Annotated in this window: 56 protein-coding genes and 1 pseudogene (1 of these 57 running past the window's edge); 18 read left to right on the top strand and 39 right to left on the bottom strand. The window is 51.3% G+C overall.

Annotated elements, in window-relative coordinates; all coding sequences use genetic code 11:
• Positions 1-209, bottom strand: the 5' portion of a protein-coding gene (mqo, locus tag DI14_RS05485) for a malate dehydrogenase (quinone) (RefSeq protein ID WP_034806304.1). Its footprint begins 1291 nt before the window's first position; 209 of the gene's 1500 nt are visible here — the first part of the coding sequence; it begins with the start codon at positions 207-209; its stop codon lies off the left edge, out of view.
• Positions 210-432: 223 nt separating this feature from the next.
• On the opposite strand from mqo, the gene DI14_RS05480 reads away from it, so the two are divergent.
• Positions 433-843, top strand: coding sequence for a (deoxy)nucleoside triphosphate pyrophosphohydrolase (locus DI14_RS05480; RefSeq protein WP_034806301.1), 411 nt, complete (start codon positions 433-435; stop codon positions 841-843).
• 22 nt (positions 844-865) lie between these two features.
• On the opposite strand, the gene DI14_RS05475 is transcribed toward DI14_RS05480, so the two are convergent.
• Complete coding sequence (locus tag DI14_RS05475) at positions 866-3745, bottom strand: DUF3427 domain-containing protein (RefSeq protein ID WP_034806298.1); 2880 nt, start codon at positions 3743-3745, stop codon at positions 866-868.
• Between the two features lie 111 nt (positions 3746-3856).
• On the opposite strand from DI14_RS05475, the gene DI14_RS05470 reads away from it, so the two are divergent.
• Positions 3857-4408: a histidine phosphatase family protein gene (locus DI14_RS05470; RefSeq protein ID WP_034806296.1), complete on the top strand. Its 552-nt coding sequence runs from the start codon at positions 3857-3859 to the stop codon at positions 4406-4408.
• A 46-nt stretch (positions 4409-4454) separates the two neighbouring features.
• Here DI14_RS05470 and DI14_RS05465 read toward each other — a convergent pair whose 3' ends face one another.
• From DI14_RS05465 to DI14_RS05445, 5 genes and pseudogenes are all read right to left on the bottom strand, one after another.
• Positions 4455-5318: a DegV family protein gene (locus DI14_RS05465; RefSeq protein ID WP_034806293.1), complete on the bottom strand. Its 864-nt coding sequence runs from the start codon at positions 5316-5318 to the stop codon at positions 4455-4457.
• Positions 5319-5435: 117 nt separating this feature from the next.
• Positions 5436-5918, bottom strand: a complete 483-nt coding sequence (locus tag DI14_RS05460; RefSeq protein WP_081825822.1) for a methylated-DNA--[protein]-cysteine S-methyltransferase — start codon at positions 5916-5918, stop codon at positions 5436-5438.
• A 343-nt stretch (positions 5919-6261) separates the two neighbouring features.
• Positions 6262-6636: pseudogene (locus DI14_RS15425) on the bottom strand (NUDIX domain-containing protein); the annotation flags it as partial.
• 13 nt (positions 6637-6649) lie between these two features.
• Entirely contained in the window at positions 6650-7144 is a 495-nt protein-coding gene (locus DI14_RS05450; RefSeq protein WP_034806290.1) for an LURP-one-related/scramblase family protein, read from the bottom strand.
• A 65-nt stretch (positions 7145-7209) separates the two neighbouring features.
• On the bottom strand, positions 7210-7875 hold the full coding sequence (locus tag DI14_RS05445) for an HAD family hydrolase (protein WP_034806287.1): 666 nt from the start codon (positions 7873-7875) through the stop codon (positions 7210-7212).
• 107 nt (positions 7876-7982) lie between these two features.
• Between DI14_RS05445 and DI14_RS05440 the strand changes: the two genes are divergently transcribed.
• Positions 7983-8423 (top strand): hypothetical protein, encoded by a 441-nt coding sequence (locus tag DI14_RS05440; RefSeq protein WP_034806284.1) that lies wholly within the window; start codon positions 7983-7985, stop codon positions 8421-8423.
• Between the two features lie 36 nt (positions 8424-8459).
• On the opposite strand, the gene DI14_RS05435 is transcribed toward DI14_RS05440, so the two are convergent.
• Both DI14_RS05435 and DI14_RS05430 read right to left on the bottom strand, forming a co-directional pair.
• Positions 8460-11234, bottom strand: coding sequence for a glycoside hydrolase family 3 C-terminal domain-containing protein (locus DI14_RS05435; protein WP_034806281.1), 2775 nt, complete (start codon positions 11232-11234; stop codon positions 8460-8462).
• Positions 11231-12310, bottom strand: a complete 1080-nt coding sequence (locus DI14_RS05430; protein ID WP_034806278.1) for an alpha/beta hydrolase — start codon at positions 12308-12310, stop codon at positions 11231-11233. The genes DI14_RS05435 and DI14_RS05430 overlap by 4 nt, the downstream gene beginning before the upstream one ends.
• A 135-nt stretch (positions 12311-12445) precedes the next feature.
• Here DI14_RS05430 and solA point away from each other — a divergent pair, with 135 nt between their 5' ends.
• Complete coding sequence (gene solA / locus DI14_RS05425; RefSeq protein ID WP_200871102.1) at positions 12446-13582, top strand: N-methyl-L-tryptophan oxidase; 1137 nt, start codon at positions 12446-12448, stop codon at positions 13580-13582.
• Between the two features lie 99 nt (positions 13583-13681).
• Positions 13682-15127: a DEAD/DEAH box helicase gene (locus DI14_RS05420; protein ID WP_034806276.1), complete on the top strand. Its 1446-nt coding sequence runs from the start codon at positions 13682-13684 to the stop codon at positions 15125-15127.
• A gap of 237 nt (positions 15128-15364) precedes the next feature.
• Here the strand turns inward: DI14_RS05420 and DI14_RS05415 are convergent, their stop codons facing one another.
• A complete protein-coding gene (locus tag DI14_RS05415; protein ID WP_034806273.1) occupies positions 15365-16558 on the bottom strand; it encodes a DUF4317 domain-containing protein in 1194 nt (397 codons plus the stop codon).
• A gap of 251 nt (positions 16559-16809) precedes the next feature.
• On the opposite strand from DI14_RS05415, the gene DI14_RS05410 reads away from it, so the two are divergent.
• Complete coding sequence (locus DI14_RS05410; protein ID WP_034806270.1) at positions 16810-17442, top strand: HNH endonuclease family protein; 633 nt, start codon at positions 16810-16812, stop codon at positions 17440-17442.
• An 18-nt stretch (positions 17443-17460) separates the two neighbouring features.
• Positions 17461-17703, top strand: coding sequence for a hypothetical protein (locus DI14_RS05405; RefSeq protein WP_034806267.1), 243 nt, complete (start codon positions 17461-17463; stop codon positions 17701-17703).
• Positions 17704-17958: 255 nt separating this feature from the next.
• Here DI14_RS05405 and DI14_RS05400 read toward each other — a convergent pair whose 3' ends face one another.
• The gene (locus DI14_RS05400) at positions 17959-18432 is read right to left on the bottom strand and encodes a peptide-methionine (S)-S-oxide reductase (RefSeq protein ID WP_034806264.1); all 474 of its coding nucleotides are present in this window, start codon (positions 18430-18432) and stop codon (positions 17959-17961) included.
• A 95-nt stretch (positions 18433-18527) separates the two neighbouring features.
• Here DI14_RS05400 and DI14_RS05395 point away from each other — a divergent pair, with 95 nt between their 5' ends.
• Both DI14_RS05395 and DI14_RS05390 read left to right on the top strand, forming a co-directional pair.
• Positions 18528-19034, top strand: coding sequence for a hypothetical protein (locus DI14_RS05395; protein ID WP_235193399.1), 507 nt, complete (start codon positions 18528-18530; stop codon positions 19032-19034).
• A gap of 13 nt (positions 19035-19047) precedes the next feature.
• Positions 19048-19323 (top strand): hypothetical protein, encoded by a 276-nt coding sequence (locus tag DI14_RS05390; RefSeq protein ID WP_034806261.1) that lies wholly within the window; start codon positions 19048-19050, stop codon positions 19321-19323.
• 46 nt (positions 19324-19369) lie between these two features.
• Here DI14_RS05390 and DI14_RS05385 read toward each other — a convergent pair whose 3' ends face one another.
• From DI14_RS05385 to DI14_RS05300, 19 genes are all read right to left on the bottom strand, one after another.
• Entirely contained in the window at positions 19370-20158 is a 789-nt protein-coding gene (locus DI14_RS05385; RefSeq protein ID WP_200871101.1) for an EamA family transporter, read from the bottom strand.
• A gap of 178 nt (positions 20159-20336) precedes the next feature.
• On the bottom strand, positions 20337-20816 hold the full coding sequence (gene rlmH, locus DI14_RS05380; RefSeq protein WP_034806255.1) for a 23S rRNA (pseudouridine(1915)-N(3))-methyltransferase RlmH: 480 nt from the start codon (positions 20814-20816) through the stop codon (positions 20337-20339).
• Between the two features lie 83 nt (positions 20817-20899).
• The gene (locus DI14_RS15170) at positions 20900-21061 is read right to left on the bottom strand and encodes a CxxH/CxxC protein (protein ID WP_081825821.1); all 162 of its coding nucleotides are present in this window, start codon (positions 21059-21061) and stop codon (positions 20900-20902) included.
• Between the two features lie 37 nt (positions 21062-21098).
• Entirely contained in the window at positions 21099-22364 is a 1266-nt protein-coding gene (locus tag DI14_RS05375) for a S1C family serine protease (protein WP_034806252.1), read from the bottom strand.
• A 51-nt stretch (positions 22365-22415) separates the two neighbouring features.
• On the bottom strand, positions 22416-23207 hold the full coding sequence (locus tag DI14_RS05370) for an MBL fold metallo-hydrolase (RefSeq protein WP_034806250.1): 792 nt from the start codon (positions 23205-23207) through the stop codon (positions 22416-22418).
• A gap of 17 nt (positions 23208-23224) precedes the next feature.
• Entirely contained in the window at positions 23225-24049 is an 825-nt protein-coding gene (locus tag DI14_RS05365) for a two-component system regulatory protein YycI (protein WP_034806247.1), read from the bottom strand.
• Positions 24036-25421 (bottom strand): two-component system activity regulator YycH, encoded by a 1386-nt coding sequence (yycH, locus tag DI14_RS05360; RefSeq protein WP_034806244.1) that lies wholly within the window; start codon positions 25419-25421, stop codon positions 24036-24038. Before yycH ends, DI14_RS05365 begins: the two co-directional genes overlap by 14 nt.
• Positions 25421-27262, bottom strand: coding sequence for a cell wall metabolism sensor histidine kinase WalK (gene walK, locus DI14_RS05355; protein WP_034806241.1), 1842 nt, complete (start codon positions 27260-27262; stop codon positions 25421-25423). The genes yycH and walK overlap by 1 nt, the downstream gene beginning before the upstream one ends.
• 3 nt (positions 27263-27265) lie before the next feature.
• The gene (gene yycF / locus DI14_RS05350; RefSeq protein WP_034806238.1) at positions 27266-27976 is read right to left on the bottom strand and encodes a response regulator YycF; all 711 of its coding nucleotides are present in this window, start codon (positions 27974-27976) and stop codon (positions 27266-27268) included.
• A gap of 120 nt (positions 27977-28096) precedes the next feature.
• Positions 28097-29386 carry an adenylosuccinate synthase gene (locus DI14_RS05345; RefSeq protein WP_034806235.1) on the bottom strand — a complete coding sequence of 430 codons (1290 nt, stop codon included), beginning with the start codon at positions 29384-29386 and terminating at the stop codon, positions 28097-28099.
• 228 nt (positions 29387-29614) lie between these two features.
• The gene (gene dnaB / locus DI14_RS05340) at positions 29615-30967 is read right to left on the bottom strand and encodes a replicative DNA helicase (RefSeq protein WP_034806231.1); all 1353 of its coding nucleotides are present in this window, start codon (positions 30965-30967) and stop codon (positions 29615-29617) included.
• A 17-nt stretch (positions 30968-30984) separates the two neighbouring features.
• The gene (gene rplI, locus DI14_RS05335) at positions 30985-31428 is read right to left on the bottom strand and encodes a 50S ribosomal protein L9 (RefSeq protein WP_034806227.1); all 444 of its coding nucleotides are present in this window, start codon (positions 31426-31428) and stop codon (positions 30985-30987) included.
• Positions 31425-33413 (bottom strand): DHH family phosphoesterase, encoded by a 1989-nt coding sequence (locus DI14_RS05330; RefSeq protein WP_034806224.1) that lies wholly within the window; start codon positions 33411-33413, stop codon positions 31425-31427. Before DI14_RS05330 ends, rplI begins: the two co-directional genes overlap by 4 nt.
• 140 nt (positions 33414-33553) lie before the next feature.
• Complete coding sequence (rpsR, locus tag DI14_RS05325) at positions 33554-33784, bottom strand: 30S ribosomal protein S18 (RefSeq protein WP_015880232.1); 231 nt, start codon at positions 33782-33784, stop codon at positions 33554-33556.
• Positions 33785-33825: 41 nt separating this feature from the next.
• Positions 33826-34335, bottom strand: coding sequence for a single-stranded DNA-binding protein (gene ssb, locus DI14_RS05320; protein ID WP_034806221.1), 510 nt, complete (start codon positions 34333-34335; stop codon positions 33826-33828).
• Between the two features lie 37 nt (positions 34336-34372).
• Positions 34373-34660, bottom strand: coding sequence for a 30S ribosomal protein S6 (gene rpsF, locus DI14_RS05315; RefSeq protein WP_034806218.1), 288 nt, complete (start codon positions 34658-34660; stop codon positions 34373-34375).
• A 130-nt stretch (positions 34661-34790) separates the two neighbouring features.
• Positions 34791-35891, bottom strand: coding sequence for a redox-regulated ATPase YchF (ychF, locus tag DI14_RS05310; protein WP_034806215.1), 1101 nt, complete (start codon positions 35889-35891; stop codon positions 34791-34793).
• Between the two features lie 152 nt (positions 35892-36043).
• Positions 36044-36247: a DUF951 domain-containing protein gene (locus DI14_RS05305; RefSeq protein WP_024371080.1), complete on the bottom strand. Its 204-nt coding sequence runs from the start codon at positions 36245-36247 to the stop codon at positions 36044-36046.
• Positions 36237-37178: a mechanosensitive ion channel family protein gene (locus DI14_RS05300; RefSeq protein WP_051622585.1), complete on the bottom strand. Its 942-nt coding sequence runs from the start codon at positions 37176-37178 to the stop codon at positions 36237-36239. Before DI14_RS05300 ends, DI14_RS05305 begins: the two co-directional genes overlap by 11 nt.
• Before the next feature lie 171 nt (positions 37179-37349).
• On the opposite strand from DI14_RS05300, the gene yyaC reads away from it, so the two are divergent.
• Positions 37350-37976 carry a spore protease YyaC gene (gene yyaC, locus DI14_RS05295; protein ID WP_034806213.1) on the top strand — a complete coding sequence of 209 codons (627 nt, stop codon included), beginning with the start codon at positions 37350-37352 and terminating at the stop codon, positions 37974-37976.
• Here the strand turns inward: yyaC and DI14_RS05290 are convergent.
• The 5 genes from DI14_RS05290 to mnmE form a co-directional block, all read right to left on the bottom strand.
• Positions 37949-38731 (bottom strand): ParB/RepB/Spo0J family partition protein, encoded by a 783-nt coding sequence (locus DI14_RS05290; protein WP_051622583.1) that lies wholly within the window; start codon positions 38729-38731, stop codon positions 37949-37951. The two genes, yyaC and DI14_RS05290, sit on opposite strands and share 28 nt — an antisense overlap.
• 43 nt (positions 38732-38774) lie before the next feature.
• The gene (noc, locus tag DI14_RS05285) at positions 38775-39653 is read right to left on the bottom strand and encodes a nucleoid occlusion protein (RefSeq protein WP_034806208.1); all 879 of its coding nucleotides are present in this window, start codon (positions 39651-39653) and stop codon (positions 38775-38777) included.
• Between the two features lie 77 nt (positions 39654-39730).
• A complete protein-coding gene (gene rsmG, locus DI14_RS05280; RefSeq protein ID WP_034806205.1) occupies positions 39731-40447 on the bottom strand; it encodes a 16S rRNA (guanine(527)-N(7))-methyltransferase RsmG in 717 nt (238 codons plus the stop codon).
• Positions 40448-40451: 4 nt separating this feature from the next.
• The gene (mnmG, locus tag DI14_RS05275) at positions 40452-42338 is read right to left on the bottom strand and encodes a tRNA uridine-5-carboxymethylaminomethyl(34) synthesis enzyme MnmG (protein ID WP_034806203.1); all 1887 of its coding nucleotides are present in this window, start codon (positions 42336-42338) and stop codon (positions 40452-40454) included.
• A gap of 15 nt (positions 42339-42353) precedes the next feature.
• On the bottom strand, positions 42354-43733 hold the full coding sequence (gene mnmE, locus DI14_RS05270; protein WP_034806201.1) for a tRNA uridine-5-carboxymethylaminomethyl(34) synthesis GTPase MnmE: 1380 nt from the start codon (positions 43731-43733) through the stop codon (positions 42354-42356).
• 169 nt (positions 43734-43902) lie between these two features.
• Between mnmE and DI14_RS05265 the strand changes: the two genes are divergently transcribed.
• Positions 43903-44658, top strand: a complete 756-nt coding sequence (locus tag DI14_RS05265; protein ID WP_034806199.1) for a nucleotidyltransferase domain-containing protein — start codon at positions 43903-43905, stop codon at positions 44656-44658.
• A gap of 9 nt (positions 44659-44667) precedes the next feature.
• On the opposite strand, the gene DI14_RS05260 is transcribed toward DI14_RS05265, so the two are convergent.
• From DI14_RS05260 to rpmH, 4 genes are all read right to left on the bottom strand, one after another.
• On the bottom strand, positions 44668-45210 hold the full coding sequence (locus tag DI14_RS05260; RefSeq protein ID WP_034806197.1) for an HdeD family acid-resistance protein: 543 nt from the start codon (positions 45208-45210) through the stop codon (positions 44668-44670).
• Positions 45211-45326: 116 nt separating this feature from the next.
• A complete protein-coding gene (yidC, locus tag DI14_RS05255) occupies positions 45327-46187 on the bottom strand; it encodes a membrane protein insertase YidC (protein ID WP_034806195.1) in 861 nt (286 codons plus the stop codon).
• Between the two features lie 119 nt (positions 46188-46306).
• Positions 46307-46645: a ribonuclease P protein component gene (rnpA, locus tag DI14_RS05250; protein WP_034806193.1), complete on the bottom strand. Its 339-nt coding sequence runs from the start codon at positions 46643-46645 to the stop codon at positions 46307-46309.
• Positions 46646-46798: 153 nt separating this feature from the next.
• Positions 46799-46933 carry a 50S ribosomal protein L34 gene (rpmH, locus tag DI14_RS05245; protein WP_015880216.1) on the bottom strand — a complete coding sequence of 45 codons (135 nt, stop codon included), beginning with the start codon at positions 46931-46933 and terminating at the stop codon, positions 46799-46801.
• A gap of 781 nt (positions 46934-47714) precedes the next feature.
• On the opposite strand from rpmH, the gene dnaA reads away from it, so the two are divergent.
• From dnaA to DI14_RS05210, 7 genes are all read left to right on the top strand, one after another.
• On the top strand, positions 47715-49091 hold the full coding sequence (gene dnaA, locus DI14_RS05240) for a chromosomal replication initiator protein DnaA (RefSeq protein WP_034806190.1): 1377 nt from the start codon (positions 47715-47717) through the stop codon (positions 49089-49091).
• 207 nt (positions 49092-49298) lie between these two features.
• Positions 49299-50438 (top strand): DNA polymerase III subunit beta, encoded by a 1140-nt coding sequence (gene dnaN, locus DI14_RS05235; protein WP_034806188.1) that lies wholly within the window; start codon positions 49299-49301, stop codon positions 50436-50438.
• Positions 50439-50573: 135 nt separating this feature from the next.
• Positions 50574-50789: a S4 domain-containing protein YaaA gene (gene yaaA, locus DI14_RS05230; RefSeq protein ID WP_024371095.1), complete on the top strand. Its 216-nt coding sequence runs from the start codon at positions 50574-50576 to the stop codon at positions 50787-50789.
• Between the two features lies 1 nt (position 50790).
• Positions 50791-51909, top strand: a complete 1119-nt coding sequence (recF, locus tag DI14_RS05225; protein WP_034806185.1) for a DNA replication/repair protein RecF — start codon at positions 50791-50793, stop codon at positions 51907-51909.
• A 50-nt stretch (positions 51910-51959) separates the two neighbouring features.
• Positions 51960-53888 (top strand): DNA topoisomerase (ATP-hydrolyzing) subunit B, encoded by a 1929-nt coding sequence (gene gyrB, locus DI14_RS05220; protein ID WP_034806182.1) that lies wholly within the window; start codon positions 51960-51962, stop codon positions 53886-53888.
• A 22-nt stretch (positions 53889-53910) separates the two neighbouring features.
• The gene (gyrA, locus tag DI14_RS05215; RefSeq protein ID WP_034806179.1) at positions 53911-56481 is read left to right on the top strand and encodes a DNA gyrase subunit A; all 2571 of its coding nucleotides are present in this window, start codon (positions 53911-53913) and stop codon (positions 56479-56481) included.
• A 61-nt stretch (positions 56482-56542) separates the two neighbouring features.
• Complete coding sequence (locus DI14_RS05210; RefSeq protein WP_034806176.1) at positions 56543-57532, top strand: HD-GYP domain-containing protein; 990 nt, start codon at positions 56543-56545, stop codon at positions 57530-57532.
• The last annotated feature ends 139 nt before the right edge of the window (positions 57533-57671 follow it).

Raw genomic sequence — 57671 nt, 5'->3', positions numbered from 1 at the left:
TCGGTCGTATAGTTCAACTCGCAAAGGGCAGCGTGGCCCGTCCCGGCGTTGTTCCATTCATTCGAACTCTCTTCCCCTGCACTTTCGAGCTTCTCGAACACTTTGATTTCCCACTCCGGTATAAGCTCTTTAAAGAGCGACCCGAGCGTCGCGCTCATCACTCCTGCACCAATCAAAATGACGTCTGTTTTCTTTTGGACACTGCTCATGAAAACCCCATCCTTCTCCCCTGAATTTGTGCGGGAGACCGCCGTTTAAATCCCCATTCATCGGCAGTCCCGTTTATAATCGTTATACTGATTATAACGCTTTTGTGATGAATGATAAGAGTTAAGTACGGAATTCTTTAATTTGATTCCTACTTAATTCTACATGACGAATAGGAATGATATGATTGACGTAATTGAAGAATAAATAGAGTGGGGCGATTTGATGAAAAAGACGGTAAAAGTTGTGGCAGCGGTGATTGAAAATCAAAATAAAGAAATCCTTTGCGCCCTTCGCTCAACAAATATGTTGATCCCGAACATGTGGGAGTTTCCTGGTGGAAAAGTTGAAGACGGCGAAAATTTGCAAGAAGCACTTAAACGCGAGATTTTCGAAGAATTAGCATGTGAAATCAAAGCGCACGAAGTGATTAATGAACATGTACATGAATATGACACGTTCATCATTCAATTGATTTCATTGCGTGCCGAGTTGCAATCAGGAACGCCTGTTGCGACAGAACACGATGCGTTAATTTGGCTGAAACGTGAAAACTTGCATTCACTTGTTTGGGCTCCTGCTGACATCCCAGCGGTCAATGATGTCATCAACCAAAAAACGAAAGCCGAGACGTGAGTTTACACGTACTCGGCTTTCATTAATGTGTCTGTTCGTGTAAGTAGTCGTAGATTTGTTGATCAACACGTTCTTGGAGAAGTAGATTCATCGTAACAACAGACAATTCTTGTCTGTCTTGACTCATCATAGTCGTATCTCGTACGGATTCAAGATCCGGTGTAACTTCTCCTAAATAGTAGAAGTCTCCACCTTCATCGTCATCTTTTTTCACAAAAAGATGAATATCGATGTTTCTTTCCTTCGATTTTATAATCTTTTGTACTTCCTCCGATTTAGTTGTTCTTCTGCTTCGTGTGTACCAATGAAATACTTCAGGATTAATAAACGCATCGCCATAATTCACACTGGCCTCCACATCTTCGCCTTTATGGTAAGTTACAAAGATTGGACATGTTTGATGCTTAATCTTATAGCCATACATCGTTGACTGTTCTTCTTTGTCCCAATTTAGTAAGCGACAAGCGTCTTTCCTCGTGTATTTTTCAAGTCTCGTTAATGGTTTTGTCTGATCATATCGTTGACCTCTAGCTAAGGAAGCTGTTAACACATCATTAAACAGTTGAGTGAACCATTCATCTTTTAATAAAAACTGCATATGAGATGAAAATCTATACTCTTCATTTTCCCAAGAAATTAGGGAATGCCCTCCATATTTTAATTGATCCGCGTCTTTAAAAAAGTTTAGTGATAGTACGTTTTCTAAAGATTGAATGGTAGCTTTATCACTTCTTATTCCCTGCTCACGCAAGCGATAAATAAAGTCCTCTTTGCTTAAACTTTCTTGCTCCAACAGAAGTTCCATTAACAACACTTCATGTACTCGTTTTCCTGACAATAACTCTTGAGTCACCATCAACAGAACTTTTGAGTGCGCGGAAGAAAGGTCAGGAAGATCGTGCTCCACTATATTTAAAAAGGCACCGTAATGACCCTTCTTTGTTCCAATAACAATGGGATCCATTGAATAATGTGCCACAAAATCGCTTAACATCGGAGGTCGTCCTAAACGGTTTTTTAAATTGTGATAGGCTTCTTTTAAAACCTTTAAGTCAGTTAGTTTTGCTTGATTAATCGATTCGTAAATTCGTTCTTTTGCGATGGCTTCAAAGTTAATGGTCGACGTGCCAGAAATATAGCTACGATCAATTACTTTTCTCCGAATCGAATCTTTGTTTTGAGAGCGGTCTCCGGATAAAGCGATTGGAATCAAATAGTTATTTTTGTAGTTAGCGATGAAATCGATAACGGTCACGTATTGTTTTGAGCTGTGTTTTCTTAATCCTCGTCCTAGTTGTTGAATAAAAATAATGCTTGATTCTGTCTGTCGCAACATGACGACTTGATTAATGCTTGGAATATCAATTCCTTCGTTGAATATATCAACTGTTAAAATGTAATCTAGACGACCCTCTTCCAAATTAGTCACTTCAACTCGTCTCTTTTCTTGCGAATCATCCCCCGTTAAAGCACATGTCCGAAAACCTCGATGATTCAATTCCTCAGAAAGTCGTTTCGCTTCTCGTTTTGAACTACAGAACATCAAACCACATAAACGCTCTCCAGAAAAACCATAGTAATCAATCTTCTCGATAATTCGTTCTACACGTTCCTCTGACACGAGCTGAGTGAATACATCAAATTCAACTTGATTTCCACTCACTTCAAGATCTGTCACTCCAAAATAGTGAAACGGGCATAACATATCTTCTTCAAGCGCTTCTTGTAACCGAATCTCATATGCAATGTTGTAATTAAACAACTTAAATAAATCATATCCGTCTGAACGTTCAGGAGTTGCTGTCATTCCTAATAAAAATTGTGGTTTAAAATGTTCTATAATTCGTTGATATGTAACCGCTCCTGCTCGGTGACTCTCATCAATCAATACGTAGTCAAATGTGCCTCGGTCAAACTGATCTAATGTTTCTTGTTTAGAAATTGTTTGGATCGTTGCAAAGACATATCTAGCCCCCATTGCTCGACTCGAACCTGAAAGGATACCAAAATCAGCTTCATCCCCACCAATGACTCGATGAAAATCATTCTTTGCTTTTTGCAAAATCTGTTCGCGATGCACTACGAATAGCATTCGCTTCGGTCGATAACGACGAACGTCAAACGCGGCTAAATATGTTTTTCCGGTGCCCGTCGCTGATACGACAAGCGCTCTTGTATTTCCGTGCGCACGAACGGCCTCAATTCCACTTAAAGCTGCTAGTTGCATCGAATTCGGTTCTACTTGTAATGCTTCTTTTAATCGATTTACTCCATACGAGTCTGGAAACTCAGCTACACGTTCTCCAAAGACTGGACGATACGAACGTTCGTAAGCTGAAATCCATTCAAGTGTCAACGGAACTGAAACATTCCACATTTCTTCAAACTGATCGAGGAAGTGCCCGACAATTTCTCCATTCTCGTGAGAGGTCAACTTCAGATTCCACTCGTAATTTGTCTTTAACGCTCCAGACGTCAAATTAGAACTTCCAACAATTAATGAGTAGTACTCTTCGTGTTGAAAAATGTATCCCTTAGAGTGGAAGGCCTCAACTTTTGAAATGCGGATATCTACATTTTTCAGTTTTAATAGTTCTTTAAAGACTTTAGGTTGATTGAAGTATTGGTACGTTGAAGTCATGATTTTTCCACGGATACCTTTGTCATGTAAGTCGGAAAGCGTAGATTTTAACGTAGCTAAGCCAGCTTCCGTAATAAATGCAACCGAGATTAAGAATGATTGACATCCTTTCAATTCGTCTAGAAGTGAAGTAAGTACATCTTGTCGCTTATGTTTTTCATTCATTAAAAGTTCAGGTTTAAAGGGACTCACATGATGATGATGCTTATCAATAAATCCCTTTTCTAACGAATTTTTAAGTTGTTCTGTGAAATGGGTCATACATACCTCCAACATGATTTATACTAAATTCAAATAATTTCAATACCAAGATTTTATTTTACATATATTTCATTATTATCTTCTGCATAAAAATGATCAAGGAGGAACTTCATGTCTACAATCTATCTCATCCGCCATTGCTCCGCCACCGGCCAAGCACCGGACGCCCCCCTCACCGAGGCCGGTGACCGACAAGCGCTCGCCCTCGCTGACTTCTTTCAAAACATTCCCATCAATCGCATCATCTCGAGCGACTACACGCGAGCCATCGCTTCGATCGCACCGCTCGCCGTATCCAAGCAACTGACCATCGAGACGGAGCCGAAGTTGCGGGAACGCATCCTCTCGCTTGAGCCGCGTGACGATTGGTTTGACTTGCTCCGTCACTCGTTCGAGGATGCCTCATTCGCCTTACCCGGTGCCGAGTCAGGTCAAGATGCGACGGAGCGGATTTTGAGTGTCATCGATTCACTCGACGACGTAAACGGCACGACCGTCCTCGTGACGCATGGCAATCTGCTCGCGCTCCTCCTCCAACATGTGGATAACCGCTTCGACTTCGACACGTGGCACACGCTCAGCAATCCTGACGTCTATTTTCTAAAAATTGTGGATAACTCTTGGGCGGTCGAACGCGTCTGGTCCGTCCGTAGCTGTGGATAACGTTATCCACAGAAAAAGCCGCCTCGACTGAGACGGCTTGCGTATCTTACTTTTCCACGAAGAACATCGAGATGGCGCCGAGCCCGACGTGCGTCCCGACCGAGACACCCATCTGCATGAGGTAAATCTCCCCATCAAAGTCTGTCTCCGCCTCGATTTTCGCTTTCAAATTCTCGGCAATCTTCTGATCTGACGTATAGCCGATGATGATGAAATTCGTGATGTCGCGATCACAACGTTTCACGAACTGTTCGGTGTAATGCTTGAGCACTTTGCGCGTGCCGCGTTCTTTGGCGACGACGGCACCTTTGCCGTCCTTCATGCTCATAATCGGCTTGACCATGAGCAGCTTGCCGATGATGGCGCCCGCGTTCGAGATGCGACCGCTCTTAATCAAGTGATCTAAGTCGTCGACCGACAAGAAGTGCTTCACTTTCATCTTATATGCTTCATTGAACGCCACGAGCTCTTCGAACGTGGCCCCTGCTTCGCGCATTTGGGCACTCTTCATCAAGAGCCAACCGCTCCCGTGGCTCATCGAACGGGAGTCGACGATATGAATCTTCACCGGTGAGTCCGGATGAGCCTCCTCGAAATACTCTTTCCCGAGCACGGCCGATTGATACGATCCGCTCGTTCCGCTCGACATACAGATGCACAAAATCTCATCGTGTCCCGCCTCGACGGCGTCTTCCATCAATTTCATGAACGTGGCCGGACTCGGCATCGCCGTCGTCGGGAACTCCGGTAGCGCTTCCAACATTCCGTAAAACTCATCGGGCTGGATGTCGACGCGGTCCTCGTACGATTTGTTCTCAATCGTCACGATGAGCGGGGCGACCCCAATCTCGTATTTCGCTAAAATCTCATCTGATAAATCGCATGTTGAGTCTGCTAGTAGTTTAATCATAGTACCTCCAAAAATCTTTCCTCAGTGACGGGAATCATCCTAGACCACTTCGTCGATTCAGACGTCACGATAGGATTCCTCTATTGTATCAGAAATAGGAGGAGAGATGTTTTTTTACTAGGCTCGAACATGCGATTCCTGCTCGTGACGCAATAGCCATTCTTTACGCCATAATCCCCCCGCATAGCCGGTCAACGTCCCGTTCGAACCAATGACGCGGTGACATGGAACGACGATTGTTAAGCGGTTGCGACCGTTCGCACTGCCGACGGCACGCATGGCTCGCTCCCGTCCGATGTGTCGGGCCAATTCTCGATACGACATCGTCTCGGCATAAGGGATGATCGTCAGCGCCTGCCAGACATCACGTTGAAACGTTGTACCTGCCATCGTGACGGGGAATGTGAACGTCCGTCTGTTCTTTTTGAAATAGTCATCGATTTCGCGATAGCACCACTTCAACACGTCCGGTGTGTGAGCATTCACTTCGAACAACACCTCGTCCCGCTCGACGAACAGGATGGACTCGACCGTGGCTTGTGTCGCCACCAGCTCCATCATCCCGATTGGACTCATGTAGTCCAGTTTATACATTTCCATACAACGACCTCCATAGATAGAACGTCGCGTACGCTTCCCAACCTGAAAATCGTACACGCATCTCCTGCATCTCTTCTGCCGTCAGCTTGTCGGTACGTTCGAGATGAAATTTGAGCGCTTGATGCAATCCAGCATCCATAGCAGGGAAGGCCTGCCTGTCTTGAAGACATTTCATCCGGACGTACTCGGCCGTCCACTCCCCGACCCCACGAATCGACAGCAGGCGAGTATGAACGACCTCCCGAGGTTGATGCCGCAACGCTTGCTTGGACAGCGTGCCGTTTGCTATTTCCCGGGAAATCCCGATTATATACTCGGCTTTCCGCGTACTGAACTGCATGGCCCGTAATGTCAACTCGTTCAGGTCGACGTCTGCCTCAACGAGATAGATGTCATCGAACCCTTCGTCAAAGTTGACCGTCAAATGCGGTCGCGTGTTAGACAAATCGAGTTTCAGCCCAATCTCCTCCTCGAGCTCGCGCATCGCCGCCTGTTGGCTCGTATCACCTACCGTGGCGCTGCCGCCGACGGTGATGTCCCACATGTTCGACCAACCGTCTTTGAACGGTTGACGTTGCTGAATCAACATCTGTCCGTCTTTGTTGAAAATACAGACGTGGATGACGAGATGATAATCATCTGGAGGAAGACGCGTCCCCCGCTCCCACGTCCGCCCTGTCTTTTCACGATTGACCGTATATACGTCCCATAGCTCCATCCTATCTTCCCCTTTACGTCGCAGCGCTCGATGATGCCGCTTGGTCGGCTTTGACGCAGTCAATGGCGACGACGATCGAGATGAGCAAATGTTCCATCGCGTCATCCATCACTCGAATCTCGTACGTATCGCCCCACGTAAGCCATTTCTTTTGGACGCTGCCGATGACATGACCGTCCTGCCTCACTTCGAAGTCCATGTCCCACCAGTTGCCGTCGACTTCAATCCCGGCTGCGTCAATCGTATAGCGCGGTTTAAAGAACGTGAACTCTTTTGAAATCGTCAACGTCTCTTCTCCCTCGACGTCGACGTAAAACGTCGGCAAGAAACTGAACGTCTTCTTCGTGATCGTCGTGATTTCGCGTCCGCTCGTATCCGAGATGGTGAACGATTTCGGTAGCTTCATGAAGCTCCCTTCAACAAAATAAACGTCGTGCTCGTCCGCATCTTTGATGGTAAAGCGTCCACGCAGACTAAACACTTTCTGTTTCATGTAGAGCGTGTTCATATTCATCCCTCCGATTCGTTATATACCCCTTATACGTGATTTACCCGGAATTGATTCACAATATTTTAGAGTCGTATGTTGCGTTTTGAAACAATCTCTTCTACTTCACATAGATGATTGACGATATAATCCGCTTGTCGTAGCTCCTCCTCACGGGAAAAATCAAAACGACATCCGATGGCTTCTAACCCGTTCGCTTTAGCTGCTTCGATGTCAGAAAGGCGATCTCCGACGACATAGCCACGTGTGATCTCATATTTTTTGATAATCGATGCGACCAAATCGCGTTTGTCCAATGTAGGAATCTGTTGAATACTGAACGTCTCGCTGACCCACCGGTTCAAACGATAGTGCGATACAATCGCCGACAAGCATGGGGTCAATCCGTTACTGGCGATGTACAACGGATGCTGCATCGCATTCAATCGTTCGAACAACGCTTCAACTCCTGGGTAAAGCGCACCATTTCCAAGGTTGATATGTTCAATCAGCCGTTCGAGGAAATAATCATCAACTTTCTGTCGAATAATCGGCGCATGATTCGGGAGGAGCGTTTCCCAGACAACCGGTAAGGGAACGCCCATGATTCTCCGATAAACATGAATCGGCGTTTCATCCTCCCATTCCCCGCTATCTCGAAGTGACTGAAATGTGTCTTCTAACGCTTTTTCTAAAATTGTATCTGTTTGAAACAATGTACCGTCCATATCAAAAATGATGGCGTCCCTCATCGTGTTTCTCCTTTACCTAAATGGAATTAATTGGCTTATTCATCATACACCGATGCTTCGTTATATACTAGAACTAGACGATATCAAGGAATCAGGGGGAATCACGTTTGAATCATGTATCGATTGAATGCGACCTCGAGTCGTTGAAATATCACGAACAAATCGTTGGCAACATCGCCTTCGTCATCAATTATTATGATTATTTCCCGGGACAAGGCTGGTCCGATTTTGTCGCCATCGTCTTGAGCTGGTGGATTGACAGTTGTCGGGCCCTTATCTTTGCGCCGTTACATGAAACCTATTCATTCTCCTTCATGGACGGACCCATCAAAGTGGTTGCGAGGAAAGTGAACGAGACAGAAGCCAAACTTTTCTACGTGGATTGCGATGCACGTCACGCGCTCATGGGGACGGTATCGATTGAAGAGCTAAGACTGGCCCTCATCAAAGCGACATACCAGCTTCTCAACGCAATCGACCGAAACGGCTGGGAGAACAAGGAGGCCGAGACGTTACGTCACACCGTAAAATCGATTGAACGCCTATAAAAAGCGCCGCCTCTTTTCGAGACGGCGCTTCGTTCCTTATCCGTTCTTCATGCTGAACGAGTCGGCGAGCGTGAACGTGATGTCGTTCACGTCGAGTCCACCGAGCGCGAAATAGAGCTGCAAGTAGTTGTGCTGGTTCAAGAAGAACACTTGCTTCGTCTGCGTCACCCATTCCCCGTCTGTCCCGTTGAACGTGAACGTCGGCCCTGGGATGTTGTTCGCAAACAGCGTCACCGGCATCTGGGCGAGTGCGCCCGCTTCCGATTTTGCCGTGATCGTCACGTCATACGTCCCCGTCTCATCGACCGAGACGGCGAAGACGTGCATGCTCCCTGTCGATGTGTCGGCATCACTCAAGCTGACGGGCTCGCCGCTTTCAAGATGGCGATACGTCACATCGAAGTCGATGGCCTGACCGGCTTCCTCGTCAAGACCGATCACTTCGACCGAGCCGTCGTGGATGCCGAGCGCACGCTCCATCGCCGGCGACGTCAACACGAACCGACAGATGTTCGCCGCGCTCCGGAGCAGTTCTCCGCGTGTGAGCGAGCCGTCGGCGAGTGCCGCCGCCGTATTATCGTCGAACGAGTTCGTGTCCGGACGGTCGACGACCATATACAAGTCGTTTTGTGAGCGCACCATCGCCGCCGTGTTCTGGCGGTTCGCCGGCTCGTCTTCATGATGGTTCACTTTCGCCCACCAGTCGGTCATGACGATGCCGTCAAAGCCCCACTCGTCGCGAAGGACGCGCGTGTTCTGGTCATACAGACCGGCCGTCCAGATGCCGTTGACGGCGCCATACGTCGTCATGATTGAGGTCGCCTTGCCTTCCTTCACCGCCATCTCGAACCCTTTCAAATAAATCTCACGAAGCGCCCGCTCCGAGACGACCGAGTCGATGTCGTGGCGGTGGGCTTCTTGGTTGTTGGCGCTGAAGTGCTTGAGCGTCCCCGTCACCCCGACACGGTGCATCCCGTTCAACTGGGTGACCGCCATCTTGCCGGTCACGTGCGGGTCTTCCGAGAAGTACTCGAAGTTCCGGCCGTTGAGCGGGTTGCGGTGAATGTTCATCCCTGGTCCGAGGAGCGTATCGACCCGGTTCTTCCGCATCTCAAGCCCTGTCATCTCGAACAAGTCTTCCACCAATCGCGTGTTGAACGTCGAGGCGAGCAGCGTCCCGTTCGGAAGCGCGAACGCCTTCGTCCCGATGTCCATGCGGATGCCGGACGGGCCGTCCGCACAACAGGCGGCCGGGATACCGAACGTTTCGAGACGGTCCGACACTCCGCCGAACGCGGCGGCCGTCCCCGGCGTCACGCGTGGCGAGTTCATGCCTTGACCGCGGACGATGCAGGCGAGGTCCTCATCCGTCAATTGGTCGAGGAACGTCTCGAGGTCTGCCTTCTCGTGATAGACGTCTGAAAGCTTCACGCCTGTGTCACCCGTTTCTTCACGCACGACCGGACGTTCCGCTAGATAACGTGCCTCGACGTCGACGCTGCGAAGCGGTGTCGCCTCATAGCCGACCGTCAAGCCATACTCGGTCGCACGCGGTTTGATGCGCTCGAACGATGTGACCGGGGCCATGTTCTCGCTGAGCGTCTCGACGACCTCGAGCGCCTCGACCGCATAGTCGTAGCACGCCTCGGCCGAACGGACGTCCGTCCCGACATATAAGCGATACATGCCGGCCTCTAACACGAAGCTTGATTCGTGACCGGTCGCACCATTGTCGTCATAGCTCGCGAAATCTGTGATGGGAACGCTCAGCGTGAGCGTCTCCCGCTCACCCGGTGCCAAGCGATTTGTCTTGTCGAAGGCGACGAGCGCACGAGCCGGGTTGCCGAGCACGCCTTGCGGCTTCTCGACATACAGCTGCACGACTTCTTTCCCGGCGACGTCTCCCGTGTTCACGACGTCGATCGTCACCGTGATCACCCCGTCCGCTTCATCTGAGGATACGACGTCCGTCGAAAACGTCGTATACGACAACCCGAACCCGAACGGATAGAGCACATCGTCTTTCGCGAACGTCTCAAAGTAGCGATAGCCGACGTAGATGTCTTCTTGATAAATGCCTTTGTCGGCGTGCCCGAAGTTTTTCGTCGACGGATAGTCGTCAATCGATTTCGCGATCGTGTCGGTCAACTTACCGGACGGGCTGACCGTTCCCGTCAGTACATCGACGAGCCCGGTGCCACCTTCAAGACCCCCTTGCCAGGCGTAGAGGATCGCGCTCGGTTCGTTCGCCCAACGCATATCGATGATGTTGCCGACGTTCAAGACGACGGCCGTCTTCGAGAACGTCCGCGAGACCTTTTCAATCAACTCGAGCTCGATGTCGGTCAACAAGTAGCTGCCCGGGTCGGCCGTGTTGTCACGGTCTTCCCCAGCCGTGCGCCCGATGAAGACGAGCGCGACGTCTGATGCGGCAGCCGCTCGCTCAACGAGTTCATCTGTCACCGCCATCTCCGGCTGTGACCACGGTTCGCCGGCCCAGCCGACACCTTGGTCGAACGGGTTCTCCTCGACCCACGCCTCGTACGTTTCGAGGAGCGACTCGTTGACGTCAATCCCTTCTGTCGCTTGAAGCGCCTCGAGCGGGCTCGTCACGTGGGAGACGTTGACCATCCCGCCAGAGCCGGTGCCGCTCTTGTAGTAGTTGAATTGACTGCGGCCAAAGACGGAAACGGTCGTTCCGGCTTTTAGCGGGAGCGTCGCCTGCTCGTTCTTTAGGAGGACCGCCCCTTCTGAAACGGCTGTTCGTGCCAGTTGTTTATATGTATCCCAGTTCAATGTATATGTCTTCATCTTGTCATCTCCTTTAATCCATTTGCGATTTCAATCATGCAATCTTCTGCTTGGGGATAGTCACCGAGTTTGTCCATGAACGCGTGATCCATCCCCCGGTATTGAATCAATCTCGTCTTCACCCCGTCACGCGCCAACTTCCGCGCGTACGCCTCACCTTCGAGCCGTAAATAGTCGTACTCGGCCGTGATGATTAACGCCGGCGGCAAGCCTGTGACGTCTTCTGCGAAGAGCGGGGAGACGAGCGGGTCGGTTAGCTCGGCCTTGCCTTGTAGATAGATTTGGTTCAACAGATTTTCTAAATCTCCGAGTGCCATCACGACGCCACGGATCAAGTCGTGATGATGCTTGATTTCATAGCGGTCGAGCGTCCATTCGTAATCTTCTGTCGGAATCGACCCTAAATTGACGACCGGATAAACGAGCGCTTGGAAGGTGATCCAGTTCGTCCCTTGCGCCCGGTCCATGAGACAACACGCCGTCGCCAAGTTCCCACCGGCACTGTCACCGGCGACCGCGATTTGATGGCAATCGACGTTTAACTTTTCTGCCTGCAGATACACCCATTCGACGGCGGCGAAGCAGTCGTCTAGCCCCGCTGGGAACGGATGCTCCGGCGCGAGCCGATAATCGACCGAGACGACGAGAGCGTTCGCCTTCTCGGCGAGCCGTTTACACGGGTTCTCGACCGTATCGAGCGTGCCGCCGAAGAAGCCGCCACCGTGGAAAAAGAGGATCGCCGGTAACGTCTCGGTCGTGTCCGGGCGATACATCCGGGCCGGAATATCCCCGTCTCCACTTGGAATGTTGACTGTCTCCGTCGTGATGACGGTCTTGGTGACGTCCCGGTTCGGCCAGCCCATGTTCGCCCGGGCACTCGCCAAATCGAAAATCTCGGGTCCGTCAGACGGCACAAAGGCGCGCATCGTGGCGAGCACCCTCGGGTCGAGATCACCCGGGACGTCCGAATCCGGGATCGGTTTTGTGATCGTCTCGACACCGTCAATCGTCTGGGCCTGACGTGCGGTTTTGAGTCGCTCGACTAACCGTTCATACACTTCAACATCGTTCGACATATCAAGTTGCCCCTTCCAGTTCAAAATTAGGAATATAGTTAAACGATGATTCAATCATGCACAAGAAGAAATTGACAATTGCGTTTCTTTTCCCTACCATTTCTACTAATACCCAAATGGAGAGGGATGGATGGAATGACTGATATACAGTATGACGTCGCCGTGATTGGGGCTGGGACGATGGGGATGGCGGCTGCCTCGTTTTTGACAGCACGAGGTGCGCAGACGCTCGTCATCGATGCCTTCGACCCGCCCCACGACAAAGGGAGTCATCATGGTGATACGCGAATGATTCGCCACGCTTACGGAGAAGGACGGCAATATGTCGCGCTCGTCAAACGGGCCCAAACGTTGTGGGAAGAACTCGATCGCGAGGCGGCCTATCCGGTTTTCCAAAAGACAGGTGTCCTCGGCCTAGGTCCAGCCGATTCTGTATTCTTGAACGAGATGATGGCCTCGGCCGATGAACATAACTTGTCGCTTAAACGTCTTTCGTCTACGGACGTCATGAACCGGTGGCCCGGTCTATCGATTCCCGACGACTATATCGGCTGTTTCGAGACGGAGTCGGGCCTGCTCTATAGCGAGAATGCGATTCGGGCGTATCGCGAGCGTGCTGTTCGAAACGGTGCCACCCTTGCCATGAACACGCCGGTCGTCTCCATCACACCGACAGCCGTCGGCATCACAATTGCGACACGGAACGAGACGTTCCACGCGAAGAAAGTGATCGTGACGGTCGGGGCTTGGGCGAAACAGCTCCTTCCTGATCTCTCACTCCCGCTGCAACCGACAAGAAAAGTCGTCGGTTGGTTCGATGCCGATGAAACGTTGTTCAGCGACATGGCGTTCCCTTCTTTCTTTATCGAGGACGACGAACGCATGTTTTACGGCTTCCCGAGCCTAGATGGTTCCGGCTTAAAAGTCGGCCGTACCGATGGCGGACAACCGATTGACCCGGGGCTTCACACGCAAGACTTTGGCCGCTATGACGCGGACGAAGGTGACTTGCGACGATTCCTATCCGCCTATATGCCGGCGGCGAACGGTCCGTTGAAACAAGGGAAGACGTGTCTTTATACGATGTCGAGCGACCATGACTTCATCATCGACTTTCATCCCGAGCACGACTCGATTCTCTTCGCATGCGGCTTCTCCGGTCATGGGTTCAAGTTTGGTAGCGTCATGGGTGAAGTGTTGAGTGAACTCACGTTAGACGGTGAGACACCGTTCGATTTATCACGCTTCTGCTTGGCCCGTTTTCAGGCATGAACGATGAACTGCCTCGTTTCGTGTATAATGAGGCGTAATCCAAATCGCTAATGAAAATTTCGAATACAGAAGTTTCTTACATGAAAACGAGGTAAACACATGAATCAACCACAATTTGCAGACTACCGCTTAAGCGAAGAAATTCAACGCGCACTCGGTATTATGAAGTATGTCGCCCCGACCGAGGTCCAACAAAAAGTCATCCCGCTTGCACTCGAGCGTCAAGATCTCGTCGTCAAAGCGCAGACCGGGAGCGGAAAGACAGCCGCCTTCGGGATCCCAGTCACGGAACTGATCGATTGGGCCGAGAACAAGCCGCAAGTCTTGATTCTCACGCCGACGCGCGAACTCGCCGTCCAAGTCCGGGAAGACATGACGAACATCGGCCGTTTCAAGCGCATCAAAGCGGCAGCGGTCTACGGGAAAGAACCGTTCTCGAAGCAACGCGAAGAATTGAAACAAAAAACGCACATCGTCGTCGGAACACCGGGACGCGTCATGGACCATATCGAGCGTGAGACGCTCGCTTTAGACAAAATTGAATACTTGATTATCGATGAGGCGGACGAGATGTTGAACCGCGGCTTCCTCGCCGACGTCGAAGCGATTCTTGATCAGTTGCCGACAGATCGCGTGACGATGGTCTTCTCGGCCACGTTCCCGAACGACATCGAGCGTCTTTGCCAAAAGCATATGAAGGAGCCTGTCCGTGTCGCGATCGAATCCGCCGGTGTCACTGCGTCAACGATTGAACACCGTTTGATTGAAGTCCGCCGTGAAGAGAAATTAGCGGTCTTAAAAGACGTCACCGTCGTCGAGAACCCAGACAGCTGTCTCATCTTCTGCCGGACGAAAGAACATGTCGACACGGTGTACAGCGAACTCGACCAAGCCGGATACTCGTGTGAGCGACTCCACGGCGGACTCGAGCAAGAAGACCGCTTCGCCGTCATGAATGGCTTCAAAATGGGGAACTTCCGCTATCTCGTCGCGACCGATGTCGCCGCTCGCGGGATCGACGTCGACAATGTCGCGCTCGTCATCAACTATGACGTGCCGATGGAAAAAGAGAGCTACGTGCACCGGACGGGACGAACGGGACGCGCCGGGAAGCAAGGAAAAGCGATCACGCTCGCCACACCGTATGAAGGCAAGTTCGTCCACGCCATCGAGTCGTACATCAAGTTCAAGATCGAAGAGATGGACACACCGACCGAGACAGAAGTCGCACGCAACCAAGCCGCATTCGAAGAGAAGTTGAGCGGGCGCCGCGTCGTACGCAACAACAAGACTGCGCGTATCAACCAAGACATCATGAAGCTTCACTTCAGCGGCGGGAAAAAGAAAAAGCTTCGCGCCGTCGACTTCGTCGGGACGATTGCAAAAATCCCAGGCGTCACAGCTGATGACATCGGCATCATCACGATCACCGATCAGATGACGTACGTCGACATCTTGAACGGCAAAGGGTCGCTCGTTCTAGAAGCGATGGAGACGACACCGATTAAAGGGAAGAAGTTAAAAGTAAGCAAAGCCCGGAAATAAACCCTGCCTTGGAGGACATGTTCCTCTAGGGCTTTTTTATTGTCATCCATATAATCGAAAGCGCTTTCGATAAGGTGTAAAAAAATAAGAGTGATCGAGAGAACGCTTTCAAGAGCATCATACCGATATTGATATTTAAATTCAACCGTCCTTACGAGATTGTCATAAAAAAGCCCAGGAGGAAATCGCCTGGGCTCGCTTCATAGAAACAATATCTGCCTCTCTGTGAATCTCAAATCAGTCAAGCAACTCTTCTGAGATCAACTTGAACCCTTCAATCTCCGTATCGTCCTCCACTTCAATCAACAAGCACGGTCGGCCCTTATAGTTCACTTGTTTCACGTATTTCAAGTCTTGCGGACTGATCGCGATATTGGCGACTTTCGTGTTGATTTTAATCGATTTCGACGTATATTTTGGGATGACGCTACTCGCTTTCATCTCGTATTGACGGTCGTCGACGACTTGTTGAAACGCCGCTTCGACCTTCTCCGTCGTCACGTCCTCGACCCCGCTCGCTTTCAATACGATTTCAACCGTTCGGGCATCCATGACCGGTACCGTCTGGTCCTCTTCCTCCCGTTCGGCCTCGGCGACGATAATTTGGTTAATCTCGTCATACACGGTCGCGAGCGTCGCTAAGTTGACCTCTTCGCCGATGACGGTCTTGACGACTTCTTCGAACATCGCCTTCTCCTCGACGGCCGTCATGATCTCCGTCCCATTCAATACGTTCTCAATGAAACGATAGTCCGGTTGATGCGGCTTTTGCGCCGCATACAAGATATGGTTGACGTCGGCCGCGTTGTCCGTGAAGCTCGGGAACATGAACCCGCCGACCGGCGCGTCGAGCTTGATCACCGGATTGATGAAGATGTTCGACTTGAACTCGCGTTCGATGAAGTCGAAGACGAGCGATTGTTTCGGCAACTCCGTCTGGTTGATGCTGCAGAGGATGAACCGGGACGTCCACACCTCGTCACGCATGTCGATCTCCGTCTCCTCCGAGTGGCGGCGTGTCGGTTTATTGTATTTGAAGCGGATGAACGTGATGACCATGTCCTTCTCGAACGTGGCGTCCTGTACCGTCTTCAAGGCGACCCGTTGCATCAAGGATGCCCAGCCTTCGATATCGTCTGTCTTCAATCCCTCGTAAAGAAGCGTCTGCGTATGGTCACTTTGCCCGGGTTCCGGATGTTGAAACTTCACCTCGAACAGTTTCTCGTCCATCTTCCCGCCGAGTACTTTTTTGAAATTGGTGAGGAACAGCTCTTGATGTTCCTGCTCGAGAAACGGGAACGAGCGCAACTCCTCATGGAAGATCTCATTGCTGTCTTGGCGAATATAAATATTATAAATGTCAGCGATTTTGACCGCCTCGGCATTCAATTTGAAATGTTTGCGGATTGCCGCGATGTCTTTTTGGTTCATGTGTTCCAACTCCTTCGTTCTTCACTACAAGCCGCCTTCATTATACCAATAGTTCGGGCTCACGCGAGGATGTATAGTGCTAAAGCCGGGACGTCTGATGTCATATATTATGTCTCATCTCTTAACTTTTCTAATCTTTCTATTCATTTTTGTAAATTTCACACTTTCTTCATAACAGCCCATGTATAGTCGATGTGCGTCCACTGATTGGGCGCTTGATTTCGTCGTCATACATATAAGGAGGCTCACCCATGTTGAAGAAAATGCTCACGTCTTTATTCGCTATCGTTCTCGTTTTGACTACGCTTCACTTTAGTACACCGACCGCTTCGGCCTTACCACCGAACATTCCGTCGAAGGCCGACGCGCTCACGAAACTGAACGCATTGACGGTCCAAGCGGAAGGTGCGATGACCGGCTACAGCCGTGACTTGTTCCCTCATTGGAGCAGTCAAGGGAACGGCTGTAACACTCGTCACGTCGTGTTGAAGCGAGATGCAGATTCAGTCGTTGACGCTTGCCCTGTGACGACCGGAAGATGGTACAGTTATTATGACGGTCTCGTCTTCACGTCACCGTCTGACATCGACATCGACCACGTCGTCCCACTCGCGGAAGCATGGCGCTCAGGTGCGAGCAACTGGACATCGACGAAGCGTCAAAGCTTCGCCAACGATTTAAACGGACCCCAGTTGATTGCCGTATCCGCTACGTCAAACCGTTCAAAAGGGGACCAAGACCCGTCGACATGGCAACCGCCACGTGCCGGTGCGCGTTGTGCGTATGCGAAGATGTGGGTTGAGACGAAGAGCCGTTGGGGACTCACGCTCCAATCGTCGGAGAAGGCCGCGCTTCAAACAGCCATCAACGCCTGCAGCTATTGATTTAAAAAGGAGGCCATTATGGATCAACAATCGTCTATCTTTAAAGCTTCTCACGGGGTCATGACCGAAGAAGTCGGCGTCATCAGCGGAGAACTCGAACTAAAAACGTCGTGCCATAAAGACGGCACGCTCGAGCTCGCCGTCACGTACGTCGGGGCAGCCGAATGGTACACATTACCCGGGAAAGACTACAAGCTTCACGACGTGCGCGACCACGCCGTCGTCCATCAACTGCTCGTGAACGTGCTCGAGCGGGCGTAACATGAAAAGGAGCCTCGACACCGCATTTTGGTGACGAGACTCCTTTTTTGTGCGGGCTCATTTCATTCTTCTCATAATGGAACGAATGATTAGGAACAGGATGCCAATCATAACCCCTGTCAACAGCAAGCTGGCGCCCCCGACGATGCCGAATGTGAACATAGTGGTCCTCCGTGGTGATGTGATCATCGTTACTTCCCTACGATATCATTTGTCCTACTTCTACATAAGCTAAGTTTATTTTTACATCGTTGTTCAACGCTTGTATTTCTCAAGCAACGCTTGCGGGATGTGACAATAATCGTCCGGACAGCGGGCGAGACGGTCCTGATGCTCCGCTGCGCTCGGAACGTAATTCGTAAGGGGCAACACTTCGACCGCGATTCGCTCCGCATCGCTTCGTCTTTGGATAAATACACGGGCTGCGTCTACATGTTTCGCATCCTCACTATATAAACCGGTCCGATACTTCTCTCCGACGTCCTCCCCTTGTCGGTTAACGCTATACGGGTCAATGATTTCGAACAGGTACCCCATCAACGCTTCAATCGTCACGATTGTCGGATCAAATATCGTTTTGACGCATTCGGCGTACCCGTCGTAATCCCCTTCAAGCGTTATCGTCTTCCCATTCGCCCGTCCGGCCTCCGTCTCGACGACGCCGGGTAACGTCTTGACGAACGCCTGCACACCCCAGAGACAGCCACCGGCAAGATAGATTGTCTGCATCCTATCACCTCTTTAAATATTAGTAAAAATTCCCACTATCATGCATACATACGCTACACTAAAAGAAAAGTCGCGCTCACTCAGGAGGAACTCCTATGAAAAAACTCATCTTGACCACATTTTATACGATGACGCTTTGTTCAGGCATCTATTATATGGCGACAGGCGAATCGTTCGTCACGATAAGTCAGTCCGTCCAACTCGATCAAGCCGCGGTGGAGCACTACTTGGCGACCGAAGTGATGGCGCCGAATTTTGGTGGTGAGGTCTATACGACATATAAGATTCTCGACACGAGTACGACGAAACATGAGATTTACGTCTGGGCACTCATTCAAGAGTATGTGCGAGAAAGTGACCACTTTGAGCCAGGGACCGGCATGTCAGGCCCGCTCGTCCTCTACGTCGACGGTGAGGCAGACTCGTTCACGATTTCAGGACACGAATCACCACGTTCTGGGGATTACTATCCGGATGACGTGCGTCGGATGTTCCCGCTTTATGCCGAACTCTCTGTCCTGCCGCATCCAATCTCGCTCGGCCAAAAATTGCATGATCAAATGGAACAAAAGCTTTCACGTAGCCAACTCGTGAAAGAATGAAAGAAAAATTTTTATGAAACGACTGACCCACGTCCCCCTCATTTCGGCGGCACTTCATCTTGTTTATTTTATCGCCACGTTCGGAATCGGCTTCATCCGGACACTCACGTATGAGCCCGACATCATCGTCTTGCAAGACAACGTCGTCGTCTTACAAGACGCGGTCGTCATCGGGACGACCGGGGCGCCTTTCTTGTTCGTGTACACATTTTTTGGGATCACACTCATCGCTGTACTGCTTCTCACAGGGGCGCGTAACCGAACAAGCCGAAAGGGAAGCCTGCGCTAAGCAAAGCTCCCCTTTTTTGTTTAGCTGACGTGTCGTCCTCGGTCTTCTACGCCCGGTCAGTTTTGTTCACACTCAAGACGGTCACCGTCAATAAAATGATCGCCATGCCGCTCATTTGGATGACGTTGAGTTGTTGACTGAGAATGAAGAATCCGAACAAAGAGGCCGTGACCGGTTCGACCATGGCGACAATCGAAGCCGAGGTCGGGGACGTTCGCTTCAACCTGATTACATATAAAAAGAAAGACAAACCCGCCCCAAAAACCCCCAATAGGATCATCCACCATACGTCTGGTGAAGAGACGACCGAGACAGTGTCTTTCAAGTCTACGAAAAACAACATGATAAACGTGAATGTGAGAAACGCGATCATCAGAATACCTTGTGGTTCCCCGTGATCGGAGGCGTATTTAAAGCCAAATATGAACAAGGCATAGGCGAGCCCGGCCCCTAAGCCTGCAGCTAGTCCAAGCGTCGTCACTTGATTTGAGTCGATGCTATATACTTCCGTCAGCAATACGATTCCTACGATCACGAACGCGATCGCGCCGAACTTAAAGAGCGAAGGCTTCTCTAATCGAAATACAAATGAGATGACGAGAACGAAAATAGGCGCCGTGTACATCAACGTAGCGGCCACGGCGACGCTTGATTCGGCGATGCTAATAAAATAGAACACGAAGTTACCGGCTACTCCCATTCCCGCCACGATGGCCCATAAGACCAACAATTTGGTCAACCGCGTCGGTCGAAACAAGAACCAGACGAGGAGACAGACCAATCCGATCGCACCTCGGTAAAACGATATGATGAGCGGGTCCCACCCTTTGTCCATGAGAAAGCCGCCTAACCCTCCCGCGATGCCCTATAATATCGCAGACAACGCGACCAATCCTAAACCTGAATTGCGCATAGTCAGTCCCTCCACATCCGTCATTCGACTCTGTGCAGGTAACTATACCTCTAACGAAAACCTTTATAACTCGACTTAAGTAGATTGCGGCCTACAAATCTTATTTATGATACGGTTCATTCCGATTGATTCGGTACGCCCGATAAATCTGCTCGCACAACACGAGTTTCATCACTTGGTGCGGGAACGTCATCTTCGAGAATGAGATCGTATCGTTCGCGCGTTTCATAACGTCCTCGGATAAGCCGAGCGAGCCACCGATCACGAAGGCGATTTTACTTTTCCCATACGTAGCGAGTTGATCGAGCTCACGGGCGAACTCTTCACTCGTCCGTTGTTTGGCGTTGATGGCGAGTGCGATGACGTGCGTATCCGGACTGATTTTGGCCAAAATTCGCTCGCCTTCTTTTTGTTTTACTAGTATCATATCCGCGTCACTTAAATGCTCAGGCGCTTTCTCGTCTGCGACCTCGATTTCCTGCACTTTTGCATAGGCAGACAGCCGTTTCGTATACTCGGCAATTCCTAGTTTCAAATACTTCTCTTTTAGTTTGCCGACCGTGATAATTGAAATATTCATCCAATTCTTCCTTTTTCCACAGTTTTTTCGGAGTTATCCATAGGGTTATCCACAGAGTTATCCACAAATCCACATGTTGATAATCATTTTTTGCTTGACACAACATATGTTGCATCGGCATCACAGAACGCACACGTCACTTGTCCACTTGTGGATAGCTCTTCGAGCACCGGGTATTCCCCCGTCTCATCGACGATGATGTCTAAAGCGATTTCAACATGTTCCTTGCATACTTTTTTTTCCACAGGTTTTCCTCCTTAAAAAAGAAGCGTCGCCGCTTCTTTATCTCGCTTCTGTTAGCGTTGCCTCGGTCTCGTTCCGCTCACCGCGCCGCGTATATTCGATCGTGACCGTATCCCCGACCGTCGCGTCGCGGTAGAGCGCGTCCCGTAAGTCGACGTACCGTTTAATCTCCCGGTCGCCAATCTTCACGATGACGTCCCCGACTTGAAGCCCCGCCTGTTCGGCCGGACTGCCGGGTGTGATCTCTTCGACGAAGACCCCGTCCTCATTGTCAAAACTGATGCCATACTCTTCCCGGACGTTGCCCGGGACCGCGATGACCTCTTGAATCGTGACGCCGAGCTGGGCCCGCGTCACGCGCCCGTCCCGTTCTAGCATATCGATGACGGGGAGCGCCACGTTGACGGGAATCGAGAACCCGACCCCTTCGACGCTCGCCTCCGCGATCTTCATCGAGTTGATGCCGACGAGTTCGCCTCGGATGTTGATGAGCGCCCCGCCGGAGTTGCCCGGGTTGATTGCCGCATCGGTCTGGATGACCTCGGCGTTGTAATCCATGAGCCCGTCACTATTCGTGTCGACCGGCACGGTGCGTTCGACACCACTGACGATACCACGGGTGACCGAGTTTGAAAAGACACCGAGCGGATTGCCGATCGCCATGACCGTCTCGCCGGCTTGAAGCGTCGTCGAATCGCCGAGGACGATCGGTGTCGCCTCGATGTTGTCCGGTAACTCCACGGCCGCGACGGCCAAGTCGTTCAGCGGATCTTCGCCGAGGACGGTCGCCGTGGCGACTTGTCCGTCCGAGAAGGCGATGCTAATCTCATCGGCCTGTTCGATGACGTGGAAGTTCGTGACGATATAGGCCGTGTCGTCCTCGACTTTATAGATGACGCCGGAGCCTGCGCCCGCCTCCCACTGCGAGTTCGATGTAAAGGCGCGCTGGATGTTCGTGATGCTGACGACGGACGTCTTCGCCCCGGTCACGGCCGTCGTGATATCCGACTCGGTGAACGTGACGGCCTGTTCGGTCCGAATCAACTCGTTCGTCATAAAACGAGAGGTCGGCGAATCCCAGAGCATCATCGCCAAAAAGAACAAAGCCGCTCCTAAGAATCCGCCAACCCCTCCGAGTAACAACGGTTTTATATTCGTTCGCGGCTTGTGGCGCACGCGTTCCTCACTTTTCGGACGCCAGTCGCTGCGAGATGGGTAAGTCGATTGATTGTTCATCGTGTCTGCTTCGTGCGGTAAAGGTTCGACGTCTTGAGGTTCATACTCATGGTGTCTCTCTTCATTCACGACGCGTCCCCCCTTTAAGACAGTGTGTTATCTGTCTTTTCCCAACTTCGCTTATAAAGAAACGAGGGAAGTCGGAACGGTTGGGTCGGTATCGCACAATTTGATGCGACCGAGGTCGACATCGCGCATGCCGAGCGTCTGAGAGACGCTCATCTGGGCGAGTTCTTTCATGTTGTTGTCTTTACTGAGGTGAGCCAAGTAGATGCGTTTCGTCCGCTCGCCGATGACCTCGCTCATGGCGATGGCCGCGTCCTCGTTCGAGACGTGGCCGTAATCACCGAGGATTCGCCGTTTGACGCTCCACGGATAACGTCCCATCTGTAGCATCGACACGTCATGGTTCGACTCGAAGATGAAGTCGTCCGCACCGCGGATGACACCTTTCATCCGGTCCGACACGTAGCCGGTGTCCGTGATGTGGGCGAGCCGCTTGCCGTCGTGGGCGAACTGATAGAACATCGGATCGGCCGCGTCATGGCTGACGTTGAACGACTCGATCTCGATGTCTCCGAACTGTTTGATGTCCCCGACCTCGAAATGAAACTTGAGCGCCGGGTCAATCTTCCCGATGTTCGCTTCCATCGCGTCCCACGTCTTCGCGTTCGCGTAAATCGGCAAGTTGAACTTACGGGCCAAAATACCGACCCCTTTTATATGGTCGGAGTGCTCATGGGTGACGAGCAGTGCGTCGATGCCTTCGAACGACCGACCAATCTGATGGATGCGCTCTTGCATCGCCTTCCCGGTCAATCCGGCATCGACGAGCAGCTTCGCCCGTTCCGTCTCAATGTAGAGCGCGTTACCGGTCGAACCGCTCGCAAGTACACTATAGCGTAAAGTCACGCCATCACTCCTTTCTTTCATTCTTCCGTTAAAAACTCGACTCGCTCGACCGTCCCGTCAATCGCGTTGACGAAGTAGACGTTCTCGTCAATCGCAATCGACCAGAGCGGTGGCATGATAATCAAACTGCCCGAGCTGTCGAGCGGGAGGCTGTAAAAGCCTGTATTGATGGCCCGCATCTCTTGGTTCGGCTGGAAATACTTCCTGGCCGCGAGTTGCGAGATGGCCTCGCTCGCCGTCAAGACGAGATCGTCTTGCGACTTCGACGACAAGTTCGTCAAATGACGTTGTTTGTAGTCGGTCACTTCGTATGCTTCGTTCAATTGGAGCAATAACAGCGACGGACCGATATATTTCTCTGTATCGGCCTCGATTTCAGGGTTTGAGAAAATCTTGTTGTTCTCATACGTCTGCACGAAAGCGACTTGACGCGTCTCGGCGTCATATCGCCAGTACGCATATTCGGAACCGAACGGGACGTACTCGGCGACGAACGTCGCCGCGGTCGTCCGCAAATCGTTTTGATCGAGCGGGACGGGCTGTTTGAGCTCGACTTCGAGTTGCATGTTGTCGAGTGTCGTCGCGAGCTGGGCTTCCCGATTCTGCGTGATCATCGAGGCCGACATCTGTTCCGACGATCCCGTCAAATAGCCGATGTCCCGACCCATCCGTGGCAACTTCGACGCATCGACGTTGCGTTGGTCCAAGATTTGCGCGATGGACGTATTGTCGTTCGTCACGACCTCTGTCGCCCACGTTTCCGTCAAGAGCTGGAACAACAGGTAGATGTTCAGCGCGAGGAAGGCGAAGAGGAGAATCGTTTTCGCTTTACTCCAATCCACGGTACATCATCCTTTCTGTCCAGTCTCCCGGTTTATCATAAGGAATCCAACGACCCGCCTCACGGACGAACCAGTTCGGCGAGAACGTGACGTAACGGCTCGTATCCTCATTGTATTCAATCTCATACCCGAGGCGAATCTCCGTGACGTTCTCGAACCGTCCCGTGTTGACGAGCATGTCAATCACGTCTTGGCCGTCCGCGAGTTTCGTCGTTCCGACCGAGATCATCCGATCGATTTCAAGGTGATGCCGGGTGATGGAACGGACTTGTGCCCCGTCATTCTCGACGCGAAGCGTCGATAAGTCGACCGCGTCGTTATTGATGAACGCTTCCCGTTGACTAAACACAGGGTACCCGTTCACGTGAAACCGGAAGACGGTCGTCTCGAAGCCTTTATTCGCCGGTGTAATCGCATCGAACCGAAGGGACAACCCTTGACCTTCAGACGTCTCGTCGACCCAACCCCCATGGAAGTTGACGAATTCGACGATTGTGTCGAGCCCGATAGCGGATTCACGCTCGGTGCTGTTACGCGACAAGTTCCGGTAGCGGCTCGCGTTCAGTTTCGCGTCGTACTCGGCGACGCTAATCCCGTTCGTGAGGGCCCCGACTGAACTGGCCGGGTCAACTTCTTGTACGTTCGGATCTCCCGGGAAGAACGTGTCCCGCATCCAATCGAGGCGGGCCGCGATTTGAATTTGTGAGACGTCATACGCAAACAGTTCGTTCATCTCAGGCCCGACGACCGGGATATAGTTCACCCGGTCATCCGTATACGTGACGCGTTGCATCGCGCGGCTCGAGTCTTTCAAAAACAAGCTGTTGACGTCGCTGTTGCCGACTTTGGTCAAACGCCCTTCCCAAATCGACTGGTCGCTCATGATCGCCCGAATCTTCCACACGTCACTGTCTACGAACAAAAGGACGCGCTGCGGCACTTTTCCGGACAGGCTGTACGAGCCCGGCACGATATAGCTGAGCGTATCCGCGTAATACGGTTCCGGCAACACGAGTTCGAGCGCCTCGTTAATATCCGTGTACAAACTTGGCACGTTTTTCGCGGCGAGCGGCTTGAACTCGTTCGCTTCGAACGTGTCGCGGATGACCCGGGCGATCTGTTTCGGCGTATTCTTCGTCGCAAAGACGGCGTTATTCTCATGGACGACCGTTTGCGCTGGGATAATCACTTGACTCGCCCGACGTTGGAGCGACGTGTCGACCGTCGCGACTTGCGTCTCCGACTGGACCGACTGGTATTTCGGATGATAATCCCACAGGATGATCGTTTGGACGATGGACGTGACGATCAAGGTGAGCAAGACGAGCGATTTCACTAGTTCTGGCTTTCCCCAAAAACGTTTGCGTTCCATCAGTCATTCACCTCCACAATCGTGTCGAACGGGATGGTGAAGTAAATCGTCGTCCCGCGGCCGAACTCACTTTCCGCCCAAATGTCCCCACCGTGCGCCGAGACGACTTCTTTGGCGATCGACAGACCGAGCCCGGTCCCCCCGATGTTACGGGCCCGTGCCTTATCGACACGGTAGAACCGCTCAAAGATTTTCTTCAAGTTCGATTTTGGGATGCCGACGCCTTCGTCTTTAATCCCGACGACGAGCCGTTTCGCCCGAAGCATCGTACGGAACGTGATCGTCCCGCCTTCTGGAGAGAACTTGATCGCGTTCGTGATGATGTTGTCAATCACTTGCGTCATCTTGTCTTGATCGGCGTGCACGTACACACGGCGCTTCATGAGCTTCCGACGAAACTCAATCGTCTCCCCTTTCGTCATCTCGTGACGGTCGATGATGTCGTTGAAGAACTGGATGAAGTCGAACTTCACTTTTTGCATCTTATACTCTTTACTGTCCATTTTCGAGAGCTGCAACAAGTCGTTGACGAGGCGAATCATTCGCTCCGTCTCGTTTTGCGTCGTCTCGAGGAACCGTGGTGCGAGCTCATCGTCTTTATACGCGCCTTCGGCGAGTACTTCGAGATAGCTGCGCATCGTCGTCAATGGCGTCCGAAGCTCATGGCTCACGTTCGCGACGAACTCACGACGGTCCTGCTCGACTTGCTCCTGTTCGGTCACGTCGTGCAAGACGACGATGAGACCGGTGATGGGACCGCTATGCTTTTGAATCGGCGAGAAGTAGGCGCGTACAAGGAACAGCTCATCGTCCGTACTGAGGTCGATCAGTTTCGGCGGCATCGTCCCATCTTCCGGGATGACGATCTCGTCGTCAAACTCGAGCAAGCTCTGAAGGTTCGCCCCCATCGCCTCCTCTTCGTCGACACCGATCATGTCGCGGGCCTGGTCGTTCATGAGAATGACACGGAGCGAACGATCGGTCGCGACGACCCCGTCCGACATGTTCTCGAGTACGCTCGTCAAACGACGGCGTTCGGCCTCGGTCGTGGCGTTCGCTTCCATCAATTCATCGGTCAATTCGTTGAACGCGTAAGCGAGCTGTCCGACCTCGTCGTCAGAGTACACTTTAACCTTTCGGGAGAAGTTCCCTTTTCGCATCTCGACGGCTTGACGACGCATATCCGCAATCGGCCGCGTAATCGTCCGTGACAGCAAGATGCCAAGAATCGAGGTGATGATGAGGGCGATGAGCGTCCCGGTCGCAAGGATTCGGGTCACCTGCTCCATCTGGTTATAGATGGACTGCATCGATGCCTCGATGTAAATCATGCCGGTCGTCGTGCCGTCGACTTCCGATTTGACCGGAACGGCGACGACGCGCATCCGTTCGTTCGAGTCCTCGTAAACGACCGTCTCTTGGGCGCCGCTCGTCGCGAACGATTTTTGGATAAACGTGCTCGCCGTCCGTTGCCCGACGAGACTTTGATTGTTCGGGTTCGACGTCGCCCGGACGACACTGTTCGTGTCGATGATTTGGACTTCGCGAATGTCGTCAGCTAGCGTCGTGCTCTCCGTAAATTCAGACAGCAGTTGATCCAGTACCTGGTTCAACTGCTGATCGGAGGTCGAGTCGCCGCCGTTCGATGCCACCCCTTGGCTGACGTTATAGCTCAGAAGGTTGGCCCGATCGACGAGCGATTGCGAGAAGTTGTTGATGTATTGCCGTTCAAGGGAACGTACGAAGTACACCCCGATGACTTGCATCGCAACAAGGATGAGCAGCGCATAGATGACGACGAGCTTCCACTGGATAGATTTAAAGAAGTTCGTCCGTTTCATCGTTTAGTCTTCTTCTCCTGCTTTTAAATAGTAGCCGACCCCACGACGCGTGATGATATACGTCGGCGTCGACGGGTTGTCTTCGACTTTCTCACGAAGACGGCGCACCGTCACGTCGACCGTCCGGACGTCACCGAAGTAATCGTAACCCCATACAGTCTGGAGCAAATGCTCACGCGTCATCACTTGCCCGATGTTTTGGGCGAGGTAATGGATGAGCTCGAACTCACGATGTGTCAGTTCAATCTTCTCTTCCCGCTTCGTCACCATGTACGAATCGGGGTGAATCGTCAAATCTCCGATGACGATATCATTTTCATTGGCACCTTTCGTCTCCGGCGCCGGTGCCGTCGCATGACGGCGCATGTTCGCCTTGACGCGTGCCAACAGCTCGCGTGAGCTGAACGGTTTCGTGACGTAATCGTCAGCACCGAGTTCGAGACCGAGTACTTTGTCGATTTCTGAATCTTTCGCCGTCAACATGATGATCGGCATGTCGTATTTCTTCCGGACTTCCCGGCAGACTTCCATCCCGTCTTTGAGCGGAAGCATGATGTCGAGTAAAATCAAGTCTGGCTTGACCTCTTCGACTTTCACGAGCGCCTCTTCCCCGTCGTATGCGACGTGGACTTGGTACCCTTCTTTTTCAAGTTTGAATTTCAATATATCAGCGATTGGTTGTTCGTCATCTACCACTAAAATCGTACGATCCATTCAGTGAGTCCTCCTCTATCATTAAACGTACATGTCTACATTGTAACTCTTTTTCTATAGGTTAGAAAGCATGGGTCATTTCCGTGGAAATGAAAAAGAGAGCCGCGCGGGCTCTCTGTCTTATGCTTCGTAAATGTCACGCAAAATGACCGTCTGCTCACGTGCCGGTCCGACCGAGAACGTCAACAACTCGATGCCCGTCAACGCTTCGATGCGCTTGACGTAGTTCTGTGCGTTCACCGGTAAGTCCTCGAACGCGCGGACGCCTGTAATATCTTCTGTCCAGCCCGGGAGCTCTTCATAGACTGGGACACACTTCTCGAGGACACGGAAGTTTGGCGGGTACTCATCGAGGAGTTTGCCTTCATACTCGTATGCCGTACAAATTTTCAACGTCTCAAGCCCCGTCAACACGTCAATCGAGTTGAGGCAAAGGTCCGTGATCCCGCTGACGCGGCGCGAGTGGCGAACGACGACCGAGTCGAACCAACCGACACGGCGCGGACGTCCCGTCGTCGTGCCGTACTCTTTTCCGACTTCCCGGATCGTGTGGCCAATCTCATCGTCGAGCTCGGTCGGGAACGGGCCGTCACCGACGCGCGACGTGTATGCTTTACATACACCGACGACGTGATGAATCTTCGACGGGCCGATTCCGGCACCGCTCGACACGCCGCCAGACGCCGCGTTCGATGAGGTGACGAACGGGTACGTGCCGTGGTCGATGTCGAGAAGGACGCCTTGCGCGCCTTCGAAGAGCACTTTCTCGTCTTCGTCGAGCGCGTCGTTCAAGACGACCGACGTATCACAGACGTACTTGGCGAACTGTTGGCCATACGCATAATACTCTTCGAACACGTCATCGAACGCGACCGCGTCGACTTCGTACATCTTCACGAACATGCGGTTCTTGATCTCAAGAACGGTCTTGAGCTTCTCGGCGAACACTTCTTTATCGAGCAGGTCGGCGATGCGAATCCCGATGCGCGCCGCTTTGTCCATGTAACAAGGACCAATCCCTTTTAACGTCGTCCCGACTTTCGCGTCGCCTTTCGCATCTTCTTCAAGCTTGTCTTGAAGCTGGTGATACGGCAAGATGACGTGCGCCCGGTTCGAGATACGGAGGTTGTCCGTGCTCACACCTCTCTCATGCAAGTAGGCGAGCTCTTTGACGAGCGATTTCGGGTTGACGACCATCCCGTTCCCGATGACACACGTCTTATCCGAGTAAAAGATCCCCGATGGAATCAAATGAAGTTTGTATTTCGTATCATTGAAGACGATTGTATGACCAGCGTTGTCTCCCCCTTGATAACGCGCGACGACGTCGGCTTGTTTCGACAAGAAATCGGTAATCTTCCCTTTTCCTTCATCGCCCCACTGCGTTCCCACTACGACTACTGATGACATAATGAATCCTCCTTGTAAATAAACGTTCTGTTCAAACCATCCGTAAGTGTACACCTGACACTTCAGAAAGTCAACCTAATACCGAACGATATTTTTATACTGTAATCTTTCGTTCGTTATTGACTTAACTTTCTTCGCTCACTTCTCGAATTCTTGATTTTCCGAAGACGTTTGGGTATAAAGTCGGACAAAAAAAGCGACGCCTCGTCGACGTCGCTTGATTCGTCGCTACATCGGCGGCGCAAAGGCTTGCGTCTCCATGTTGACGAACTTGTTGAATTCTTTTCGGAACGAGAGTTTGACCGTACCGGTCGGACCGTTACGCTGTTTGGCGATGATAATCTCGATCGTGTTCGCATCTTCACTCTCTTTGTCGTAGTAATCGTCACGATACAAGAAGGCGACGATATCGGCATCTTGCTCGATGGCTCCAGATTCCCGGATATCCGACATCATCGGCCGCTTGTCTTGCCGGCTCTCTACACCACGCGAGAGCTGGGACAAGGCGATGACCGGAACTTGAAGCTCACGCGCGATCGCTTTGAGCGTACGTGAGATCTCCGAGACTTCTTGTTGCCGGTTCTCGCCCGGTTTCCCGTTCCCGACGATGAGCTGCAAGTAGTCAATCATGATCATGCCAAGGCCATGTTCTTGCTTCAAGCGGCGGCATTTCGCACGAATCTCGTTGACCCGGAGGCCCGGCGTATCATCGATATAAATCCCTGCTTGAGACAACGATGACATCGCGAGCGAGAGCCGTCCCCAGTCCTCGGCCTCGAGCCGTCCGGTCCGGAGACGCTGGGCATCGATATTGCCTTCCGCACAGAGCATCCGCATAACGAGTTGCTCGGCGCCCATCTCCAAACTGAAGATGGCGACGTTCTCGCCGGTACGGACCGCGACGTTTTGCGAGATGTTGAGCGCGAACGCCGTCTTCCCGACCGAAGGACGAGCCGCAACGATAATCAAATCGTTTCGTTGGAAACCGGCCGTCATCTTATCCAAATCGGTGAACCCGGTCGCAATCCCTGTGATCTCGCCGCTCGACTGGTGTAACTTTTCAATCGTCGAGTAGGCGTCCGATAAGACCGACCCGATCGGGTGGAAACTCGACTGTCCTTTTCGTTGCGACACTTTTAAGATGTTCCGCTCCGCGTCGGATAAGACCGCATCGACTTCGTCTTGGCGCTCATACCCGTCCGAGACGATGTTCGTCGCCGTACGAATGAGCCGGCGGAGCGCCGCCTTTTGGTCGACGACGTTCAAGTAGTAGCCGATGTTGCCGATGGCCGGAACCGCTTCGGCGATTTCGGCCAAATAGTTCAAGCCCCCGATCTCATCGAGAATACCTTGCGCTTGAAGCTCGGAACTGAGTGTGACCAAATCGACGAGTTCACCGCGGTCATTGATTTTCAGCATCGCCTCAAAGATGCGTTGATGGCTGACCCGATAAAAATCGTCCGGGTCGACCCGTTCCGAGGCAGTGATCAGACGGTCCGAGTCAAGGATGACGGCTCCGAGGACGGCTTGCTCCGCCTCTACGCTATGCGGCGGGGTATTCACTTGAATCGCATCACTCATCCGTCATTCCCTCACCTTCACGCTTCTTGGACATGGACGTTCAACGTGGCCGTGACGTCCTGATGCAACTTCACTGGCACTTTTGTGAAACCGAGCGCTTTAATCGGGTGCTCGAGCTCGATTTTACGCTTGTCGAGCTTGTAGCCCATCCCTTTCAACGCCTCGGCGATTTGTTTGCTCGTGACCGAACCGAAGACGCGACCGCCTTCACCTGACTTCGTCTTGACGACGATCGTCTCTTTCTCGATTTTGGCTTTGAGTGCTTGGGCTGCTTTCAACTCTTCTTCAGCCGCTTGCTCGGCCCGGCGCTCTTTCGCCGCGAACGCCTTCAAGTTGCCCGGCGTCGCTTCGACGGCCAAGTTCTTTTTGAAGAGGACATTCTTCGCGTATGCGTCGGCGACGTCTTTCACGTCGCCCGCTTTCCCTTGCCCTTTAACATCTACTTTTAAAATGACTTTCATTCCGTTTCCTCTCCTTCGGTTTCATCTGTCAAATAATGATCAATCGCTTCTTTCAACAGTTTCTTCGCTTGGTCGCGATTGACGTCGAGCTGCGTCGCCGCATTCGTCAAATGACCGCCGCCTTCAAGCATCTCCATGACGACTTGGACGTTGACGTCTCCGAGCGAACGGGCACTGATGCCGGTCCGTCCGTCCGGCAAGACGGCGATGACGAACGACGCTTTGACGCCTTCCATATTGAGCAGTTGGTCGGCCGATTGGGCGATGAGCACTTGATGGTGCGGTTCATCGTCCGGCGCGACGGCAATCGCCATCCCATCTGAGTAAATCTCCGTGCTCTCGAGGATGTGCGACTGTTCGATATACGAATCGAGGTCTTGCCGCATGAAATGTTGAACGAGCACCGTATCCGCCCCTTGAATCCGCAGGAACGACGCGGCGTCAAACGTCCGCGATCCCGTCCGGAGCGTGAACCCTTTCGTGTCGACCATGATGCCCGCAAGGAGGGACGTCGCCTCTAAAATCGACAGTTTGCGCGTGCCGGCCTGATACTCGATCAGTTCCGTCACGAGCTCGCACGTCGACGATGCGTACGGCTCCATATAGACGAGCACCGGGTCTTCGATGAACTCTTCGCCCCGGCGATGATGGTCGATGACGACGACACGCTCGGCCCGGTCAAGAATCTCGCGTGAAATGACGAGCGAAGGCCGGTGCGTATCGACGATGACGAGTAACGTCTGCTCATCGATGAGCGGTTGGGCCTCGAACTCGGTCAAGAAGCGGCTATACAGCTCCTCATCGTTCTCGACCTCATGAACGAGACGCTGGATCCCGACACTCGTCTCGCCGGCCGGAATGACAACATACGCCTCACGTCCGACGAACTCAGCGAGCTTCATGATTCCGATCGAGGCGCCAAGTGAGTCCATATCCGGGTTTTTATGGCCCATAATGAGCACACGGCTCGATTCTTTAATCAAGTCTCGCATCGAGTTCGAGATGACACGGGCTCGGACGCGCGTCCGTTTCTCGGTCGGGTTCGTCTTGCCGCCGAAGAAGCGGACTTTCCCGTTATGCCGTTTGACGACGACTTGGTCGCCGCCACGGCCGAGTGCCAAATCGAGGCTCGATTGTGATAAGTTACCGAGTTCAGTCAATGACGTCTCCCCGCAACCAATCCCAATCGAGAGCGTGAGCGGAATCTTATGTTCTTTCGTCGCTTCCCGGACCTCATCTAAAATCGCGAACCGATTGTTCTCGAGTTCTGAGAGCGTCCGTTCGTTCATGACGAGGAAGAAGCGGTCAGCTGCCGTCCGGCGCATATAGATGTGATACTTTTGCGCCCATTGATTGAGAAGGACGGTCACGCGGCGATTGATTTCGCTGCGAATCTGCTCGTCGACCCCCGTCGACATCTCATCATAGTTGTCTAAATACAAGACACCGATGACAGTCTGGGCTTCTGAGTACTTCTGTTCAATCTCAGCCTCCTCCGTCATGTCGAACAAGTACAGCGTCTGAAATTCTTGATTGTATAACACACGATACACCCGGTCTCCGACTTCGATCGTCGCTTCGTCCTCTTCTTCTTCAATCAACTCGGTGAACGCGGAATGAATCGCATCAAGCGGGATACCAAGTTCCATCTCAAGCTCGAAGATGAGACGGGACTGCTCGTTGAACCAACTGATGCGACGCGCCTCATCGAAGACGAGAATCCCGATCGGCATCCCGGTCAACGCTTCTTTCCCGACGTCTTCAATCCGGTGGGACAACGAGTGAACGTATTGTTCCCATGCTCGGCGTTCCCGACGAATCGTCACTTGCTGATAGATGAAGAAAATCAGCGTGAAAACGAACAGGGTGACCGCTGCCACGATGTTGTAGAACGCCAATCCGAACGCAGCAAGGATCCCGAACACGTAAGGGAGCGCGTGCTTTGATTGGTTCTTCACGGATGTTATTGCTTCACCACTGTGCATGTATGCCTCCTAAAATGAGTGTCAAACACCCATGATGTCGAAATGGTTTCTGCTTTATCATACCATATCCGTCCGTTCGACTTACACTCCGACGATAAACAAAAAACGACTTATCCCGAAGGATAAGTCGTGCGCCAAGATTACTCTGCAACGTATGGAAGCAAAGCCATTTGACGTGAGCGCTTGATAGCGACAGTAAGTGGACGTTGGTATTTCGCTGAAGTACCAGTCACACGACGTGGAAGAATTTTACCACGCTCCGAAACGAAGCGTTTGAGCAATTCTACGTCTTTATAATCGATATGAGTGATGTTGTTCGACGTAAAGAAACATACTTTACGACGACGACGACCTCCTGGACGACGTGCCATGTGAAGACCTCCTTTATAAGTTTAGTTTCGAATCGGCTCGATCAAAATGGTAGATCGTCATCCGATAAGTCGATTTTGCCTCCGCCCGAGAACGGGTCGGCGTCAAAACCTTTGTTTGAGTTCGAGGACTGAGATGAAGTCGAAGAAGCGGCTGCGCCCCATCCTGACCCACTTGACTCACCACCACCGAAGACATCTCCAGCCGGTGCTGTATCACGTTGCCCTGAGGCTCCGCGTGGTTCAAGGAAGCGTACGCTATCGGCTACGACTTCTGCCCGGTAACGACGTTGGCCATCTTGACCTTCGTAACTACTGATTTGAAGGCGACCGTCTACGCCGGCCATGCTGCCTTTTTTCAAATATTGTGCCACGTTCTCTGCCTGTTTGCGCCATACGACACAATCAATGAAGTCCGCCTCGCGCTTCCCATCTTGTCCAGTGAATGGACGATCGCAAGCGAGAGTAAAGCGAGTTACGGCGATGCCGCTCTGCGTGTAACGCATTTCTGGATCGCGTGTCAATCGACCAACTAACACAACTCGGTTAATCATCTCAAAGCTCCCCTTTCGCAATATGAAGCGTCAAGAATCAACGCTCGTCTTTAGTTGTCATTTGACGGACAACGTCATCAGAGATCTTCATGAGACGCTCTGTTTCTTGAATCGCTTTCGGCTCAGCAGTGATGTTAAGAAGAACGTAGTGTCCTTCGCGCATCTTGTTGATTTCGTAAGCGAAACGACGTTTACCCATGTCTGTTGTTTTATCAACAGTACCACCGTTGTCAGTGATGACGTTGTTGAAGCGCTCGATCAAAGCTTTCTTCGCTTCCTCATCAACTGATGGACGGATAATGTAAAGAAGTTCGTATTTACGCATTATCTTTCACCTCCTCTTGGACTAACGGCTCCTACCGGTTGTAGGAGCAAGGAGCAAACAATTGTTTTACTCACGTCATAATATACTATCAAACTTCTCTTCGTTTTACAACACATTTTCGTAAATTGACTTAGACGTTGAAACGGAACGTGACGACGTCGCCATCTTGGAAGACGTACTCTTTTCCTTCTGAGCGAAGTTTCCCTTGCTCTTTCACCGTCGCCATGTTGCCCGCGGCTGAAAGATCTTCAAACGAGACGACTTCGGCACGGATGAATCCGCGTTCGAAGTCCGAGTGGATGACACCCGCACATTGCGGTGCTTTCATACCTTGTTTAAACGTCCACGCGCGCACTTCTTTTTCACCCGCCGTGAAATAAGTCGCGAGTCCGAGCGTAGAGTAGGCAGCACGAATTAATTGGTCGAGACCCGACTCCTCGATGCCGAGGTCTTGCAAGAATTCAAGACGCTCTTCTGGCTCGAGCTCAGAAATCTCTTCTTCGATGCGGGCGCAGATGACAATGACTTTTGCGCCTTCTGTCGCTGCGTGCTCGCGAACTGCTTGTACATACGGATTGTTATCCGAGTCTGCCACTTCGTCTTCGCTTACGTTTGCGACGTAAAGCATCGGCTTCATCGTGAGCAATTGGAAATGCTTGACGATGGCGAGTTGTTCATCTGTCAATTCCGCGACGCGGGCTGGACGCTCTGACTCGAGCACCGCTTGTACGATTTCAAGTGCCTCGAGTTCTTGTGCGGCGCCTTTATCTTTTGACTTCACCATCTTTTGAACGCGCGTGATGCGTTTCTCGACGAGTTCAAGGTCCGCCAAAATCAATTCGAGATTGATGGTCGTGATGTCATCGATTGGCGACACTTTACCGGCGACGTGCGTGATGTTGTCGTCTTCAAAACAACGAACGACTTGGCAAATCGCATCAACTTCACGAATGTTGGCAAGGAACTTGTTTCCAAGCCCTTCTCCTTTTGACGCTCCTTTAACGATTCCGGCGATGTCCGTGAATTCGAACGCGGTCGGTACCGTCTTTTTCGGTTGGACGAGTTCCGTCAACCGATCAAGCCGCGAATCCGGCACTTCCACGACACCGACGTTTGGGTCGATTGTTGCGAACGGATAGTTAGCCGCCTCAACACCTGCTTGCGTAATCGCGTTAAATAATGTCGATTTCCCGACGTTCGGCAATCCGACGATTCCTGCTGTTAATCCCACTTGTATGTCCTCCTCATCCGGGTTTCCCGGGAAATGTTAATCCGTCTGTGGAGTGGGTACATTTAGTACACCACACCGTCACATCCTTCACAATTATAGTTAGTCCGCGATTAAACCGCAACTCAACACATGAACGTATACAAAAACGCCCCTTATTCAGCGGCGTTTTCTTCTTTAAGCACTTTCTTTAATCGTTTATCAAAATCGCGACGCGGCATGAGCACGCTCGCGCCGCAGCCTTGGCATTTGATGCGGATGTCCATCCCGACCCGCGTCACTTGCCAACGGTTCGTCTTGCAGGCGTGCGGCTTCTTCATTTCCACATAATCGTTTAACTCATACGATTTAGCTTGCATCTCCAGGCGCTCCTTTAGTCGAGGTAGTCGGCGACATCATGACGGTGCGTGGGTACGGAATCTCGATGCCACGCTCGTCTAGTCCCGCCTTTAATTCTTTATGCAAAATGCGGCTGGCCGCGAAGTGTTGTGTCGGCGGCACCTCGGCCATGAGCCGATAGACGACTTCAGACGGCCCGAGCGATTGGACGCCGGCGAGTGTGATCGGTTGAATGAACAAGTCGTGATATTTCGCTTCGACCGTCTTCGCGATCTCTTTTAGCGCCGTCTCGACTTTACCCATATCTTCTTCATAGGCGACACCGATATCGACGACGGCGACACTGTTCTCAAGCGAATAGTTCGTCACTTGCATGATTTGACCGTTCGGGATAATCGTCACTTGGCCGTTCAAACCTTTCAGCTTCGTCGTCCGAATCCCGACTTCGATGACCGTTCCATCGACTTGCTGGTTCAAGTTGACGTAGTCCCCGTTCTTATATTGGTTTTCAAAGATGATGAACGCGCCCGTGATGACGTCCTTGACCAAGTTCTGCGCGCCGAACGAGATCGCAAGACCGGCAACCCCGGCCGACGCAATCAAACCGGCGATGTTGACGCCGAACTGGCCGAGCACCGTCAAAATCATGACGAGGCCGAGCACGTAACGAATCGTATTTTGCGCCAGTTTCAATAACGTCTCGTTTTGGCGCTGGGCGACGATGTTGTCTTCATGGATTTTGCGTAACGTGAAGACGCGTTGTACCATCGACGTCAAAATGCGTGATGCGATATAGAGTGCCAAGATGATGAGCGCGACGCCGGCGAGATTGAAACCGAAGCCGATCCACATCTCGGTATCTTGAAAGTAAGCGACGAACCGGTTGACGTTCTCAATCGTCTGATCCGCCACTGATGACAAATCAGTTGGGTCTGTATTTTGTGAAGCCATGTTTTCACCTCGTAAAATCGTATATTCTAACTCATCAAAACATACTTTACGACTTTTCTCAAACGCTACATCCAGACGTTATAAGTTTCAACGTTTTGGGAATGGGATAGTACGGTATCTTTCCGACAAGGCAACTAGACGTTCTGCAGCTCAGAAGAGAGGATGAGATTCATGCCGTTTCGCTTAAAACCACACAAACCCTACTCGTTCTTCATCGAACATACCGAACGGAGCGGTTCACAGCTATTCGCTGACCAGCTGCACGAGCAGTTGGCGAGCGAGGTACATCGTCCCATCGTCCTCGTCTGCATCGGCTCAGATCGTTCGACCGGCGACTCGCTCGGTCCTCTGGTCGGTACGTTTCTCGAAGAAAAGTCGGTTCGTAATTTATACGTCTATGGGACGCTTACGAAGCCTGTCCATGCGTTAAACCTCGTCGAGACGCTTCACGAGATTCAGACCCGCTTTCATCGGCCGCTCATCATCGCCATCGACGCCTGTCTCGGCCGATTGTCGAGCGTCGGGTACGTCTTCTTCTCAGAGGGACCGCTCGCCCCGGGCGCCGGTGTCCAAAAAGAGTTACCTGCCGTCGGTGAATACAACATTAAAGCCGTCGTCAACGTGAGTGGTTTCATGGAGATGATGATTTTACAAAACACACGCCTCCATCTCGTCTATGAGCTCGCCCGTTTCATCACGGAAGGGTTTGCCGAGTTCGATGCACGCATCGATCGGCTCCATCATGAAGAAGCGGCGATCACCCGGCTCCGTCAATCCCGTGACGAATCGAAGTCTTGAGGCGACAGGAGCGTCAACAGATGCTCGAGGTCGTCCTGTGAGAAATATTTCAGTTCGAGGACGCCACCTTTTCGTCGGGGGCGAATCGATACATCCATCTGAAGACGTTCCGCTAGAACCGCTTCGACAGCTTCGACGTCGGCGCTCGAGCGTTTGAGCGTCTTTTTTGCTGTCCGCTCTTTTTGCAAGAAGCGTTCAAGTCGACGTACCGTCCATTGTTCGGCGATGACCCGGCGTGCGATTTGTTCCATCGCTTGTTCGGACTTCATCCCGGTGATGGCACGCGCATGCCCCATCGTCAATTCTCCGACCATGACGGCATGTTGAACGGCGCTCGGCAGACGGAGTAGGCGCAAACTGTTCGTCACGTGGCTCCGGCTCTTGCCGACGCGTTCTGCGAGTTGCTGTTGCGTCAGCCCGAGCGTCTGCATGAGCTGTTCATAGGCGAGCGCCTCTTCAATCGCGTTCAAGTCGGCGCGTTGAATGTTTTCGATGAGGGCGAGTTCCATGACCCGGTCCGAGTCGGCCGTCACAATCAATGCCGGAATTTCTGATTTGCCGGCGAGCTTCGCCGCTTGATAACGTCGTTCTCCGGCGATAATCTCATAAAATCCGCTCGCCTTACGGACGACGATCGGTTGTAACACCCCGTACCGCTCAATCGACTGGCGCAACTCGTCGAGCTGTTGCGGTTCGAATTGCTTCCTCGGTTGGTTCGGGTTCGGGCGGATGAATTTAATCGGTAACCGTTCCATGCTGCTCCTCCTTTTTATTTCGATGATTGAAAAAAGCACGGGCTCACTGTTGTGGCCGTGCTTTCGGGATTCGAATTCGAATCTCGACGAACCCGTCTTCTTCGACTTCTTCTGTTTCCACTTCGATGCCGGTCTTTCCGATCAGTTCGACCGAGTCACGAATCGTATTGATGGCGATTCGTGTGTCACGGGCAAAACTCTTCGTTCGACGCGGCCGTTTTTTCGGCTTGCGCTTCTCTTCCTCAATCGGTGTGAGTAAAAATTCGACGCGTTGCTCCGTCTCTTTGACGTTGTACTCTTGCTCGATAATCTCGATGAGCACTTCTAATTGCAACCGTTCGTCTTTTAACGGCAACAAGGCACGGGCATGCCGCTCGTTGATTTGACGGTCGCGCAAGCAATGTTTGACGTCTTCCGGCAATTTCAACAGACGCAACTTGTTCGCGATGGTCGACTGGCTCTTTCCGAGACTTTTCGCAAGCGCGGCTTGCGTCAACCCGTTCATCGCCAACAGACGCTCGTACGCCTCCGCTTCCTCAATCGGGCTGAGCTGCTCGCGCTGCAAGTTCTCGATCAATGCGAGTGCGGCGGTCGTATCGTCATCCATATCGCGCACGATGGCCGGAATCGATGACCAACCGAGCGATTTGGCCGCACGAAAACGTCGCTCCCCGGCGATGATTTCGTAGCGGTCGAGTTCGACCCGTCTGACGACGATCGGTTGGAGCAGACCGTGCTCTTGAATCGTCACGGCCAGTTCTTCAATTTTAGCCGGCTCGAACACTTTACGCGGTTGATAGCGGTTCGGAAGCAAAAGCGACAACGGGATCTCTTCTACTTGGTCGTGCGGCTTGACTTGCGCCATTTCCGTGACGGCCACTTCTTCTCGATTTCCAAACCACTTGGCAAATGTTTTTTTCAACGTCGGCACCCCTTATGTAAAAAAATAAGCAGACTCCCACCGGAATCTGCTTTTAGTTTCACGTGAAACACTATTACTCAGATTAGTGGCTCTTTCGCCGGTGTACCCGCTTTACGCGGATATTTCCCAGGCGTTTTTCGTAATTTATCTACAATTACGATATTACGCTCACTCATCTCTCCTGGCAATAGGAACTGGTGTGTCGCTTTTACCTTCCCACCGAGTACCGCCAAGGCGTTTTTCGCGTCCACGAGCTCGTCGGAAACTTTCGCCGCTTTGAGCGCTACGAACGTTCCACCGACTTTTGCAAGTGGTAAACAGTACTCGGCGAGCACCGTCATTCGGGCGACGGCACGGGCCGTCACGACATCAAATTGCTCACGAAATTTTTTATTTTTTCCAAATTCCTCGGCCCGTCCGTGATGGAACGCGACGCCTTCAAGTTCCAGCGCGAGCGCGAGCTCGTTCAAAAACGTAATGCGCTTGTTCAAGGAATCGATAATCGTCACATGAAGGTGCGGGTATAGAATTTTGAGCGGCAAGCTCGGGAATCCGGCGCCGGCTCCGACGTCACATACCGTCTCGACGGTCGTGAAGTCAAAATGAAACGCTGCGCTGAGCGAGTCATAAAAATGCTTCAAATAAACTTCTTCTTGATCGGTGATGGCCGTCAAGTTCATCTTCTCGTTCCATTCGACGAGCATCTCGAAATAGCGTTTGAACTGAGCGAGTTGTTTCTCACTCAATTCAAACCCTTCTGCTTGTAACGCCTCAATAAATTGGGATTCGTTCATCGTCTCACTCCACCGTCGCGTATTGTCCTTGCTCGATGTAGACGAGTAAGATCGACACGTCAGCCGGGTTTACCCCGGAAATACGTGACGCTTGCCCAATCGAGAGCGGACGCACTTGTTTCAACTTTTGTTTTGCCTCTGTCGCTAAGCCGCCAATCGCGTCATAGTCGAGGTTTTCAGGGATTCGTTTTTCTTCCATACGCCGCATCTTCTCGACTTGTTCAAGTTGTTTTGAGATATACCCCTCATACTTCACTTGAATCTCGACTTGTTCGGCGACGTCAGCCGGCAATTCGACCGGTGCCGGCACGACGGTCATGAGTGCCGCGTACGTCACTTCCGGTCGCTTCAACAAGATGTTCGCATGTGTCGCTTCTTTCAGCGGGTTCGCCCCGACTGACTCGAGCATCGCGTTCATCTCTTCCGTCGGCTTGACGACGAGCGACTCCAATCGCTTCACTTCTGTCGCAATCGCTTCGCGCTTCTCGTTCAATTGTGTTTTACGCTTTTCTGAAAGCAAGCCGATGTCATGACCGATATCGCTCAAGCGAAGGTCAGCGTTGTCGTGACGCAACAACAACCGATACTCGGCCCGTGACGTCAGGAGACGGTACGGTTCGTTCGTTCCTTTCGTGACGAGGTCGTCAATCAAGACGCCGATATACGCTTGTGAGCGATCCAAGATGACCGGGTCTTTCCCGAGCACCTTACACGCGGCGTTAATACCGGCCATGACGCCTTGTCCGGCCGCTTCCTCATATCCGCTCGTCCCATTAATTTGTCCGGCCGTGAACAGTCCTTCGATCGCCTTCGTCTCGAGTGTCGGCCAAAGCTGAGTCGGGACGACCGCATCGTATTCGATCGCGTAGCCCGGTCGCATCATCTCGGAGTTCTCAAGTCCCGGAATCGTCCGGAGCATTTGATGTTGTACGTCTTCTGGCATACTCGTCGAGAAGCCTTGCACGTAAATCTCTTCCGTGTCACGCCCTTCCGGCTCGAGGAAGATTTGGTGACGTGGTTTATCGTTGAACCGGACGACCTTGTCTTCAATAGATGGACAATAGCGTGGACCGGTCCCTTTGATTGCGCCTGAGTACATCGGTGAACGATGCAAGTTCTCGTCAATCAATTGATGGGTCCGCTCGCTCGTGTACGTGAGCCAGCACGGAATCTGTTCAATCGGGTCGAGGTCTTTTGACGTGTACGAGAACAGCGACGGATTGTCGTCACCCGGCTGAATCTCCGTCTTCGAATAGTCAATCGTCTTCCCGTCGATACGAGGCGGTGTGCCGGTTTTGAAACGGACGAGCTCGATCCCGAGTTCTTCGAGATGCTTCGACAGTTCGACCGATGGCATCTGGTTGTTCGGGCCGCTCTCATACGACAGTTCGCCGATGATGATTTGACCGCGCATGAACGTCCCCGTCGTGACGATGACCGCCTTGGCGCGATATTCCGATCCCGTGTTCGTCACGACACCGGCGATTTTCCCGTCCTCGATGAGGAAGCGTTCGACGAGCGCTTGACGAAGTAATAGGTTCGGTTCGTCTTCAAGCACTTTTTTCATATGATTTTGATATTGGAACTTGTCCGCCTGGGCACGTAGCGCGCGTACCGCCGGACCTTTCGAAGTGTTGAGCATCTTCATTTGAATGTATGTCGCGTCAATCGCTTTCGCCATCTCGCCGCCGAGCGCATCAATTTCGCGGACGACAATCCCTTTCGCCGGTCCGCCAATTGACGGGTTGCAATACATGAACCCGACCATGTCTGGGTTCATCGTCAGCATCGCCGTTTTCGCGCCCATGCGCGCCGACGCAAGTGCCGCCTCGATGCCTGCGTGCCCGGCTCCGATGACGATGACGTCAAACTCGCCTGCCGTGTAAGCCATAGTATTTCCTCCTTCTTATTTACCAAGACAAAACTGTGAAAAGAGTTGGTCAATCAAGCTTTCTTGGACCGTATCTCCATTGATTTCGCCGAGCGTATCCCACGCTCGTCGTAAATCGATTTGTACCATATCGATCGGCATGTTCATGAGGGCGCTACCGAGCGCCTCATTGATTTGCTCAATCGTCTGTTTGATGAGTTGAATGTGTCGTGCGTTCGAGATATACGTCATGTCCTGTGACTCGACCCCTTTAGCGAAGAACAAGTTCGAGATCGCCTTCTCGAGCACATCGATTCCTTCTTCTAGTAACAGCGAGGTGGCGACAATCGGACGCCCTGCCGCTAGTTTCTCTAGCTTAGAAGAATCCATGTTTTGTGGCAAGTCCGTCTTATTGATGATAATGATGGCGTTCATGCCTGAAATCGCTTCGAATAACGCCTCATCTTCCGGTGTCAGTCCTTCGTGCCCGTTCAAGACGAGTAGAATCAAGTCTGCGCCGGCGAGTGCTTGCCGTGACTTCTCAACCCCAATCCGTTCGACGATGTCTTCGGTTTCCCGAATCCCGGCCGTATCGATCAGTTTAAGCGGTACCCCTTTGACGTTGACGTATTCTTCAATCGTATCGCGCGTCGTCCCGGCGATATCCGTCACGATCGCTTTCGTCTCTTGCACAAGCGTGTTCATGAGCGACGACTTTCCGACGTTCGGGCGACCGATGATCGCCGTGGCGAGGCCCTCCCGCAGAATCTTGCCTTGACGGGCCGTCTCAAGCAGTTGCTCGAGAATCCGCTTCACTTCTCCGGCCTTCTCTTCGACGATCGCTTGCGTCATTTCTTCAGCGTCATACTCCGGATAGTCGATATTCACTTCGACGGCCGCGATGGTCTCGAGCAACTGCTGGCGCAATTCACGGACGAGACGGGACAAACGTCCCTCCATCTGAGACATCGCCACGTTCATGGCCCGGTCCGTCTTGGCGCGAATCAAGTCCATAACAGCCTCGGCTTGTGACAAGTCGATGCGGCCGTTTAAAAAGGCGCGTTTCGTGAACTCGCCTGGTTCTGCTAAGCGGACGTTCGGTTGTTCGAGGATCAACTCGAGGACACGATTGACCGCGACAATCCCACCGTGGCAATTGATTTCGACGACGTCTTCTCGTGTGAACGTCTTCGGCGCCCGCATGATGCTGACCATCACTTCGTCCACGACTTCTTCCGTGTCCGGACGCTTCAATTTGCCGTAATGAATCGTATGTGACTCGACTTCCGTCAAGTTTTTTCCAGAAAATACGCGTGCCACCGTCTCGACGGACCGGTCCCCGGACAAGCGGACGATTCCGATTGCCCCTTCACCCATCGGTGTCGAGATTGCTGTAATCGTGTCAAACTCTAGCATCGTTCTCTCCCTCCAAACTCCAAAGCTTCTTCTATCATATGCATAACGAACCTACTATACACGATATTTGACTTGAACGAAAGGGTCGGACATCTCAGGATTTCATTGCATTCCCCCGACTCATTTTCGTACAATAAAGTAATATATTTCCAACGGAGGAGTGGATTTGATGCGACAACAAGTAGCCATCCAAACACTGACGGAGACGTTACGTAAGGATGACGCTGTCGAAGCGATTTTTTTGAAGGGATCGTTCGGCCGCGGTGAAGGGGACGAGCATTCCGACGTCGACTTATACGTCCTCGTCGCTGATGGGGACGTGGCTTCGTTTTTAACGCGACGGCGTGACCATCTCGCCGCGTATCGTCCAATCTTATTAACCGATGAGATTCATATCGTCGCCCCGCAGCTCATCGTCGTGTATGACGATTTCTTACACGTCGATTTGTTCACCGTCACGATCGAAACGTTGAACGATCAGGACGAGGTGACCGTTCTGTACGACCCTGAGGCGCGACTGAAATCGCACCGCTCGAAGCTGACGTTGTCGGACGACGCGCTCTTTAACCATGCGTTTGACGCGGTTTGGTTCTTTTTCCAATATACGAAAGCACGTGACCGTGGCAATGACATCTGGGCGACCGAGATGCTCCGCCAAGGCATGAGTCATTTCGTTTACGCGCTCGCCGCCCATTACGATTCGTCCCGTTCGACGCTCGGCTTGAAGGATGTGGCGGCTCGTGGCCTCATCCCGCTCCGTGATTGGTACGAACGGTTAACCCCGTCGCAGCATGCTTCCGCTGCCGCGGAATACGTCCGTCGCCTTGAATCAGAGGAGACGTTCTTGACTTCCATCGTGGGCTTCGAGCGAATCGAGACGTTTTATCGACAGTTGCTACATCGTGAAAAGAGCCGCCTCGCGTGAGGCGGCTCTTTATACGACTTGGCGTCTCGATCGGCGCAGCGTGAAATACAAGACGAGCTCCATCATCCCTACGGCAATCAAGAAGCCGCCGAACAATTGGAACAAGACGAGCAGGCTACTGAACGGGTTCGTCAATAGGAGAAGTCCGATCCCGATCCATAATATACTCGTCACTAGAAAGTACATCCACCGGTTCGCCATCACACGACGATAGCCAAACGCCTGAACGAGTCGGATGATGCCTCCGAACAAAAACAGTAAACCGATAAAGATTGGGAGTAGGCTCGCGAGCACTTCTGCGAAAAAGAAGACGATGAGCGCCATCACCAAATAAATGATGCCCATAAAAAAGGATGGAGGCAAGCCGTCGCGACGATGGCGCATCCCTTGCACGATGGCCCAAAGTCCGAGAATAGCAAAATAGCCAGCTACCAAATAGACGATGATGTCAAAGAAGAAACGCGGATTCCATAAAATGAATAGGCCGACGAGCACATAAACCGCTGCCTGGACGAGCGTCGAACGCTCCAACCGCTTAATTAACGTCTCCATAGGAAAGACTCCTTTCTTCAGCTATCAACACCCTTTCTCTCTTCTATTCCCGCCTTTGCTCAAACTTACGTCATAAACAAAAAAGACTGCGAATTCACGATTCGCAGTCTGGCATATTATTTACGTTTTTTCTTTTTGTTCTTCTTTTCTTCTTCCGCGAGGGCGGCACGTTCTGCTTCTTTCGCCGCAATCTTCGCTTCCGCTTGAACCTTCATCTTCTCACGCATCGGGAGCATGATGGCCATCGTCACGATAATCGAGATGATGTAACCAACGACCCAGTACATCGAGAGCGCGGCCGGAAGGGTGATCGACATGACGAAGATCATGACCGGGAAGATGTAGAGCATCATTTTCAACTGCGGGTTCTGTTCTTGACCGGCCATCGAGATTTTTTGTTGGGCGTATGTCAATACAGCCGCTAAGATCGGCAAGATGAACGTCGGGTCTGGTGCCCCAAGGTCGAACCAAAGGAAACGGGCTTCGAAGATTTCAGGCGTCCGACGAATCGCGTCATAGAAAGCGAAAAGAATCGGCATTTGAATCAAGATTGGCAAACAACCTGCGAGCGGGTTGATTTGGTACTCTTGATACATTTTCATCATTTCTTCTTGCAGTTTACGCTGTGTCTCTTGGTCTTTTGAGCTGTACTTCTCACGAAGCTTCAACATTTCCGGTTGCAACACTTGCATCGCACCCATGCTCTTCGTTTGTTTGATCATGAGCGGTAAAATCAACAGACGGACGATGATCGTCGCAACGATAATCGAGTAACCGTACTGCCATGTCCCGCCAATCAAGTACGCTACTTCTTTCAATAACCAGGCAAGTGGCCAAACAAAGTATTTCGCCCAAAAGCCTTCTGTCTCAGCCGTGATCGGCTCTCCTTGGATCGTCGAAGGGTCGACACAACCGGCCATCAATAAAATGGCACCGGTCATAACGGCTAACAATCCTAATTTTAGCTGTTTGCTCATAGTTCCTCCTACACTTTCTGTATCGATTCTTTTTTGCTTCATCCCACGTCTATCGGTCAATCCTGATTCGTTCGCGTTATATATGAAAGAACAAGTCCGAATTGTCATGAGCGGTCGGCTTATCTTGATTTCCAAACTTTCGCACGTTTAAACACATGCTTCAAGCTCTCCGTCACTTCATCTTGCGTGAGCGTCGTCGCCGGTTTCCGCGCGATGATGACATATTGATGAGGAGCGACGTTCGGTTCAAGCAAGCGAAGCGATTCACGCATGAGTCGTTTCATCCGGTTTCGTTCCACAGCGTTTCCTAACTTCTTGCTGACGGAAAGACCAACTCGAAAATGCGCTTGATCCGCTTTGAGCGTGTAGACGACAAACTGACGATTGGCCACGGAGTGTCCTTCGCGAAACACCGCTTGGAACTCTTCATTCTTTTGCAAACGGTATTCTTTTTTCAAAATTCTCACTCCATCCTTCGGTTCAAAAATCGTCAACTAACATCATACCATATCCCTTTCGATTCAACGAGGGCGAATCAACGTTTTCAATGCGATTGTGACAAAAAAAAGATTGCCCGAGGAGAGATCCTCAGGCAATCTTGTGAGTTTACATTAGACAGTCAAGGCTTTGCGGCCTTTACGACGGCGAGCTGCAAGAATGTTGCGGCCGTTTTTCGTCGCCATACGCGCACGGAATCCGTGAACTTTTTTACGCTTACGGTTGTTCGGGTTAAACGTTGGTTTCATGGTTAAGCACCTCCTCAAGGTTAACGCTCTATTAGCAAGTTATAGTTTCATTTAAGGCAGTCTTTAAGATTATATAAACTGTTACTCTGAATGTCAATCCATTTTCCTGAGGTTTTCGTGGGAAAGGAAGACAACGAAGACCGATCATCCGATTTGGACGATTGTGGTGGTCCTTCCAATGGTTTGCATCCACAAAGGAAGGAAAGATTGACGAAACGTTAACACGATTATGGGTGTCTTCTTTACAAATAGCCCAACGAAGCCATTTTATCCACATTCTTTATTAGTTATCCACACCTATATGTGAATAACTCCTCTTTTTTCAACAAAATAACCGCGTTGATTTTAATATTTTCGTTTTCCTCTCTTACAAAAACTTTCTCTACTTTTGCCGCTTCCTCTTTTGTGTATAACTTTTTTCATTTCTCATTCTCTATCGCTCGTTATCCACAACATATCCACAGTTTATCCACACTATACACAGCATGTGGATAACTGCCTGTGGATTGTTTTTCTTATCTGTGGATAAATACCGAAAAGCGTTGCCACGTCTATTTTATTTTGATAAACTGAATGTGCACAAACTTGTGGATGAACTTTTAGGCAAAACAAGATATACACAGACTGTGGATAACTGTTATCCCCAACATGAACACCGTGTGGATAACTTTATCCACAGTTTTTGTTCTCTGTGGATAATCCTAGTATCTACTATAGAATAGTGATTGTGTATATCGTGTGAATAAGTATCGCCTACATAACCGGTAAAGGAGGTCTTTCATTGAACAATGCTCAAGAGATTTGGAGAAACGTGTTGTCGTTGATTGAAGAAGAGGAACGAACACCGAAAGCAAGTTTCGATATGTGGTTGAAATCGACCGAAGGCATATCTTTGATGGGGACGACGCTCGTCGTCTCGGCGCCAGCTAGCTTCATCGTGACGTGGCTTGAGCGCCAATACTTGTCGCTCTTGCAAGATACGATTGAAGAAGTGACGAACAGTCAACTTGAGATTCATTTTATTGAAGAGTCACAAGCACACAAGTATGCACCTGCGGACGGACGGGTAAAAGAGACGATCGCGGTCACGGAGACGAAAGAGCAACCGATTCCAGTTCAATCAAAAGAGGAGGCAAGTCTCGGTCAACTGAACGACAAATACGTCTTCGAGACGTTCGTCATCGGTTCAGGAAACCGGTTTGCCCATGCTGCGTCGCTTGCCGTCGCGGAAGCACCGGCACGAGCATACAACCCGCTCTTCATTTACGGGGGTGTCGGGTTAGGCAAGACCCACCTCATGCATGCGATTGGGCATTATGTGAAAGGGCAGAAGCCCGGGGCCCGTATCGCTTACGTATCTTCTGAGAAGTTCACGAACGAGTTCATCAACTCGATTCGGGATAACAAGACGGAAGAGTTCCGCAACCGTTACCGGAATATCGACGTCCTCTTAATCGATGACATTCAGTTCTTGGCCGGTAAAGAACAGACGCAGGAAGAGTTTTTTCACACGTTCAACGCGCTCCACAACGATCAGAAACAAATCGTTATCTCGAGTGACCGTCCACCGAAGGAAATCCCGACGCTTGAGGATCGTTTGCGCTCACGTTTCGAGTGGGGACTCATTACGGACATCACGCCACCCGACTTGGAAACGCGAATCGCTATCCTGCGTAAAAAGGCGACGGCGGAAGAGCTCGATATCTCGAACGACGTCATGTTGTATATCGCCAATCAAATCGATACGAACATTCGTGAGCTCGAAGGGGCGTTGACTCGAGTCGTCGCTTACGCGAAACTCGTCGGTCGTCCGATTGATCCGGATGTGGCCGCTGAGGCGCTTCACAACATCATGCCGGTCCAAGAAGCGAGAAAGATTGTCATCCGAGACATCCAAGAGATCGTCGGACGTCACTTTAATATAGAAGTCGACGAGCTAAAAGCGAAGAAACGGACGAAGACGCTCGCTTTCCCGCGCCAAATCGCGATGTATTTATCACGGGAGATGACGGAGAGTTCTTTGCCAAAGATTGGGGAAGAGTTTGGGGGACGCGATCATACGACGGTCATCCATGCCCATGAGAAAATCAGCACGTTGTTGAAGAATGATCCTGAGATGCAAGAGACGATTCAAACGTTAAAGAAAGCCTTGTCGTAAACAAGATGTTTTTTCTTGTGGATATCCTGTGGATAAACCACCTTAGTTATCCACAAGTTATTCACAGGCAAAATGGCTTAACACGAGTGGTTGAAGGCACTTATCCCCAGTATCCACAGCCCTTATTACTATTATGACTTAATTAATACTATTATAATTACTATGAATCATGACTTTGACTCATTTCACTTAGGAGGAATTATCCACATGCATTTAACGATTCAACGCGATGTATTCATGCAAGCCGTACAAGACGTATCAAAAGCAGTCGCTTCTCGAACGACGATTCCGATTCTTACGGGATTGAAACTTGAAGCGCATGCAGATGGGTTAACGTTGACTGGAAGTGATACAGAGATTTCGATTGAACGATTGATTCCTGTAGAAGAGGGTGGGATTGAACTCATTCAAATCAAACGCGCAGGTAGCGTCGTCTTGAACGCTCGATTCCTCGGTGAGATCGTCAAGAAATTGCCAACGAATGAAGTGACGCTCGAAGTGTCACCGAACTTCATGACGCGGATCGAATCAGGTCAAGCCGAATTCCATTTGAATGGTCTTGACCCAGACGAGTACCCACGTCTCCCTGAACTCGCGAGTGACCGTCGCTTCTATCTTCCAGCGGATCTCTTGAAGACGATTATTCGTCAGACGAGTTTCGCCGTGTCGTCACAAGAGACACGGCCCGTTTTGACTGGCGTGAACTTCTCGGCTGAAAAAGGGTTCCTCACATGTGTCGCGACTGACAGCCATCGTTTGGCGCTTCGCCGTGCTCGTTTCGAGACAGATAACGACTTGACGTTCCAAAACGTCGTCGTCCCGGGCCGCTCGCTCAACGAACTCGCGAAATTGCTCGATCGTGAAGAGTTGCCAATCGAAATCGTCTTGACGGACCAGCAAATCTTGTTCCGCATGAAGAACATTTCCTTCTTCTCGCGCCTTCTCGATGGGGCGTATCCGGACACGTCACGCTTGATTCCGGAAGAATATCGGACAGCGGTCCGCATGAATGCGAAAGACTTCCTTCAAGCGATTGATCGTGCTTCACTTTTGGCTCGTGCCGACCGCAATAACGTCATCAAATTCGTTGCCGAGGAAGCGACGACGGTTGAAGTGAGTTCACATTCGCCAGAGGTCGGGAAAGTATCGGAGCGCGTCAGCATCTTGTCGCTCGAAGGGGAAGAACTGAAGATTTCGTTCAACTCGAAATTTGTCATGGATGCCCTCCGCGCCCTCGACGCTTCAGAGATTGAGATTCAATTCACGGGTTCGATGCGTCCGTTCATTTTGCGTCCGGTCGAACAAGATAGTGTGCTCCAGTTGATTTTGCCGGTTCGGACTTCGTAAGCGGGACGAACAGGTAAGGGGATGATAAGGTCGTGTGCCTTGTCATCCCCGTTTTTTGCCTTATTCGACGTTTTTCGATAAACTAATAAGTATGGCGATTTTTTGTAATTAGTATGAAGGAAAGGGAGTGACGACATGAATAAAGTGTCGATTACAACCGAGTATGTGACACTCGGACAATTTTTGAAATTAGCAGATATCATCTCGAGCGGAGGTCAAGCGAAGTTTTTCTTGGAAGACGTTCAAATCAAAGTGAACGGGGAAGTAGACCAACGTCGAGGCCGTAAACTACGCGATGGCGACAAGATTGAAGTCGAAGGCTTCGGAGATTTCCAAATCGAGGGCAACTAACGTGCGTTTAATGTCGATCCGATTGCAAAACTACCGCAACTACGAAGCCCTTGAGCTCGACTTTTCAGAACAGACGAACGTTCTAATCGGGGAGAACGCCCAAGGGAAAACAAATCTGCTCGAATCGATTTACGTACTTGCGCTGGCTAAATCCCATCGGACGACACAAGATCGTGAGTTGATTGGCTGGGAGTCCGACGCTGCGCTCATCGAAGGACGAATTCATAAGCGGACCGGTGAGACGGTTCAATCGCTCACGTTCTCCGCAAAAGGGAAGAAGGCGAAACTGAACCATCTTGAGCAACGACGCTTAAGCGATTACGTCGGCGCGTTTAACGTCGTCTTGTTTGCCCCGGAAGATCTCGCGATCGTCAAAGGCAGTCCTCAAGGACGGAGACGATTTTTAGATATGGAAATCGGACAAGTGAGCCCGATTTACTTGCACGATTTAAATCAATACTTGAAGACGCTGAAGCAACGGAACGCCCTCTTGAAGCAACTGTCGATAAAAGGCGGGGACGAGACGCTGCTCGAAGTCCTGACCGATCAGTTGATTGAAGTCGCTGTGAAAATCGTTTCAAGACGGCATCACTTCATCGACCAACTCGAAAAATGGGCCGGACCGATTCACGCGGGTATCACGCGGGACATGGAGACGTTGACGATTCAATACGTCTCGGACACGTTCCAAAAAGAACGTTACCCGAAAGAACAGATGTTTGAAACGTATCGGCAAAAGTTTGATAAAATAAGAGAGAACGAACGAAGACGCGGTGTGACGCTATTCGGTCCACACCGTGATGATTTCGAACTGTTCGTGAACGATCGAAACGTCCAAACGTTCGGTTCACAAGGTCAGCAACGCACTGCGGCCTTGTCACTCAAGTTAGCGGAGATTGAATTGATTCACGAAGAGGTCGGGGAATACCCGCTCTTATTGTTAGACGACGTCTTGTCAGAACTCGATGATCATCGCCAAACCCATCTGCTCGACACGATGGGCAAAAAAGTTCAAACCATCCTGACGACGACCAATATCGATGGCATTGCCCATGAGACGATTCAACAAGCCAAAGTGTTTCACGTGAAACAAGGCGAAGTCGAATCAGATTCTGTATGAAGCACAATCAACACGAACACCAATTCATGTATAGTAGGTGAACAAAACCGATGAGTAACGAAAACGAAAAACAAATGCAAGACTACGGTGCCGATCAGATTCAAGTACTTGAAGGTTTAGAGGCTGTCCGTAAACGCCCGGGGATGTATATCGGTTCGACGAGTTCGCGCGGTCTTCACCACTTAGTGTGGGAAATCGTCGATAACTCGATTGACGAAGCGCTCGCCGGTCATTGTGACACGATCACCGTGACAGTCGAACCAGGAAACTCGATCGTCGTCGAAGACAATGGACGAGGCATCCCGGTCGATATCCAAAAGAAAACAGGACGCCCGGCCGTCGAAGTCATCTTCACAGTACTTCACGCCGGTGGTAAGTTCGGCGGTGGCGGTTATAAAGTATCGGGTGGTCTGCACGGTGTTGGTGCGTCTGTCGTCAACGCCTTGTCAACGAAGCTCGAAGTATTCGTCCGTCGTAACGGAAACGTCTACTATCAATCGTTCAAACGTGGTGTGCCTCAAGGCGAACTTGAAATCGTCGGCACGACAGATACGACGGGAACGACCGTCCGCTTCTTCCCAGACGGCGATATCTTCCAAGAGACGCTCGAGTACGATTTCGACTTACTCGCGACGCGCCTCCGTGAACTTGCCTTCTTGAATAAAGGTTTGCGCATTATCGCCAAGGACGACCGTGGCGACGAATTGATGGAACGGAACTATCACTATGAGGGTGGAATCAAGTCGTACGTTGAACACTTGAACCGCTCGAAAGCGTCGATTCACGAGGAGCCGGTCTACGTGCATGGAACGAAAGACGGCATCGAAGTCGAAATCGCGCTCCAGTACAACGAAGGCTTCGCCAGCAACATCTATTCGTTCACGAACAACATCCCGACACACGAAGGCGGGACGCACGAGACGGGCTTCAAGACGGCGCTCACACGTTCGATTAACGATTACGCGAAACGCTTCGGTTTGATGAAAGAAGCCGACGGCAGTTTGTCAGGCGATGACGTACGTGAAGGATTGACCGCAATCGTGTCGGTCAAACACCCGTCACCACAGTTCGAAGGACAGACGAAGACGAAACTTGGTAACGCGGATGCGCGTACAGCCACAGACTCACTTTTCACGGACACGTTCGAGCAGTTCTTGCTTGAAAACCCGTCGGTCGGTCGATTGATTGTCGATAAAGGCTTGATGGCAGCCCGCGCCCGTCTCGCGGCGAAACGCGCCCGTGAAATGACACGCCGGAAAGGCATCCTCGAAGTCAGTTCATTGCCAGGGAAATTGGCCGACTGTTCGTCAAAAGACGCGTCGAAGTCTGAACTGTACATCGTAGAGGGTGACTCGGCCGGTGGATCGGCGAAGTCTGGTCGCGACCGTCACTTCCAAGCGATCTTGCCGATTCGCGGTAAAATCATCAACGTCGAGAAAGCACGACTCGATAAAATCTTGGCGAACCAAGAAGTCCGGACAATCATCACGGCGCTCGGCACTGGAATCGCAGAAGAATTCGATTTAGGGAAAGCCCGTTACCATAAACTCATCATCATGACCGATGCCGACGTCGATGGTGCCCACATCCGGACACTCCTTTTGACGTTCTTCTATCGGTATATGCGTCCGCTCATCGAGAGTGGCTACGTCTATATCGCCCAGCCACCGCTTTACGGCGTGAAGCACGGAAAAGAGATCGTCTACGTCCAAAACGACCGTGAGTTGCAGGAAGCGATCAAACGTCTTCCGGAGAATGCACGTTATAGCGTACAACGTTACAAAGGTCTAGGTGAGATGGATCCTGAGCAGCTATGGAGCACGACGATGAACCCAGAGTCGCGTTCGATGCTTCGGGTCGACCTTCAAGACGCCATCGAGGCAGATGAAATCTTTGAGACGCTCATGGGCGACAACGTCGAACCGCGTCGCGATTTCATCCAGTCACATGCGCACTACGTGAAAAACCTCGATATTTAAACAGAAGGGTAGGCAATAACGAATGGCAGAACATGAAAATATCAAGGATATAAATATTAGCCAAGAGATGCGTACGTCGTTCATGGACTATGCGATGAGCGTTATCGTATCACGTGCCCTTCCGGACGTGCGCGACGGCTTGAAGCCGGTTCACCGTCGGATTCTTTATGCGATGAACGAGCTCGGTATCCGTGCTGACAAACCGCATAAGAAGTCAGCCCGTGTCGTCGGTGATGTTATCGGTAAGTATCACCCGCACGGTGACTCGGCTGTCTATGAGACGATGGTTCGTATGGCGCAAGACTTCAGCTATCGTTATGAGCTTGTCGACGGTCACGGAAACTTCGGATCGGTCGATGGCGACTCTGCGGCTGCGATGCGTTACACAGAAGCCCGGATGTCAAAGATTGCGATGGAACTCGTGCGTGACATCGGTAAGAACACGATCGATTACCAAGCAAACTTTGATGGGGAAGAGAAAGAACCGGTCGTCTTACCGGCACGTTTCCCGAACTTCCTCGTCAACGGGACGAGCGGAATCGCCGTCGGGATGGCGACGAACGTACCACCCCACAACTTGAACGAAGTGATTGATGGCGTGCTCGCGCTTACACATAACCCGGACATTACGATCGCAGAGCTCATGCAGCATATCCCAGGACCTGACTTCCCGACAGCCGGTGAAATTTTAGGTCGGAGCGGGATTCGCCGTGCCTATGAGACGGGTCGCGGCTCGATTACGATGCGTGCGAAAGCCGAGATTGAAGTGTTGAAAAATGGACGGGAACGCATTCTCGTCCACGAGATTCCTTATCAAGTGAACAAAGCTCGCTTGGTCGAGAAGATTGCCGATTTGGTGCGCGATAAGAAAATCGAAGGCATCACGGATCTTCGAGACGAGTCGGATCGAAACGGGATGCGCGTCGTCATCGAAGTCCGCCGCGACGCAAACGCGAGTGTCATTTTGAACAACTTGTACAAACAGACGCCGATGCAGACGACGTTCGGTGTCAACATGCTCGCCCTTGTCGGAGGACGCCCGAAGACACTCAACATCAAGCAGGCGATTTATCACTATATCGAGCACCAAAAAGAAGTCGTCCGTCGCCGGACCCAGTTCGACCTCGACAAGGCAGAGGCCCGGGCGCATATTCTCGAAGGACTTCGCGTCGCGCTCGATCATCTCGACGAAGTCATCGCACTCATCCGTAGCACGCGTACCGGAGACGAAGCGCGTGAGAAGTTGATTGCACGCTTCGGCCTTTCGATTGAACAGACGCAAGCGATTCTCGATATGCGTCTCCAACGTTTGACGGGACTCGAGCGCGAGAAAATCGAAGGCGAGTATCGTGAAGTTCAAGCGTTGATTGAAGAACTTCGTGCCATTCTCGGCGATGAAGAGCTCTTGCTTGAGATCATCCGCAACGAATTAACTGAAATCAAAGAGCGTTATGGCGATGCACGACGTACGGTCATCCGTACCGATATCGTCGAGCTTGAAGACGAGGACTTAATCCCGGTGCGTGACATGATGATCACGCTCACGAGTGAAGGATATATCAAATCGATTCCGACGGATTCATACCGGACCCAACGTCGTGGTGGCCGTGGGAAGCAAGGGATGGGAACGAATGACGAAGACTTCGTCTTACGCCTCCTTTCCGCTTCGACGCACGATACGATCTTGTTCTTCACGAACTTCGGTCGCGTCTTCCGTCTGAAAGGATATGAGATTCCTGAAATGAGCCGGACGGCGAAAGGGATGCCGATTATCAACTTGATTCAAGTAGATAAAGGCGAGAAAGTCGAGACGATGATTCCGGTCGACTTCAACAGCTACTTGGCTGAACAAGGCGTTACGGAAGAAGTCGTGGATGATGCGAATGCGGAAGTGGCAGATGAGCAATTGTCGCTCGTCTTCATCACGAAGCAAGGTCTCATCAAACGATCGCCGCTCTCGGCGTATGCCCGCATCAATAAGAACGGACTTCGCGCCATCAGCTTGAACGAGACAGATGAACTCGTCACGGTCCGTCTCGCGAAGAGCGATGATGAAATGTTAATCGTGACACGTGAAGGAATGTCGATTCGCTTCCCGATTGAAGGTGAAGTTCGTTCGATGGGCCGGACGGCTCGCGGTGTACGTGCCATTCGCTTGAAAAAAGAGGATGATCAAGTCGTATCGATGGAAATCGTACGGACGACACAAGACGTTTTAATCATCACAGAAAAAGGATATGGCAAACGGACACCGATGGAACAGTTCCGCACACAGGGACGGGGCGGTTCCGGGATTATCGGAATCAAGACGGACCGCGGCACTGTCGTCGGAATGCGTGTCGTCGATGAAGACGATGACATCATGCTCATGACCGAGCTCGGTGTTGCGATTCGAATCGACTCACAGACGATTTCCCAAATGGGGCGCAGCACGCGCGGTGTCAAAGTGATGAATATCGAAGATGGGGACCGCTTGGCGACCATCGCGAAATTGAAAAAAGACGAGCTAGAAGAGGAATCGGCAGTCGACATGGAGAATGGATTTGTTGGTGAAGCACCGGAAATCGACCCATCGTCTGAAGAAACCGAGTAAGGCGAAAAGGTCGAACGGAGCTTCCGTTCGACCTTTTTTATATAAAGGGGGAGGAATGAGCATGCGATTGGCCATTTCGAACGTTCACGTCGGGATGACGTTGTTGGCGTCTGTCTCTTCGCTTGAGGCAGGCCTCAAATTAACGAATGAGCATTTGCGGTTGTTACGCTTCTTGAAAGTTGATGCGATCGAAGTCGCGCCGGTTAAACGTCGCCGGTTCACGCATGAGGAAGAACAAGAAGTCTGTGCGAAGATTCTTCAATATGAACGACACTATAATCAATGGGAAGAACGCATTGCACCAAACCCGTATGAAGCGCTAGAGTTCGTGCATCAATTGTTTCGTAACGATTATCCGCTCTCTGCGGTCGTCGCTTTCTTTACCGATCAGCCGCTCCGCAAAAACCATGTGATCCACCACGCTATTTATCGAGCGTTAATTGCGAAATCGTTATCGAAGTATCGCGGCGATGAACATCGTCTGCAGTTCGATTATGGGGTTGCGTCTTATTTTGCGGATGCGAGTTACGCAAAAATTCGTAAATGGTCGCATATGCGTTATTTCACGAAAATGGAACGTGAACTGCTCTATCAACACCCACTCGTCTCGGCTTCGATGCTACCAAAGGATGAGACGTTGCGTCAGCGTGTCGCAAAATTAATAATTGAACACCATGAACGGTTAGATGGATCGGGATTTCCGCATCGGCTAGAAGAACGTGAACTCCATCCGGCCTCGCCACTCTTTATCGTGGCGGATCGTTTCTGCCAGTTGACGGCCCCTCGTACGTTCCGTCAGGCGCTCACTCCGGAGGAAGCTTATTTCTATATGTGGCAAAATGAAGCGTACGATGAAGAGGCGTTAACGCTTTTGGCGACACTACTCGGTTTTTTTGAAGTCGGACGAAATGTCGTACTTAGTAGCGGTGTCCGTGGTATCATTCAACACTATACGCCTCGTGTCGAACAGCCGATTGTCATTGCTGAACAAGATCAAGAAACGTATGATTTAACTCGGCTAGAGGAAGTACGAATCATTGCGTTTCAATAACGGGTCAGCGTGTTTCTTCTATATAGTGTTCGAGAACGAAACATGCTGTTTCCCATTATTTTAAAATATTTTATTTTTATAGTTGACGAACGGAAAAGCAGATGCTATTATAAATGAGTCGCTAAGAGCGGCAGACGAA

Origin of the sequence: Exiguobacterium sp. AB2 (assembly GCF_000696055.1) — a bacterium.
Classification (GTDB): Bacteria; Bacillota; Bacilli; order Exiguobacteriales; family Exiguobacteriaceae; genus Exiguobacterium; species Exiguobacterium alkaliphilum.
Note: the sequence above shows the minus strand (reverse complement) of the source record. Positions and strands in the feature narration are given on the sequence as shown.

Excerpts from the sequence above, each read along its gene's own strand:
- DI14_RS05480 (WP_034806301.1), top strand. The coding sequence starts at position 433 with ATGAAAAAGACGGTAAAAGTTGTGGCAGCGGTGATTGAAAATCAAAAT.
- DI14_RS05475 (WP_034806298.1), bottom strand. The coding sequence starts at position 3,745 with ATGACCCATTTCACAGAACAACTTAAAAATTCGTTAGAAAAGGGATTT.
- DI14_RS05470 (WP_034806296.1), top strand. The coding sequence starts at position 3,857 with ATGTCTACAATCTATCTCATCCGCCATTGCTCCGCCACCGGCCAAGCA.
- DI14_RS05465 (WP_034806293.1), bottom strand. The coding sequence starts at position 5,318 with ATGATTAAACTACTAGCAGACTCAACATGCGATTTATCAGATGAGATT.
- DI14_RS05460 (WP_081825822.1), bottom strand. The coding sequence starts at position 5,918 with ATGGAAATGTATAAACTGGACTACATGAGTCCAATCGGGATGATGGAG.
- DI14_RS05450 (WP_034806290.1), bottom strand. The coding sequence starts at position 7,144 with ATGAACACGCTCTACATGAAACAGAAAGTGTTTAGTCTGCGTGGACGC.
- DI14_RS05445 (WP_034806287.1), bottom strand. The coding sequence starts at position 7,875 with ATGAGGGACGCCATCATTTTTGATATGGACGGTACATTGTTTCAAACA.
- DI14_RS05435 (WP_034806281.1), bottom strand. The coding sequence starts at position 11,234 with ATGAAGACATATACATTGAACTGGGATACATATAAACAACTGGCACGA.
- DI14_RS05430 (WP_034806278.1), bottom strand. The coding sequence starts at position 12,310 with ATGTCGAACGATGTTGAAGTGTATGAACGGTTAGTCGAGCGACTCAAA.
- solA (WP_200871102.1), top strand. The coding sequence starts at position 12,446 with ATGACTGATATACAGTATGACGTCGCCGTGATTGGGGCTGGGACGATG.
- DI14_RS05420 (WP_034806276.1), top strand. The coding sequence starts at position 13,682 with ATGAATCAACCACAATTTGCAGACTACCGCTTAAGCGAAGAAATTCAA.
- DI14_RS05415 (WP_034806273.1), bottom strand. The coding sequence starts at position 16,558 with ATGAACCAAAAAGACATCGCGGCAATCCGCAAACATTTCAAATTGAAT.
- DI14_RS05410 (WP_034806270.1), top strand. The coding sequence starts at position 16,810 with ATGTTGAAGAAAATGCTCACGTCTTTATTCGCTATCGTTCTCGTTTTG.
- DI14_RS05405 (WP_034806267.1), top strand. The coding sequence starts at position 17,461 with ATGGATCAACAATCGTCTATCTTTAAAGCTTCTCACGGGGTCATGACC.
- DI14_RS05400 (WP_034806264.1), bottom strand. The coding sequence starts at position 18,432 with ATGCAGACAATCTATCTTGCCGGTGGCTGTCTCTGGGGTGTGCAGGCG.
- DI14_RS05395 (WP_235193399.1), top strand. The coding sequence starts at position 18,528 with ATGAAAAAACTCATCTTGACCACATTTTATACGATGACGCTTTGTTCA.
- DI14_RS05390 (WP_034806261.1), top strand. The coding sequence starts at position 19,048 with ATGAAACGACTGACCCACGTCCCCCTCATTTCGGCGGCACTTCATCTT.
- DI14_RS05385 (WP_200871101.1), bottom strand. The coding sequence starts at position 20,158 with ATGGACAAAGGGTGGGACCCGCTCATCATATCGTTTTACCGAGGTGCG.
- rlmH (WP_034806255.1), bottom strand. The coding sequence starts at position 20,816 with ATGAATATTTCAATTATCACGGTCGGCAAACTAAAAGAGAAGTATTTG.
- yycH (WP_034806244.1), bottom strand. The coding sequence starts at position 25,421 with ATGGAACGCAAACGTTTTTGGGGAAAGCCAGAACTAGTGAAATCGCTC.
- walK (WP_034806241.1), bottom strand. The coding sequence starts at position 27,262 with ATGAAACGGACGAACTTCTTTAAATCTATCCAGTGGAAGCTCGTCGTC.
- yycF (WP_034806238.1), bottom strand. The coding sequence starts at position 27,976 with ATGGATCGTACGATTTTAGTGGTAGATGACGAACAACCAATCGCTGAT.
- DI14_RS05345 (WP_034806235.1), bottom strand. The coding sequence starts at position 29,386 with ATGTCATCAGTAGTCGTAGTGGGAACGCAGTGGGGCGATGAAGGAAAA.
- dnaB (WP_034806231.1), bottom strand. The coding sequence starts at position 30,967 with ATGAGTGATGCGATTCAAGTGAATACCCCGCCGCATAGCGTAGAGGCG.
- rplI (WP_034806227.1), bottom strand. The coding sequence starts at position 31,428 with ATGAAAGTCATTTTAAAAGTAGATGTTAAAGGGCAAGGGAAAGCGGGC.
- DI14_RS05330 (WP_034806224.1), bottom strand. The coding sequence starts at position 33,413 with ATGCACAGTGGTGAAGCAATAACATCCGTGAAGAACCAATCAAAGCAC.
- rpsR (WP_015880232.1), bottom strand. The coding sequence starts at position 33,784 with ATGGCACGTCGTCCAGGAGGTCGTCGTCGTCGTAAAGTATGTTTCTTT.
- ssb (WP_034806221.1), bottom strand. The coding sequence starts at position 34,335 with ATGATTAACCGAGTTGTGTTAGTTGGTCGATTGACACGCGATCCAGAA.
- rpsF (WP_034806218.1), bottom strand. The coding sequence starts at position 34,660 with ATGCGTAAATACGAACTTCTTTACATTATCCGTCCATCAGTTGATGAG.
- DI14_RS05305 (WP_024371080.1), bottom strand. The coding sequence starts at position 36,247 with ATGCAAGCTAAATCGTATGAGTTAAACGATTATGTGGAAATGAAGAAG.
- DI14_RS05300 (WP_051622585.1), bottom strand. The coding sequence starts at position 37,178 with ATGGCTTCACAAAATACAGACCCAACTGATTTGTCATCAGTGGCGGAT.
- yyaC (WP_034806213.1), top strand. The coding sequence starts at position 37,350 with ATGCCGTTTCGCTTAAAACCACACAAACCCTACTCGTTCTTCATCGAA.
- DI14_RS05290 (WP_051622583.1), bottom strand. The coding sequence starts at position 38,731 with ATGGAACGGTTACCGATTAAATTCATCCGCCCGAACCCGAACCAACCG.
- rsmG (WP_034806205.1), bottom strand. The coding sequence starts at position 40,447 with ATGAACGAATCCCAATTTATTGAGGCGTTACAAGCAGAAGGGTTTGAA.
- mnmG (WP_034806203.1), bottom strand. The coding sequence starts at position 42,338 with ATGGCTTACACGGCAGGCGAGTTTGACGTCATCGTCATCGGAGCCGGG.
- mnmE (WP_034806201.1), bottom strand. The coding sequence starts at position 43,733 with ATGCTAGAGTTTGACACGATTACAGCAATCTCGACACCGATGGGTGAA.
- DI14_RS05265 (WP_034806199.1), top strand. The coding sequence starts at position 43,903 with ATGCGACAACAAGTAGCCATCCAAACACTGACGGAGACGTTACGTAAG.
- DI14_RS05260 (WP_034806197.1), bottom strand. The coding sequence starts at position 45,210 with ATGGAGACGTTAATTAAGCGGTTGGAGCGTTCGACGCTCGTCCAGGCA.
- yidC (WP_034806195.1), bottom strand. The coding sequence starts at position 46,187 with ATGAGCAAACAGCTAAAATTAGGATTGTTAGCCGTTATGACCGGTGCC.
- rpmH (WP_015880216.1), bottom strand. The coding sequence starts at position 46,933 with ATGAAACCAACGTTTAACCCGAACAACCGTAAGCGTAAAAAAGTTCAC.
- dnaN (WP_034806188.1), top strand. The coding sequence starts at position 49,299 with ATGCATTTAACGATTCAACGCGATGTATTCATGCAAGCCGTACAAGAC.
- yaaA (WP_024371095.1), top strand. The coding sequence starts at position 50,574 with ATGAATAAAGTGTCGATTACAACCGAGTATGTGACACTCGGACAATTT.
- gyrB (WP_034806182.1), top strand. The coding sequence starts at position 51,960 with ATGAGTAACGAAAACGAAAAACAAATGCAAGACTACGGTGCCGATCAG.
- gyrA (WP_034806179.1), top strand. The coding sequence starts at position 53,911 with ATGGCAGAACATGAAAATATCAAGGATATAAATATTAGCCAAGAGATG.
- DI14_RS05210 (WP_034806176.1), top strand. The coding sequence starts at position 56,543 with ATGCGATTGGCCATTTCGAACGTTCACGTCGGGATGACGTTGTTGGCG.